Annotated in this window: 53 protein-coding genes (1 of these 53 cut by a window edge); 28 read left to right on the top strand and 25 right to left on the bottom strand. The window is 73.6% G+C overall.

The window, feature by feature from the left end:
* The 4 genes from ABEA77_RS12370 to ABEA77_RS12355 all read right to left on the bottom strand — a co-directional run.
* Positions 1-302, bottom strand: the 5' portion of a protein-coding gene (locus tag ABEA77_RS12370; RefSeq protein ID WP_345645369.1) for an amino acid adenylation domain-containing protein. Its footprint begins 2800 nt before the window's first position; only the first 302 of its 3102 coding nucleotides appear in the window; its start codon is at positions 300-302; the stop codon falls past the left edge of the window.
* Positions 303-365: 63 nt separating this feature from the next.
* Positions 366-1424 carry a methyltransferase gene (locus ABEA77_RS12365; protein WP_345645367.1) on the bottom strand — a complete coding sequence of 353 codons (1059 nt, stop codon included), beginning with the start codon at positions 1422-1424 and terminating at the stop codon, positions 366-368.
* Positions 1425-1501: 77 nt separating this feature from the next.
* Positions 1502-2752, bottom strand: coding sequence for a nucleotide disphospho-sugar-binding domain-containing protein (locus ABEA77_RS12360; RefSeq protein ID WP_345645364.1), 1251 nt, complete (start codon positions 2750-2752; stop codon positions 1502-1504).
* A complete protein-coding gene (locus ABEA77_RS12355) occupies positions 2749-3918 on the bottom strand; it encodes a nucleotide disphospho-sugar-binding domain-containing protein (protein WP_345645362.1) in 1170 nt (389 codons plus the stop codon). The genes ABEA77_RS12360 and ABEA77_RS12355 overlap by 4 nt, the downstream gene beginning before the upstream one ends.
* Positions 3919-4059: 141 nt before the next feature.
* Here ABEA77_RS12355 and ABEA77_RS12350 point away from each other — a divergent pair, with 141 nt between their 5' ends.
* Complete coding sequence (locus ABEA77_RS12350; RefSeq protein WP_345645360.1) at positions 4060-5187, top strand: polysaccharide pyruvyl transferase family protein; 1128 nt, start codon at positions 4060-4062, stop codon at positions 5185-5187.
* Between the two features lie 206 nt (positions 5188-5393).
* On the opposite strand, the gene ABEA77_RS12345 is transcribed toward ABEA77_RS12350, so the two are convergent.
* The 4 genes from ABEA77_RS12345 to ABEA77_RS12330 form a co-directional block, all read right to left on the bottom strand.
* Positions 5394-6623, bottom strand: a complete 1230-nt coding sequence (locus ABEA77_RS12345; protein ID WP_345645357.1) for a nucleotide disphospho-sugar-binding domain-containing protein — start codon at positions 6621-6623, stop codon at positions 5394-5396.
* A 12-nt stretch (positions 6624-6635) separates the two neighbouring features.
* Complete coding sequence (locus ABEA77_RS12340; RefSeq protein ID WP_345645354.1) at positions 6636-7463, bottom strand: ABC transporter permease; 828 nt, start codon at positions 7461-7463, stop codon at positions 6636-6638.
* On the bottom strand, positions 7460-8536 hold the full coding sequence (locus tag ABEA77_RS12335) for an ATP-binding cassette domain-containing protein (protein ID WP_345645351.1): 1077 nt from the start codon (positions 8534-8536) through the stop codon (positions 7460-7462). The genes ABEA77_RS12340 and ABEA77_RS12335 overlap by 4 nt, the downstream gene beginning before the upstream one ends.
* 96 nt (positions 8537-8632) lie before the next feature.
* Positions 8633-10402 carry an FAD-dependent monooxygenase gene (locus tag ABEA77_RS12330; RefSeq protein ID WP_345645348.1) on the bottom strand — a complete coding sequence of 590 codons (1770 nt, stop codon included), beginning with the start codon at positions 10400-10402 and terminating at the stop codon, positions 8633-8635.
* 124 nt (positions 10403-10526) lie between these two features.
* On the opposite strand from ABEA77_RS12330, the gene ABEA77_RS12325 reads away from it, so the two are divergent.
* The 3 genes from ABEA77_RS12325 to ABEA77_RS12315 all read left to right on the top strand — a co-directional run bounded on the left by ABEA77_RS12325 (position 10527) and on the right by ABEA77_RS12315 (position 13943).
* Positions 10527-11537 carry a class I SAM-dependent methyltransferase gene (locus tag ABEA77_RS12325; protein ID WP_345645345.1) on the top strand — a complete coding sequence of 337 codons (1011 nt, stop codon included), beginning with the start codon at positions 10527-10529 and terminating at the stop codon, positions 11535-11537.
* 119 nt (positions 11538-11656) lie between these two features.
* Positions 11657-12928 (top strand): acyl-CoA dehydrogenase family protein, encoded by a 1272-nt coding sequence (locus ABEA77_RS12320; protein ID WP_345645343.1) that lies wholly within the window; start codon positions 11657-11659, stop codon positions 12926-12928.
* A complete protein-coding gene (locus tag ABEA77_RS12315; RefSeq protein ID WP_345645340.1) occupies positions 12921-13943 on the top strand; it encodes a methyltransferase in 1023 nt (340 codons plus the stop codon). Before ABEA77_RS12320 ends, ABEA77_RS12315 begins: the two co-directional genes overlap by 8 nt.
* A 48-nt stretch (positions 13944-13991) precedes the next feature.
* Here the strand turns inward: ABEA77_RS12315 and ABEA77_RS12310 are convergent, their stop codons facing one another.
* The gene (locus ABEA77_RS12310; protein WP_345645338.1) at positions 13992-17363 is read right to left on the bottom strand and encodes an AfsR/SARP family transcriptional regulator; all 3372 of its coding nucleotides are present in this window, start codon (positions 17361-17363) and stop codon (positions 13992-13994) included.
* Between the two features lie 158 nt (positions 17364-17521).
* Between ABEA77_RS12310 and ABEA77_RS12305 the strand changes: the two genes are divergently transcribed.
* From ABEA77_RS12305 to rfbH, 5 genes are all read left to right on the top strand, one after another.
* Positions 17522-18874, top strand: coding sequence for an NDP-hexose 2,3-dehydratase family protein (locus ABEA77_RS12305; protein ID WP_345645336.1), 1353 nt, complete (start codon positions 17522-17524; stop codon positions 18872-18874).
* Between the two features lie 199 nt (positions 18875-19073).
* Positions 19074-19832 (top strand): SDR family NAD(P)-dependent oxidoreductase, encoded by a 759-nt coding sequence (locus ABEA77_RS12300; protein WP_345645334.1) that lies wholly within the window; start codon positions 19074-19076, stop codon positions 19830-19832.
* Between the two features lie 7 nt (positions 19833-19839).
* A complete protein-coding gene (locus ABEA77_RS12295) occupies positions 19840-21051 on the top strand; it encodes a glycosyltransferase (RefSeq protein WP_345645331.1) in 1212 nt (403 codons plus the stop codon).
* Positions 21052-21062: 11 nt separating this feature from the next.
* Entirely contained in the window at positions 21063-22436 is a 1374-nt protein-coding gene (locus ABEA77_RS12290) for an NDP-hexose 2,3-dehydratase family protein (RefSeq protein WP_345645328.1), read from the top strand.
* 56 nt (positions 22437-22492) lie between these two features.
* Positions 22493-23791: a lipopolysaccharide biosynthesis protein RfbH gene (gene rfbH / locus ABEA77_RS12285; RefSeq protein ID WP_345645327.1), complete on the top strand. Its 1299-nt coding sequence runs from the start codon at positions 22493-22495 to the stop codon at positions 23789-23791.
* Between the two features lie 195 nt (positions 23792-23986).
* Here rfbH and ABEA77_RS12280 read toward each other — a convergent pair whose 3' ends face one another.
* Both ABEA77_RS12280 and ABEA77_RS12275 read right to left on the bottom strand, forming a co-directional pair.
* The gene (locus tag ABEA77_RS12280) at positions 23987-25237 is read right to left on the bottom strand and encodes a nucleotide disphospho-sugar-binding domain-containing protein (protein WP_345645325.1); all 1251 of its coding nucleotides are present in this window, start codon (positions 25235-25237) and stop codon (positions 23987-23989) included.
* Positions 25238-25242: 5 nt separating this feature from the next.
* A complete protein-coding gene (locus tag ABEA77_RS12275) occupies positions 25243-26505 on the bottom strand; it encodes a nucleotide disphospho-sugar-binding domain-containing protein (protein ID WP_345645322.1) in 1263 nt (420 codons plus the stop codon).
* A 150-nt stretch (positions 26506-26655) separates the two neighbouring features.
* On the opposite strand from ABEA77_RS12275, the gene ABEA77_RS12270 reads away from it, so the two are divergent.
* The 5 genes from ABEA77_RS12270 to ABEA77_RS12250 are packed head-to-tail and all read left to right on the top strand — an operon-like array spanning position 26656 to position 31069.
* Positions 26656-27300, top strand: a complete 645-nt coding sequence (locus ABEA77_RS12270; protein WP_345645319.1) for an SDR family NAD(P)-dependent oxidoreductase — start codon at positions 26656-26658, stop codon at positions 27298-27300.
* Positions 27297-28556 carry a nucleotide disphospho-sugar-binding domain-containing protein gene (locus ABEA77_RS12265; protein WP_345645316.1) on the top strand — a complete coding sequence of 420 codons (1260 nt, stop codon included), beginning with the start codon at positions 27297-27299 and terminating at the stop codon, positions 28554-28556. Before ABEA77_RS12270 ends, ABEA77_RS12265 begins: the two co-directional genes overlap by 4 nt.
* Positions 28553-29233: a TylF/MycF/NovP-related O-methyltransferase gene (locus tag ABEA77_RS12260; protein WP_345645313.1), complete on the top strand. Its 681-nt coding sequence runs from the start codon at positions 28553-28555 to the stop codon at positions 29231-29233. Before ABEA77_RS12265 ends, ABEA77_RS12260 begins: the two co-directional genes overlap by 4 nt.
* A gap of 46 nt (positions 29234-29279) precedes the next feature.
* Positions 29280-30755, top strand: a complete 1476-nt coding sequence (locus ABEA77_RS12255) for an FAD-dependent monooxygenase (RefSeq protein WP_345645310.1) — start codon at positions 29280-29282, stop codon at positions 30753-30755.
* A gap of 56 nt (positions 30756-30811) precedes the next feature.
* Positions 30812-31069, top strand: coding sequence for an acyl carrier protein (locus tag ABEA77_RS12250; RefSeq protein WP_345645307.1), 258 nt, complete (start codon positions 30812-30814; stop codon positions 31067-31069).
* Between the two features lie 227 nt (positions 31070-31296).
* On the opposite strand, the gene ABEA77_RS12245 is transcribed toward ABEA77_RS12250, so the two are convergent.
* Positions 31297-32055, bottom strand: a complete 759-nt coding sequence (locus tag ABEA77_RS12245; RefSeq protein WP_345645304.1) for an NUDIX domain-containing protein — start codon at positions 32053-32055, stop codon at positions 31297-31299.
* 403 nt (positions 32056-32458) lie between these two features.
* Here ABEA77_RS12245 and ABEA77_RS12240 point away from each other — a divergent pair, with 403 nt between their 5' ends.
* The 6 genes from ABEA77_RS12240 (at position 32459) to ABEA77_RS12215 (ending at position 36716) form a co-directional block, all read left to right on the top strand.
* On the top strand, positions 32459-33304 hold the full coding sequence (locus ABEA77_RS12240; protein ID WP_345645302.1) for a HipA family kinase: 846 nt from the start codon (positions 32459-32461) through the stop codon (positions 33302-33304).
* A complete protein-coding gene (locus ABEA77_RS12235) occupies positions 33301-33684 on the top strand; it encodes a DUF3037 domain-containing protein (RefSeq protein ID WP_345645299.1) in 384 nt (127 codons plus the stop codon). Before ABEA77_RS12240 ends, ABEA77_RS12235 begins: the two co-directional genes overlap by 4 nt.
* Positions 33685-33837: 153 nt before the next feature.
* A complete protein-coding gene (gene fabG, locus ABEA77_RS12230) occupies positions 33838-34599 on the top strand; it encodes a 3-oxoacyl-ACP reductase FabG (protein WP_345645296.1) in 762 nt (253 codons plus the stop codon).
* A 17-nt stretch (positions 34600-34616) separates the two neighbouring features.
* On the top strand, positions 34617-35381 hold the full coding sequence (locus tag ABEA77_RS12225) for an SDR family oxidoreductase (RefSeq protein ID WP_345645294.1): 765 nt from the start codon (positions 34617-34619) through the stop codon (positions 35379-35381).
* Positions 35382-35503: 122 nt separating this feature from the next.
* Positions 35504-36193 carry a uracil-DNA glycosylase gene (gene ung / locus ABEA77_RS12220; protein WP_345645292.1) on the top strand — a complete coding sequence of 230 codons (690 nt, stop codon included), beginning with the start codon at positions 35504-35506 and terminating at the stop codon, positions 36191-36193.
* Positions 36194-36275: 82 nt separating this feature from the next.
* Positions 36276-36716, top strand: a complete 441-nt coding sequence (locus ABEA77_RS12215; protein WP_345645291.1) for a hypothetical protein — start codon at positions 36276-36278, stop codon at positions 36714-36716.
* 29 nt (positions 36717-36745) lie between these two features.
* Here ABEA77_RS12215 and ABEA77_RS12210 read toward each other — a convergent pair whose 3' ends face one another.
* On the bottom strand, positions 36746-37216 hold the full coding sequence (locus tag ABEA77_RS12210) for a hypothetical protein (protein ID WP_345645290.1): 471 nt from the start codon (positions 37214-37216) through the stop codon (positions 36746-36748).
* A 146-nt stretch (positions 37217-37362) separates the two neighbouring features.
* Positions 37363-37830, bottom strand: coding sequence for a DinB family protein (locus tag ABEA77_RS12205; protein WP_345645540.1), 468 nt, complete (start codon positions 37828-37830; stop codon positions 37363-37365).
* Positions 37831-38085: 255 nt separating this feature from the next.
* On the opposite strand from ABEA77_RS12205, the gene ABEA77_RS12200 reads away from it, so the two are divergent.
* Positions 38086-38991, top strand: a complete 906-nt coding sequence (locus tag ABEA77_RS12200; protein WP_345645537.1) for a Gfo/Idh/MocA family protein — start codon at positions 38086-38088, stop codon at positions 38989-38991.
* Here the strand turns inward: ABEA77_RS12200 and lnt are convergent.
* Positions 38915-40573 (bottom strand): apolipoprotein N-acyltransferase, encoded by a 1659-nt coding sequence (gene lnt / locus ABEA77_RS12195; protein WP_345645288.1) that lies wholly within the window; start codon positions 40571-40573, stop codon positions 38915-38917. The genes ABEA77_RS12200 and lnt overlap by 77 nt on opposite strands.
* Before the next feature lie 839 nt (positions 40574-41412).
* Between lnt and ABEA77_RS33960 the strand changes: the two genes are divergently transcribed.
* Positions 41413-41688, top strand: coding sequence for a hypothetical protein (locus tag ABEA77_RS33960; protein ID WP_425588265.1), 276 nt, complete (start codon positions 41413-41415; stop codon positions 41686-41688).
* 31 nt (positions 41689-41719) lie between these two features.
* A complete protein-coding gene (locus ABEA77_RS12185) occupies positions 41720-42043 on the top strand; it encodes a putative quinol monooxygenase (protein ID WP_345645286.1) in 324 nt (107 codons plus the stop codon).
* A 41-nt stretch (positions 42044-42084) separates the two neighbouring features.
* Here the strand turns inward: ABEA77_RS12185 and ABEA77_RS12180 are convergent, their stop codons facing one another.
* Together ABEA77_RS12180 and ABEA77_RS12175 are read right to left on the bottom strand one after the other, a co-directional pair.
* Positions 42085-42261, bottom strand: a complete 177-nt coding sequence (locus tag ABEA77_RS12180) for a hypothetical protein (protein WP_345645284.1) — start codon at positions 42259-42261, stop codon at positions 42085-42087.
* A 127-nt stretch (positions 42262-42388) separates the two neighbouring features.
* Positions 42389-43261: an undecaprenyl-diphosphate phosphatase gene (locus ABEA77_RS12175; RefSeq protein WP_345645282.1), complete on the bottom strand. Its 873-nt coding sequence runs from the start codon at positions 43259-43261 to the stop codon at positions 42389-42391.
* Positions 43262-43406: 145 nt separating this feature from the next.
* Here ABEA77_RS12175 and ABEA77_RS12170 point away from each other — a divergent pair, with 145 nt between their 5' ends.
* Positions 43407-44459, top strand: coding sequence for an enoyl-CoA hydratase/isomerase family protein (locus ABEA77_RS12170; protein WP_345645279.1), 1053 nt, complete (start codon positions 43407-43409; stop codon positions 44457-44459).
* Between the two features lie 26 nt (positions 44460-44485).
* Here ABEA77_RS12170 and ABEA77_RS12165 read toward each other — a convergent pair whose 3' ends face one another.
* Positions 44486-45235, bottom strand: a complete 750-nt coding sequence (locus tag ABEA77_RS12165) for a TVP38/TMEM64 family protein (protein ID WP_345645276.1) — start codon at positions 45233-45235, stop codon at positions 44486-44488.
* A 325-nt stretch (positions 45236-45560) separates the two neighbouring features.
* Between ABEA77_RS12165 and tuf the strand changes: the two genes are divergently transcribed.
* The gene (gene tuf, locus ABEA77_RS12160; RefSeq protein ID WP_345645274.1) at positions 45561-46730 is read left to right on the top strand and encodes an elongation factor Tu; all 1170 of its coding nucleotides are present in this window, start codon (positions 45561-45563) and stop codon (positions 46728-46730) included.
* Between the two features lie 72 nt (positions 46731-46802).
* Positions 46803-47657, top strand: coding sequence for a spermidine synthase (locus ABEA77_RS12155; RefSeq protein ID WP_345645272.1), 855 nt, complete (start codon positions 46803-46805; stop codon positions 47655-47657).
* On the opposite strand, the gene ABEA77_RS12150 is transcribed toward ABEA77_RS12155, so the two are convergent.
* Together ABEA77_RS12150 and ABEA77_RS12145 are read right to left on the bottom strand one after the other, a co-directional pair.
* Positions 47619-48905, bottom strand: coding sequence for an MFS transporter (locus tag ABEA77_RS12150; RefSeq protein ID WP_345645270.1), 1287 nt, complete (start codon positions 48903-48905; stop codon positions 47619-47621). The genes ABEA77_RS12155 and ABEA77_RS12150 overlap by 39 nt on opposite strands.
* Positions 48906-49016: 111 nt before the next feature.
* Entirely contained in the window at positions 49017-50123 is a 1107-nt protein-coding gene (locus ABEA77_RS12145; RefSeq protein WP_345645268.1) for a DUF8017 domain-containing protein, read from the bottom strand.
* Positions 50124-50299: 176 nt separating this feature from the next.
* On the opposite strand from ABEA77_RS12145, the gene ABEA77_RS12140 reads away from it, so the two are divergent.
* Positions 50300-50968: a DedA family protein gene (locus ABEA77_RS12140; protein WP_345645265.1), complete on the top strand. Its 669-nt coding sequence runs from the start codon at positions 50300-50302 to the stop codon at positions 50966-50968.
* Positions 50969-51138: 170 nt separating this feature from the next.
* Positions 51139-52359: a cytochrome P450 gene (locus tag ABEA77_RS12135; RefSeq protein WP_345645262.1), complete on the top strand. Its 1221-nt coding sequence runs from the start codon at positions 51139-51141 to the stop codon at positions 52357-52359.
* 90 nt (positions 52360-52449) lie between these two features.
* On the opposite strand, the gene ABEA77_RS12130 is transcribed toward ABEA77_RS12135, so the two are convergent.
* The 5 genes from ABEA77_RS12130 to ABEA77_RS12110 form a co-directional block, all read right to left on the bottom strand.
* A complete protein-coding gene (locus tag ABEA77_RS12130; RefSeq protein WP_345645259.1) occupies positions 52450-53715 on the bottom strand; it encodes a cytochrome P450 in 1266 nt (421 codons plus the stop codon).
* Positions 53712-54326 (bottom strand): GTP-binding protein, encoded by a 615-nt coding sequence (locus ABEA77_RS12125; RefSeq protein WP_345645257.1) that lies wholly within the window; start codon positions 54324-54326, stop codon positions 53712-53714. Before ABEA77_RS12125 ends, ABEA77_RS12130 begins: the two co-directional genes overlap by 4 nt.
* Entirely contained in the window at positions 54307-54666 is a 360-nt protein-coding gene (locus tag ABEA77_RS12120; RefSeq protein ID WP_345645254.1) for a DUF742 domain-containing protein, read from the bottom strand. The genes ABEA77_RS12125 and ABEA77_RS12120 overlap by 20 nt, the downstream gene beginning before the upstream one ends.
* Positions 54663-55079, bottom strand: coding sequence for a roadblock/LC7 domain-containing protein (locus tag ABEA77_RS12115; RefSeq protein WP_345645253.1), 417 nt, complete (start codon positions 55077-55079; stop codon positions 54663-54665). Before ABEA77_RS12115 ends, ABEA77_RS12120 begins: the two co-directional genes overlap by 4 nt.
* An 8-nt stretch (positions 55080-55087) precedes the next feature.
* Positions 55088-56458, bottom strand: a 1371-nt coding sequence (locus ABEA77_RS12110; RefSeq protein ID WP_345645250.1) for a sensor histidine kinase, incomplete at its 5' end; no start/stop codon positions are given.

Genomic DNA, 56458 nt, shown 5'->3' with positions numbered 1-56458 from the left:
GGGTCGAGGGCCGCGTAGGCGGCACCCCGCTTCAGCACCGCGAGCAGCGCGGTGACGAACTCCGCGGTACGCGGCATGAGCACGGCGACACGCGCGCCCGGCCCCACGCCCGAGGCCTCGAGCTCGGCCGCCATGTCGTCCGATGCCGCGTCCAGTTCGGCATAGGTGACGCGCCGTTCGCCGTGCACGATGGCCACGGCGTCGGGGTGGCGCCGTACACACCACTGGAAGAGGCCGTGCATGGTTTCGGCCCGGCGTGGACCGCGTGCGCCGTGGCGGGTGCCCGGGGCGTCCTGTCCCATCCGACTGTCATCCCTTTCGAAGAGTGCGATGGCGCTCTCGTCCACGCGCCGTCAGTGCCCGTCTCAGACGGTGGCGGCCTCGATCACGTGGTAGAAGCCGATGAACGGCAGCGGGTGCACCGCCGTGACGCGCAGTCCCGCCTCCGCGGCCAGCCGCCGGTAGTGGGCCAGGGTCCGTTCCTGGCCGCTCAGGCACAGCAGTTGGATGTCGCTGACGGCCGCGTACAGAGCGCCGGACGCGTCCTGCCCCGTCTGCTCCGGGGCTTCCGGGTCGCTCGGGTCGGCCAGCAGCGTCGCCGCGATCAGGACGCGGCCCCCGTCGGCCATCGCCGCGCGGCAGTTGCCCAGGATGCGCACAGCCGCGGTGTCGTCCCATTCGTGCAGTACGTTCTTGAGCAGGTAGGCGTCCGCGCCGGCGGGAACCTTCTCCAGGAAGCTCCCGGCCTCGACGGCGCACCGTCCGTCCACGCCGGCCTCCCGCAGCCGGACGGGGGCCGCCTCGACCGCTCGTGCGGTGTCGAAGACGGTGCCGCGCACGCCCGGGTGGGCGGCCAGCAGCGCCGCGAGGCTGGTGCCGTCCCCGCCGCCGACGTCGACGATGCGGCGCACCTGTCCCCACGGGTACGCCTGTGCGAGGAACGGCGCGAGCATCTGCGCCCCGGCCCGCATCGCGCGGTGGTACCGGTCGGCGTATTCCGGGTCGCTGTCCAGATAGTCGAAGAAGGCGCGCCCCGTGACGTGACGGAACGCGGAGACGTCGCCGCGCACGGCGGATTCGAGCTCGCCGAACACCCGGGTGGTCAACGGATCCCCGTAGAACAGGGCCAGACCGTGCGTCGCGCCCTCGCTGCCCTCGGCGCGCCGCGTCAGCAGCCGGCCCGCGCCGGTCAGTGTGAAGCGTCCTTCGCCGTCCTCAAGGACCCGCAGGGCGACCAGGGCGCGCAGCAGGCGCGCCATGCGCTCCTCGTGGGCGCCGGCGGCCACGGCCAGTTCCCCGGCCGCCGCCGGCCCGTCCGCGAGCCGTTCCAGCACGCCGAGGCGGACGGCGGCGGCGATCGCCTGGTACGACAGGACATCGAACATGAGAGCCGCGAAGTCGCGGGGGGTTTCTTCCTCTGCCATACGGCTTCCCCTTCTGTGATGGTGTGCAGGCTGTACTCGCCGCGCCGGGCCCCACGCGAACGCGGGGGAGGCGAGAGTCAGGGTTCGGGGACGGAACGGGCGCGCGCGGCCGACACGAGGCTGTCGACCAGGCTCGCCGGCGGCGGCTGGCACGCGATCTCGGCTGCCAGATCACGGGCCGCCGCGCGGGCCGCGGTCTCCTCCAGGAGGGCGCCCGCCGCCGCTCGCAGCGCGCCGGGATCGGATGAGGCACTGCCGCTCAGCACCCTGCCCACGCCACGGGCTTCCAGGCCCCGGGCGCAGTCCACCAGGGCAGGGTGCTCGGGCGGCAGCAGCAGCTGCGGCACCCCGTGGACGGCGGCGGTCATCGCCGTGCCCGTGCCGCCGTGGTGCACCACCAGCGAGCAGCGTGACGACAACAGGGCGTTCAAGGGCGCCCGTTCCACCAGCCGTACTCCGTCCGGCAGCGACCCGAGCTGCTCGTGCACCGCGGCGGGCGCCGTCACGACCACCTCGTGCCCGCGCCACGGCCCGAGGGCCGCCAGCACGGCGTCGAGACGGGCCGCCAGATCGCCGCCGCTCACAAAGTCGGCCCCGGACTGCGCCGCACGGGCACCGAAGATCCCGTAGGTCACCAGGATCCGTGGCCGCCCGCCCGAGCCGCGGGCCCAACGGGGGTACCGCCGGGCACCGTTGTACGGCACGAAACGCATGGGTTCCACAGCGGTGGCCGGGTCCGTGCGCAGGCTGGGCGGGCAGGGGTCGACGACCAGCGCGGGCGGCGCGACGCCCTCCGCCGCGCCCACCTCCGAGGCGAGGTCAGCCAGGACGTGACGTGCCTGGGCAATCGCCTCGGCACTCATCGAGTCCGGACCACCCCAGCGCTGCACGACCACCGGAACCCTGAGGGCCGAGCCGACGACCAGCCCCGCGAACTCGATCGGATCGCACAGCACGACATCGGGCCGCCAGGCGCGCGCCACACGCAGGAAGCCGTCGAGGACGCGGGCCACCCGGACCTGCCACGGGTGCTCGCCCGCCGCCCAGCGCTGCCCCGCCAGACGGTCGCGATCGCGCGGTGACAGTGTCCGGGCCATCCGCGGCAGCGACACATCCGCCGTGGCGGGGCCCAGGGAGCGGGGCGCGCGGGCGAGGGGTCGCTCGGCCACCTCGGCCGTGGGCAGCCCGGCCGCGGCCGCGGTGCGCACCACCTCTTCGCGGCCCGACACCAGGACCTCGTGCCCAGCCGCGCGGGCCGCCCAGGCCAGCGGCACCATGCACAGCAGGTGGCTGGGGGCGAGTGCGGCGACAAGGATGCGCAGGGTCATCCCGCACACCCCGCGAGCTCTTCGAGCGGACCGACCAACTCGGCGGGCGACGGCAGGCCGGCCATCTCGACCGCCAGCGCACGGGCCGCGGCCGGGTAGGAGGGTGTGGTCAGCAGACGGGCCACACCCTCGCAGATGACGTCCGGGTCGTCCTGCCGGGCCGGCTCGGGGCAGGCGACGGCGACACCGGCCTCCTGCAGCCGGGCCGCCCACAGCGACTCGTTGCCGATCTGCGGAAGCACCAGCTGAGGCAGTCCGAAGGCGCAGGCCGTCAGCGTGGTGCCCGTGCCGCCGTGGTGCACGATCGCCGCGCACGAGTCGAGGAACAGGTTCAGCGGTACCGGCTCGACCACTCGTGTGTGCTCGCCCACCGCTCCCAGCTCCTCGTGGTGGACGCCGGGCAGGGTCACCAGCGCCTCCACGTCCTTGAGCTGTTCAAGTCCGTCGACGACGCTGCGGAACAGGGGGATGCCGTTGAGGGACGCCGTCAGGCTTCCCAGGCTGACCGCGACCCGGTGGCGTCGCCCGGGCGGCGCGGTGTCGAAGTCCGGGAGCGGACCGGTACCGTTGTAGGGCAGATAGCGCACGGAGCGCACCGGGCCCGCCGAGGCAGCGTCCGGCCCGCGCAGCGACGGCGGGCACGCGTCCATCACCAGCGAGGGCCCGGGCAGAGTGCCGGGCAGGCCGTGGCGCGCGAACCGCTTGCCGAGCAGGTCCTGCGCCATGGCGAAGGGCTGCGCGCCCAGCGGGTCGATGTCCCAGCAATGGTGCACGACGGGCACCTTCAGCACCCCGCCCACCAGCAACGCGCTGAACTCGAAAGGGTCACAGACGACAAGGTCGGGAGCCCACTCGGCCGCCAGCGCCAGGTGGTCCTTCATCAGGTAGCGGGCGTGCATGATCCACGGCCAGACCAGCGTGAACGGTGACCGGTCGCCGGTTTGGGCACGCCCCGCCTGGTTGGGCCGCTGCCCCGCCGGCAGCCGGGCGGTGAGCGCCTCGACGGCGTCGTAGAAGTCACCGGTCTCCACGGCCGGAAGACCGGCCGTCAGCGCGCTGGACGCGATGTCGGGCTGTCCGAGGACCAGCACGTCGTGGCCTGCGGCGCGCAGTGCCCAGGCCAGCGGAATCATCGGAGCGAAGTGGCTGGGCACAGGCGTTGACATGAACAGCACCCGCATGTGGTCTCCTCCCTGCGACGTGCGACGGTGATCGGTCTCGGGCAGTCTGCGCGCCCGGGCTCGACGGCTGTTCGAGGCGTGACACCGCTTGAGGTCTCCTCGAACGGTTTGTGGCCGGATGAAGGCATGACCAACAGCGAGCGAGAGCTGATCTACCTGGTAGGTCCGGCGGGAATCCCCAATTACGGCGATGAGCTGATCGCCGCCACATGGCTGCGACACCTCGCCCGCACCGCCCCGGGCGCCGACGTGTTCCTCGACTGCATGGACCCCGGCGCCGCCGCGCGGCGGATGGAGGACCTGCACCCGCGGGTGCACTTCCACCGGGCTCTGTGGGAGCTGTGCGTCCGTCACTGGTCGGCCGATCCGGCCCTCACGGCCGCCGCGGTGGCCGACGCCGTACGCGCCCCGGGGACTTGCCCGGACCTGGCCGCGCCCCTCGGCCACCTCCGCCGCGCGCGCGTCGTGCACCTGCTGGGCGGCGGCTTCATCAATTCCCTCTGGGCCCCCTTCGCGGGCCTGCTGGCCGGGATCACGGCAGCCACGCGTCTCACCGGCGCGCGTGCGGCCATGACCGGCCAGGGCCTCTGGCCCGTCGCCGGCAGCCCCGAGCTGATCCGCTCGCTGGCCGGCCGATTCGACGTCGTCGACGTGCGCGATGCGGCCTCCGCACGTCTGCTGGACGCCGGTGACGGCGTCCACAGCTGCGACGACGTCTTCCTGGACGTCGAGGGGGGCCTGCACGACCACCGTGGCGTTCCCGACGTCATGCTCAGCCTTCAGTCGCTGCTTTCCGACACTCGCTCCGAGGACCTCGTGGCCCACTTCGCCCGGGTGGCGCGGGCCTGGGGCGCGCGCGGGGAGCAGATCGGCCTCCTCGAATGCGCCCCCGGCCAGGACGAGCAGATCCTCGCGCTCGCCCGCGAGGCGTTGCCCGGTGCCCGGGTTTACACCATGGGGGACGTCCTCGCCTCCGGCCTGCCCGTCGCGCCCGGACAGGCATGGCTCACCACTCGCTTCCACCCCCACCTCGTCGCCGCGGCCGGAGGGGCGTCCGGCGTCGCGGTCAGTGTCAGGGCCGACTACTACGGCACCAAGCACCGCTCGCTCACCGCGGTCGGCTCCCCGTGGCGGGTCCTCGACGCGGACGTGACGGATGTGCCCGAGCGGCCCGCAGCCGGCGGCTACACCCCGGAGGCCCTGCGGTGCATGCGGGAAGCCAAGCGGGCCGTCGCCCACCGCGTCTACGGCTGAACGGACCCCCGGAGCCGACGGCTGCCCGCACCGGCCGGGCCGGCCACCGTCCGCGTGCTCCGGGCCCGGGACTGCCGGGCCCGGAGCACGCCGCATGCCCGGGACCGAGGCGTGGGACGTGGCGGGCCGCGGCCGGTTGTGTCCGATGCCGCGAGTGCGGGCCCACGCGCCGCCGCCGACGGCCACCGCACCGCCGGAGTGCGCGGTCAGTTCAGCGCCGCCATCGACTCCAGCGCGGACACGAGCACGGCCGGTGCGGGTGCCTGGCGGATCTCCGCCCGCAGCGCCAGTGCCGCGCCCGCGTAGCCGGGCTCGTCGAGCAGTGTTTCCACGGCCGAGCGGATCTGCCCGGCTTCGGCGGTCAGTCCCTCCAGGGCGATCACCGCCCCCGACCCGGCGAGCCGGCGGCTGAAGGCGATCTGGTCGGAGGCCAGCGCGAGCGCGAGTTGGGGCACCCCCGCGACGGCACCGTTCATCAGCGCGTTGTCGCTGCCGTGGTGGATCAGCACGTCGCTGGTGGGCAGCAGCAGGTCCAGTGGGAAGTCCCGCAGCACCCGCACGCCCGCGCCCAGTGTGCCCAGGGCCCGCACCTGCTCAGCGGTGGCGGTCAGCACCACCTCGGCCCCGCATGCCACCGCCGCGTCCACCGCAGCGCGCAGCGCCGGCACGTCGGCCCCGTAGATGCCACTCGCCGAGCGGCCCCACAGCACACACACCCGGCGCCGCGTCCGCGGCTCGAAGGCCCACGGCGGGAGCCCGCCCGGGCCGTTGTAGGGCACGAAACGCACCGGCATCCGCGTCGCGTCGCCCAACGGCGGTACCGCGGACTGGGGCGAGGGGTCGATCACGTGGGTGATGTCCTCCCGGCTCCAGCCCGGCAGATGCGGTCTGGCCATGTCGTGCACCATGTCAAGCAGCGCCAGGTCCAAGCCCAGCTCCTCGTCCGACGTGCCGAACAGGCCCGGGGGACAGTAGACACTGGGCACCCCCGCCTCGCGTGCCACGACGGCCCCCTCGCCGGAGAGCACGTCGTGGCAGACCAGGTGCGGCCGCCACGTCCGGACGAACCCCCACATGCTCTCGTACGCCGTGCGCACGGTTGCCGTGTACTCCTGTGAGAAGGCCCGCTGTGCTGTCGCCACATCGAACTCGCTCAGGTTCCTGACCCGTTGGCCGGTGACCGGGTGCAGTGGCAGCAGCGGCGAAACCTCTTGGCCCTCCACGACGCGCGCGTACAGGTTCAGCCGGGACATGTACATCATGTCGGGGCTCTCGACGACGGGCACGGGCACCAGCCCGGCCCGGCTGATGGTGTCGCTCTGCTGTGGGGCGCAGATCACCCGCACCTCGTGCCCGGCGGCCTGCAGGGCCCAGCCCAGCGGCACCATGCACAGGTAGTGACCCGCCCAGTTGGACGTGGTGAAAGCAACGCGCATGACGGTCTCCGATCAGCGGCGCCGGGCCAGGCCACGCAGGGCCAGCGGCATGAACAGCAGGGCGAGGACGAGCACCGAGACCAGGGTGTAGAACACCGGCCGCTCCACCGGCCCGCCCAGCAGCAGCCCCCGCGCCGATGCGGTCAGCCAGGTGACGGGGTTGATCTTGACGAGGGCCTGCAGCCATCCCGGCATGGTGTTCACCTCGACGAAGGCGCCGCTGATGAACACCAGCGGGAAGGTGCACATGAACGACAGCATCTGCACGGTCTCGCCGGAGCGCATGTTCGTCGCGACCGCCATGGCGACCCAGGACATCCCGAACGAGAACGCGATCATGAGGAGGATGACGTATCCGATGTTCCACCAGTGCGACTCGACGCGGAAACCGAGCGCGAAACCGAGGCCGAGCACCAGCGCGAAGGCCAGCATCTGCAGGCACATGTCGCCGCAGTAGCGGGCCAGCAGCGGCGCGGTGCGGGCCACCGGCATCGAACGGAAACGGTCGAACACCCCGCGCGCGAGGTCACCGAAGAGGGCAGGGGCCCCCGACATCGTCGCGAAGACCGCGTTGTAGCCCAGGATGCCCGCCACCTGGTACTGGAGGTAGGCGTGCGAGGACCCCACCATCTGACCGCCGTAGACGTACGTCGTCAGCACCAGGAAGAGCAGCGGCTGGATGGCGAGCAGGAACAGCGATTCCGGGTTGTGCCGCACGGCTGTGAGGGTGCGCCAGGTCAGGGCGGCGGTGTGCCGCCCGAGGCGCACCGGTCCGATGGGCCGGACCGCGGCCTCGACGCTTCCTTCCGGCGGGGCCGCGGAGGCCAGGGCGGACGTCATGCCATCTCCCTCTCACCGTCGGGGCCGCCCGCGGGCACGCCCTCCTCAGCGGTGCCGTCCTGTGCGGCACCGCCCTTCCGGACACCGTTCTCGGCGGTGCCGTCGCCGGACGTACCGTCGCCCGGGGCGCGATCGGCGCGACCGCCCGCACCGCCTCCGCCGACGATCGCGAGGAAGGCGTCGTCGAGGCTCGGCCGGCGCAGCTCCGCCTCGTCGAGGTGCACATCCGCCTCCGCGAGACGGCGCAGCAGGGTCGACATGAGTGCGCCGTCCGCAGACGGGACGACGATGCCGCCGTCCTCCTGGCCGGCCTGCGGTGCCAGTTCGCGGGCGATGCCCAGCGCGACGTCGAGCTCCTGCGGCCTGGCCGGCCGTACGAGCAGGGTGCGCATGCCCGCGCGGTCCTTGAGGGCGGCGGCGGTACCCCTGGCTGCGACCCTGCCCTTGTCGATGACCACCAGGTTGTCGGCGAGTTGGTCGGCCTCTTCCAGGTACTGGGTGGTCAGCAGCACCGACGTGCCCTGTGCGGCCAGGCGCTGCACGGCCGACCACAGAGCGAAGCGGCTACCCGGGTCGAGGCCGGTGGTGGGCTCGTCGAGAAAGAGCACCCGGGGCCGGCCCACCAGGCTCGCGGCCAGGTCGAGACGGCGGCGCATGCCGCCCGAATAGGTGCGTGCCGCGCGGCCCGCCGCGTCGCTCAATTCGAAGGCATCCAGCAGCTCGTCCGCCCGCCTGCGGGCCTCCCGCCGGCTCATCTCCAGCAGCCGGGCGATCAGCACCAGGTTCTCGGTGCCGGTGAGGTTCTCGTCGACTGCCGCGTACTGCCCGGTCAGCGCGATCAGCTGGCGCACGCGCGCCCCTTGGGCCAGGACGTCGTAGCCGAACACCGTGGCGCGCCCGGCGTCCGGTTTGACCAGCGTCGACAGGATCCGGACGACCGTCGTCTTGCCCGAGCCGTTGGGGCCCAGCAGGCCCAGGACCTGGCCGGTCTCCAACTGCAGGTCGACGCCGTCGAGAGCCTGCACCTCCCCGAACCGTTTGGCCAGGCCCTCGGCCAGTAGTGCCGATGTCATGCTGTGTCCTTCCCGTGGGGTGGCGTTCTGAGTGATGCTGTCCCGCGCCGCTTGCACGGCGCTGACAGGGCATTGACACGGCGCCGACGCGGGAACTCAGGTCGTCGTAGGTGCGGCCGGCGCCGCGGGGGCGCCGGCCGGCCGGGGTTCCTCCGCGAGTGCGGGGCCCTGGACCCGTGGGGACGCCGCGGCAGGCCCGGGCGTACCGGCTGCCGGGGCACCCGCCGTGCCGAGCACCGTGCTCAGCACGGCGTCGAGCACGGCGGTTCCCGAGCCCGTACGGCCGTGCGGGGCGCCGCCCGTGGCCGCGGCCCCGTCTGCCGGGGCGTCGGCCGCCCGCCAGCACACGTATCCGTCGGGCCGGACCAGCACAGCCCCCCGCTCGGTGACCCCGTGCGCGGAAGCCCATGTGCCCGAGGGATCGTGCAGCGCGGCGCCGAGGCGGTACACGGCCAGGTCCCACTCGGCCGCCACCCGCCGTCCCGCCTCCTCCCAGAGCCGCGCGGCCGGCGCGCACAGCAGCACGAAGCGGGTGGAGTACAGGTCGAGGCTGGACAGACTCCGGGCCTTGGCCCGCAGCACGAGGTGGGGGGCCCGGCTGCCCGGCTCACCAGTGAACTCGACCAGTGGCTCCGGAAGTTGGTCGTTCGCTGACTTGGAGAGGACCGCGGAAGAGCGGTAGCGGTGCCCGAGGACAGCCGCGAGCGGATGGGCTGCCGGGCGGGGCGGGGGAGTGCTCCCGCGGGCGGAGCGGCGCGCCAGCTGCCGGCGCACGGACTGCTCGCCGACCGCGAGTGCGACGGGCCTGCGCTCGTGCTCGTAGCTGTCCAGCAGCTCCTCGCCCGCCCGGCCGCGCACCACGGCAGCCAGTTTCCACGCGAGGTTGTGCGCGTCCTGGACACCGGTGTTGCCACCGAGGCCGCCCGCCGGGGCCATCACGTGTGCGGCGTCCCCGGCCAGCAGGACGCGGCCCGCGCGGTAGCGCACGGCTGTCCAGGCGGCCAGCTCCCAGGTCCGCGCACCGGGGCCCTCGTCCTCCGGCAGGCGAAGCGCCAGACCGGGCAGGCCGGCCGCGGCCCGGATCAGCTCCCGGCTCCGGCCGGGTGTGAAGTCTTCGGCCCTCTCTCCTGCCTCAGGCCGGTAGGGCACCATCAGCACCCACCGGGTGGGACTGTCGAGCCGGGTCAGCATGGTGTGCGGGACCGGCTCGTCCAGATAGCACAACGCCAGGCGGCGCCCGCGCAGCGCCTCGGACAGGTCGGCCTCGAAGGGGATGTTGACGTAGTGGGCGAGGCTTCCGGGGCCCGAAGTGGCGATGCCGAGCGCGGCACGCACCGCCGAGCGGTGTCCGTCGGCGGCCACCAGATACGAGGCCCGCACCTGCTGTCGATCACCGACCGCCGTCCCGGTCAGCTGGACGGTGACGCCTTCCGCGTCCTGCTCGAAGGCGTCCACCCGGGTTCCGAAGTGCACGCGTGCGCCACGCCGTACGGCTTCGGCCCGCAGCACGGGCTCCACCTCGTTCTGGTCGGTGACCAGCGGAACGACCGGGCTGAGGGCTGCGTACGACTCCGCCGCGGGGCGGATCGCATGGAAGAACGCCTCGCCCGCCAGTGTGCGCGCGCCCGCGATCTCCGTCAGATCGCGCAGGATCGACGGGGGTGCCGCGCGCAGTGCCGCCTCGATGCCCGCGCTGCGCAGCACTTCCATGGTGCGCAGATTCAGGCCCCGTCCGCGCGGCAGCGCCGACGGGCTCAGGCGCTGCTCGGCCACGAGGACGTCCACACCCGTGTCGGCGAGGAACAAGGCGAGTGACAGGCCCACCAGGCCGCCTCCCGCTATCACCACCGGGACTTCGCTGTCCATGCCGTTTCCTGTCGTGTCGGGTCTCGGAGGCCCAGCGTGATGGCGCACCTTCGAAGGTCCCTCGAAGTCCCGGTCCGACCATGGGAGTCCGCCACACCTTCTCCGGCCCCGATGAAAGGCAGAAGTGACCGACACCAAGCACCTCCACGACATCGCCCGCGGCTATGTGAAGACGGCCCTCCTGCGCACCGCGTTCGAGCTGCGGATCTTCGATCCGCTCGACGGCGGGGGGCTGAGCGCAGTCGAACTCGCCGAGTACGCCGACGTGCACCCGCGCGGTATGCGCATCCTGTGCGACGCACTGTCCGCGATCGGGCTGCTGCGCGCGGAAGAGGGCCGCTACCAGTTGCCCGAGGAGGGCAGCGAACTGCTGATCAGCACGAGCCCCTCGTTCTTCGGCGGCGCCGTGCGCCTGGGCGCCAGCGACTGGGAGTGGGACGCGCAGAAGCACCTCGTCGACGCGGTGCGCCACGGCGGCACGGTACAGCCCACCCACGCGCTGACACCGGAGTTCGACTACTGGCAGGAGTTCGCCCACAGCACGTCCTGGTTCAACAACGGCGCCGCCCAGCTGATGACGGACCGTCTCGTGCCGTGGGCCGCGGAGCGTGACAGCGTCGACGTGCTGGACATCGCGTGCAGCCACGGCAGTTACGGCTTCACCTTCGCCAGGGCCGAGCCGCGCGCCACGATCACCGGGCTGGACTGGCCGGGCGTCCTGGACATCACCGAGCGCCACGCGGAAGAGCTCGGCGTCGCGGACCGGTTCCGCAAGCTGCCCGGCGACATGTTCAAGACGCCGCTCGGCGGCCCCTACGACCTCGTCATGCTCACCAACGTGCTGCACCACTTCGCCGAGGCGGAGGCCACCGTACTGCTCAAGCGGGCGCACGCCGCGTTGAAGCCCGGCGGCCGTATCGCGGTCGTCGGCCACTCCTACGACGCGGGCGACACCCCGCACACCAACCCGCTGCCGTTCATGTTCTCCGTGATCATGCTGGTGCAGACCCACGACGGCGAGACCCACTCCGTGGACGCCTACCGGCGCATGCTCACCGACGCGGGCTTCGCCCACCCGAGCTCCCACGCCAGCGAGGCCGCCATGCACCGCCTGTTCCTCGCAGACCGGCCCTGAAGGAACGCCCGGCCCGGCCCGGCCCGGCCCGGCCGGGCCCGACCGCCCCCATCCGTCCGGCCGCGGGCCTGCGACGCCGCCCCCGGCCGGAACACTCCTCTCACGGGAAGGAACCGCTCATGCCGCCACCGCTCAGCGCGTCGGCCGTCCAGGGCCGGACCACACCGCAGGCCGGCGCCCTCGAAGTGCCGGACGTGGCGCCGGGCACCCTGACCGCAGGCGCCCGCGCGGCCCGGGACGTCGCGGCCCCGCTGGCAGCCCGGGCCGACCGGGACCGGTGCCTTGCGCCCGACACGGTCAGGGCGATCACGGACGCGGGTTTCCCGCGCCACTTCGTCCCGCGGCGCTTCGGTGGCGCGGCCGGCGGCTTCGTCGACTTCGCCGGCGCCTCGGCCGAACTCGCGTGTGCCTGCGCGGCCGCCGGATGGTGCGCCTCGCTGTACGCCTCCCACGCCCGCCTGGCCGCGTATCTGCCCGCCGCAGGGCAGGAGGAGATCTGGGCGTCCGGCCCCGATGCCCGGATCTCGGCGGGCTTCGTGCCCGGCGGGACCGCGCGCGCCAAGGGCACGGACTACGTCCTGTCAGGGGCGTGGAAGTACATCAGCGGCATCGACCACGCCGACTGGGCTCTGCTGTGCGCCCGCGACCCGGATGCCGGAGCGGACACGCTGCGCTTCTTCGCGGTCCCACGCCAGGCATGGAGCGTCGACGACACGTGGTTCACCATGGGACTGCGCGGCACCGGCAGCAGGACCGCAGTCCTGGAGGACGTCCTGGTCCCCGCCCACAGGACGCTCGCCCAGTCGGTGCTGCTGGCCGGCACCGCCCCCGACACCGCGCGGGCGGCCTGCCACAGCGCCCCGCTGCGCCTGGTCAACGGGCTGACCATGCTGGCCCCCGCGCTCGGAGCGAGCACCGCCGCCCTGGGGGCATGGGTGGAGCACACCGCGAGCCGCACCGAAATGATCATGGGCAGAGCGGTGCGGGCCGCGCAGAAGGCATCGGCGCAGGCCACCCTCGCCCGGGCCGCCGCTGCCCTCGACACCGCCCTGCTGCTGACCATGCGGGTCGCCACTCACGCGGACGGCGCGGCACCGGCCGCCGCGCCGTCGGGCGTCGGCCTCGGCGGCCCCGGCGGCACGGACATGGACAGTCTGATCGCGCGCAGCCACCGGGACTTCGCCGTGGCCGCCGAGGCACTGACGGACGCGGTGGAGCGGCTGCAGCGGGAAAGCGGCACCCAGGGCCAGGCGCAGGGCAGCGTGGTGGAGCGGGCATGGCGCGACGTGCACGCTGCCACCAGCCACGCGGCCCTGCGGTTCGAGGGGAACGCGGCCGTGTACGCGCGGCACGTCCTGCACGTACACGACGGAGAGATCTCCCATGAATGACGACACCCCGGCGCCGCTGCGGCTGCACGCACTCGCCTACAGCCTGGGCGTGAGCGCGGCCCTGACCGCCGCCGCCCGTCTCGAACTCGCCGACGCGCTCGGCGAGGAGCCCCTCCCCGTGGAGCCACTGGCGGCCGCCGTCAAGGCCGACGCCGAAGCACTGGGACAATTGCTGCGGGCCCTGGCCTGCCACGGTGTGTTCCGAGACGTGGGCGACGGCCGTTACGCGCACACGGAGCTGTCCCTGCTGCTGCGCTCCGACGCGCCCGGCGGGCGGCGCGCCATGGCGCTGCTGGCGGGCGCCCCCTTCGCCTGGCGGATCTGGGCGCGCCTGGACGACGCCGTACGGACGGGCCGCAGCGTCTTCGCCGATGAGTACGGCACCACCCTTTTCGCCCATCTGCACGAGGCGGAACCGGCCCTGGGAGCCCTCTTCGACCGTGCCATGGCCGCGTCGGGAGAGGCGACGGCGCGAGCGGTCGCCGACTCGCTGGATCTGGCAGGAGCCCGCGTCGTCGCCGACATAGGCGGCGGGCGCGGCACGCTGCTGAAGGTCCTGCTGGAACGCCGGCCGTACCTTCGTGGCGTCCTGTTCGACCTGGAGCAGGTCCTCGCGGGGGCCGACGCGGCACTGCTGCCCGGCGGCGCGCTGGCCGACCGGTGCACGGTGCGCGCGGGGGACTGTCACACGGCTGTCCCCGTGCGGGCCGACACGTACCTGCTCAAGGGGGTCGTGCACATGTGGAACGACGACACGGCGCTGGCCGTGCTGCGTGCCCTCGTGCGCAGCGCGCCGCCGGGCGCTCGCGTCGTGCTCGCGGAACAGGTGCTCGACCAGACCGCCACACCGGAGATAGCCACGGTGATGAATCTGCTGATGCTGGTCAGCCAGGGAGGCAGGGAACGCACCGGCCACGAGTACCAGGATCTCTTCGAGCGGGCGGGCCTGACCTTCGGTGGCATCACTGCCACCGGCAGCGTGGTGCACCTCGTCGAGGGCACGGTTCCGGCCTGAGCCGCCTCCGGGAGGCGGGCGGTCCGGCGCGCTCGTCCGCAGGGGCCGTCACAGGCGGCGAAGGGCGCCGGCCGCGCGGGGCCGGCGGCCGCCTCCCCCCGCGGGCAGCCGCTCGAACAGCGTGGCCAGTCCGGTGCCGCCACTGTCCTCGGCGTACGACCTGCCGGTCTCCAGCGCCGACGCCAGTTGCGCGCCGGGCACCGTGCGCGCACAGCTGTCCCGGATGCGCAGCGCGTCGAGGTCTCCGGCAGCCGCGGTGCCGGTCAGCGTCTCGGCGGCGCCCAGCAGCGGCAGGGCGCGCACGGGGTCGCCGTGCTCGGCGGTGAGGTCGGCGCCGAGCAGCAGCACCCGGCCCGCGAGACGTGCGTCGCCCAGCGGAAGGGCATGCGCGAGGGCCTCGTCGTAGCAGTGGCGTGCCGGCCCCATGCGGTGCCGGGCGACCTCGACATGGCCCAGCCCGCAAGCCAGCAGAGCCAGTTGCCCGGAGTCGCGGTGCTGGGCGGTGCGCAGGGCACCCAGGCCGCGGCCGAGGACCGCAGCCGCCCCCTCCAGGTCGCCCGACCAACGCGCCACATCGCCGTACGCGCCGCGTATCTGGGGCAGGCAGCGGGTGGCCCCCGTCCGCCGGGCCGTGCGCAGGCCCTCCTCCACCAGCTCGCGGGCCCGCGGCAGTCGGCCGGCGCGGGCCTCCTCGACGCTCAGGCGGGCCAGCAGCAGCACCTGGTCGTCCAGGGCGCCGAGCTCCGTGGCCAGCCGCAGCGCCTCCTCCAGCAGTCCCGCCGCCTCTTCGGGGTCGCTGGCGGCGGAAGCGAGGTCCGCCAGGGCGCTGAGGGCCTGGACCTGGGCCCAGCGTTCACCGATGCCGCGCGCGTCGTGCACGGCGGCCCAGAAGTGCCGCGTCGCCGCCGGCACGTCGCGCCGGGCGGAGCACAGGTGCCCGGCGTTGAGGTGCCCGCAGCAGCGCACCCAGGTCTGCGGATCCTCCGAGAGGGCTTCCATGTCTTTCAGAGCGGTGCCGGGATCCTGGCCGAGCAGGCTCAAGGTGGCCCGGAACGCGGTCAGTTCCGGCCGTTCCCGGTCACCGGGCGGGCGGACGGAGCGGTGTGGGCCGAGCCGGTCCCGGATCTTGTCGAGTGCGGTGCTCCGCTCGGCGGGGTCCGCCCCGGGAGCCAACGTGGCGACGATCATGACGAGGACGCGCACGTCCTCCTGGACGTCGCCGCCCATGGCGTCGTCCGCCGCCAGCGCGTGGCGCGCCCAGTCGGAGCCCTCCGTCTGGCGGCCACGCAGTGACCAGTACCAGCTCAGGGCGGCCACCAGCCGGAGTGCCACCGTCCCCTGCCCGCAGGAGGCCGCCCAGCTCAGGGCGGCCCGCAGGTTGTCGTGGTCGTCGGCCAGGCGGACCAGCCACCGCACCTGGTCCGCCCCGATCAGGCGCGGGCCCGCGGTCTCGGCCAGCCGCAGGAAGTAGCGGGCGTGCGCCTCCCGCAGGCCGCGCTCCTCCCGGTCGCCGAGCCGTTCTGCGAGGTAGTCGCGGATCACGCCCAGCATCCGATAGCGGGTCCTTCCCCGGTCCTCCGTCAGGTAGAGCAGCGACTTGTCGACGAGCGCGGTCACCAGGTCGAGGACGCTGCGCGGCAGACAGCCGGCGCAGATCTCCTCGATGGCGTCCAGGGTGGCGCCGCCGCTGAAGACGGCCAGGCGGCGGGCCAGGACCTGTTCCTCGGGCCGCAGCAGCTCCCAGCTCCAGTCGATGACGGCACTCAGGGTGCGGTGGCGGGCGGGCCGACCGCGGCGGCCGTCGGAGAGCAGCTGCAGGTGATCGTCGAAGCGGTCGGCCGCCTCGCCGGGCGACAGGGCCCGCAGCCGCGCGGCCGCCAGCTCCAGCGCGAGGGGCAGGCCGTCGAGGCGGCGGCTGATGCGGGCCGTGTCCGCCGCGTTGGAGGCGTCGACGGTGAACGAGGGGCGCAGTGCGCGGGTGCGTTCGGCCAGCAGCCGCACCGCCGGGCTCGCCCGTACCTGGTCGAGAGTGGCGTCATCGGGCGGCGGCGCCAGCGGCCCGAGGGGCAGTATCCGCTCGCCCGGAGCGGCGAGGGGTTCCCGGCTGGTGGCCACGACGTGCAGCGCCGGGCACCGGATCAGCAGCTCGCCGACGAGTTCCGCGGCCGGTTCGACGACGTGCTCGCAGTTGTCGAGGACGAGCAGTATCCCCCGGCCCCCGACGAGGTCGGCGAGTCGCTCGGGCCCGCCGTGGGGGGCCGCGCGGGCGCCGTCCAGCACGGTCGTACCGACGCCCGCCAGACAGGCGCGTACCTCCTCGTCGAGGCGGGCGGGATCGCGTACGACGGTCAGGTCCACCCACCACACACCGTCCTCGAAGCGGCCACTGAGCAGCGAGGCGGCCTCCGCGACGAGGCGGGTCTTGCCGACGCCGCCGGGGCCGATCACACTCACCAGACGTGCTTCGTCCAATAGCCCTCTCAGCGCGGTGAGTTCGTCCTCCCGGCCCACAAGGGTGGTGGGTGGTACGGGCAGCCGCGGGGGGCGGTCCGGGGCGGTCGGCCGACCATCGGGGCCTGTCGCCGCGGGGGCGGATCCGGACAGGGGCACCGGCGGATCGCCAGGGCGCCGTCCCGCGGCGGGGCCGGTGGATTCGGTGGCGCCGGGCGCGGGGGCCTCGCCGCGCAGCACGGCCAAGTGAACGTCGCGCAGGGCGGACGAGGGGTCGAGACCGAGCTCGTCCGCCAGCACCGTGCGTACCCGGGCGTAGACGTCGAGGGCGTCGGCGCGCCGGCCCACGGCGTGCAGGGCACCCATGAGCCGGGCGTGCCAGCGCTCGTCGGCGGGTGCCGCGGCGACCAGCTCCTCCAGCTCCGGCAGGATCTCGGCGGCCCGGCCCAGGGCCAGGTCCGCGTCGACGCGGTCGGCCAGGGCGCGGCGGCGCAGCTCGGCCACCCGGACCGCCGCGGACTGGGCGAACAGGGCACCGCGGGCCTCGGTGAACTCCTCACCCCGCCACAGCGCGAGCCCCTCGCGCAACATGCGGGCCGCTTCCCCCGGCCGGTCGGCGAGCTCGGCGTGTCCGCGCGCGGCCAGTTCCTCGAAGCGCCACAGGTCGACGGCCTCGGCCGGCAGGTCGAGTGTGTAACCACCGGGGCCCAGGACGATCGGCAGTTTCGCCGCGTTCCTGCGCAGCCGGGAGACGAGAGCCTGCACGGCACCGCGAGGGTGGGCGGGCGCCTCGCCGATCCACAGGTCGTCGATCAGCTGGTGGAGCGACACCGGCCGGCCGTGCGCCAGCACGAGCCGGATCACCAGCGACCCGATTCTCGACCCCGCCACCGGTACGACACCGCCGGCGGCCGAGCGGATCACCAGTGGCCCCAGGACCGCGACCCGGACCTCCTGTGCTGCGCTCATCTCCTGGCGGCCCCATCCGTCGCGTACCCGGGCGGCGGCCCGGCCCACCAGGATCGTACAGGCGCCACCGGCTGCTCCGCCGGGGCTCGAACGTATTTCTGAGCAGGCTCGTTACGGTGCCGCCTCGACACTCCGACACGACACAGGGGGCCCTCGACATGTCCGATCGCGCCATCCCGTCGCTCCAGCAGGCTCTGGCCGTCTCGGCGCGGGCCGCGGACAGCTCCGTGACCCCGAACGCCGAATTCGACCGGTGGTTCGCCGAGTGCCGCTCGGAGCGCGGCTTCAAGGTGCACCGTATTCCGTTCGGGAAGCTCCGCGGGTGGGGCTTCGACCCCGGCACGGGCACTCTCGCGCACGACAGCGGCCGCTTCTTCTCGGTGACGGGGCTGCGCATCGACGCCGACACCCCGCACGGCACGTGGGAGCAGCCCATCCTCGTCCAGCGAGAGATCGGCATTCTGGGGCTGCTGGTCAAGGAGTTCGACGGTGTACTGCACTTTCTCATGCAGGCGAAGCTGGAGCCCGGCAACGAGGACGCGGTGCGGCTGTCCCCGACGATCCAGGCCACGCGCAGCAACTACACCGGTGTGCACCGAGGGCGGCCCATCCCCTACCTGGAGCACTTCGTTCCGCCGCACTCGGCCACCGCGCTCGTCGATACCCTGCAGTCCGAGCGCGGAGCCTGGTTCCTGCGCAAGCGCAACCGCCACATGGTCGTGGCGGCCATGGACGAGGTGCCGGAACACGAGGATTTCCGCTGGCTCACCCTCGGGCAGTTGCACGCCCTGATGTCCCGCGACAACACCCTGAGCATGGAGGCGTGTTCCGTCCTGGCATGCCTGCCGGGCAGATCGAAGAACGGCTCACCGGGGGCCCTGCACCCGCTCGGCTCCGTGATCAGCTCGCTGGTCGAGATCAAGGCCCGCTGCGAGGTGGGCCAGCACCGCAAGCCCCTGAACGAGGTGGCGTACTGGCACCGCGACGACGAAGAGATCTCGCGCGCGGACGGCAGGTACTTCAAGGTCATCGCGGCCGAAGTGCACGCGGACAACAGGGAGATCCTGCACTGGACGCAGCCGCTGATCGCGCCCGCGCCCGGCGGCGTCGCCTCGCTGCTGACGCGTACCTTCGCCGGTGTGCGCCACGTCCTCCTCCACGCCCGAGTGGAGGCGGGCTCGCTGGACATCGCCGAGTTCGGCCCGACCGTGCAGTGCACCCCCTCCAACTACCGCGACGTGCCCAGCGGACGACGCCCCCGCTTCCTCGACCGGGCCCTCGCCCCTGACCCGGGCACAGTCCTGTACGACGCGGCACTGTCGGAGGAGGGCGCGCGCTTCCACCACGCCGGCAGCCGGTACCGCATCATCGACGTCGGCGACGACCTCGCGCTCGTCCCCGACGGTTTCGTCTGGGCGAGCCCGCACCAGGTCGAGGACCTGCTGCTGCACGGCTATTACGTGAACATGCAGGCGCGTGTCCTGATGGCCGCGCTGCACTCCGTCGTGTGACGTCCTGCCGCCGCCCGGCATGTCGACACCGCGGATCCGGTGGCACGGAGCTGCGGGCTTCCCCGGGGCGCGTGGTGCAGGCGCCCTGGGCGCGCTGCCGCATCGACCGCCGGTGGACCGTGCCTCGAAGCCCGGACACCACGCTCGTCGCCAGGACCGTACGCAGCATCGCCCGCAACCGTCACTTGGGAGGACCACAGTGGACTTGGGACTGACGGACCGCGTTGTCCTGCTGACCGGAGGCACCCGTGGCATCGGCCGCGCGAGTGGGCTCGAACTCGCCGCACACGGCGCGCGGGTCGCCGTGACCTACCGGCACGACAAGGACGCTGCCGAGGACCTGGTAACCGAACTCGGCGGCCAGGAAGGCGCCATGGCCGTACGCTACGCGCTGGACGAGCCGGGGTCGCCCGAGGACGCCGTGCGCGAGGTCACGGCGCGATGGGGCGGAGTGGACGTCCTGGTGGCCAACGCCCACCGGCGCCGGCCGAGGCGGCCGCCCACCGCGCACTTCGAGGATGTGCCGCATGAAGAAGGGGCCGCCGCGCTCACCGACAACCTGCTCGCCACACTGCGCACCGTGCAGTGTGTGCTGCCCGGCATGCGTGCCCGCGGTTGGGGCCGCGTCGTGCTGCTCTCCTCACACGTTGCCGCGCACGGCCAACGGGGCCAGGAGATCTACGGTGCGGCGAAGTCGGCTCTGCACGGGCTGGCTCGCAGCCTCGCCTGGGACGCCGGCCCCGACGGGATCCTTGTCAACGCCCTCGCACCCGGCCTGACCCTCACTCGGGACGTGTGCGACAACCTGCCGGAAGCGGTACGCGAAGCCGAGCAGCAGCGCACACCGACGGGCCGGCTCTCCACACCGCGCGACATCGCCCACGCCGTGGTGTTCCTGGCCTCCGCGGCCAACTCCCACATCAGCGGCCAGGTGCTGCACGTCGACGGCGGCCGGTGAGCGACTGATGCGCATCCTCTTCGCGACCTGGACCGCACCGGGACACCTCTACCCGTGGACGCCGCTGGCCTGGGCCTTCCGTGCCCAGGGCCACGACGTCATGGTCGCAGCACCGGCCTTCTGCCACCCGCAGGTGCACGGCGCGGGCCTGCCCGCCGTCGCCGTCGGCCCCGCTGCCTCGCCCCCCAGCAAGGGGCCGGCCGGCTACGCCCGCAGCTGGGGCAGCGACCGCCCCTGGCCCGACGGCTGGACGGCCCGTCCTGAGCTGTTGGACGCCACCCAGACCATGATCATGGACTACACGGCAGGCAAGCAGATCGCCGCCGCGGCCGGCCTGAGCGACGACCTGGTCGCCTACGCCCGCTGGTGGCGGCCCGATCTGGTCGTCTGCGACACCCTGTGCTTCGCGGGCCCGGTCGCCGCCGCCGCGGCGGGCGTACCGCACCTGGCCGTGGGCTGGGAGCTGGCGACCGTGCTGCATGCCGAGCGCGCCGGGCGGGTCGGCGGCTGGCTGCACGGCTACTCCGAACTGTTCGAACGCTTCGGTCTCGATGTCCGTGCCTGCTCGGAGCGTTTCATCGACTCCTGTCCGCCGTCCCTGCGCATCGAGGAGTCCTTCCCCGTCGAGCGCACCGCCGTACGCTACGTTCCCTTCAACGGCCCCGGCACCGCCCCCGGTTGGCTCAGCGAACAGGGCGGCCGACCGCGGGTGTGCGTGACCAGCGGCGTCGCCCTGGACCGCTACGACGCGGGCAGCACGTCCGCGGTGATCAGGGGCCTGGTGGCCGCCGTCGACGGCCTCGGCGTCGAACTGGTCGTCGCCACCGCCGCGGGCGGTGCGTCCCGCCTCGACCTGCCGGCGGACACCCGCGTCGCCGAGGGCGTCCCGTTCCACCTGCTGCTGCCCCACTGCGCGGCCGTCGTCCACCACGGCGGCGCCGGCACCGCCATGACCGCAGTGGCCACCGGGACACCGCAGCTGGTGCTGCCCCAGTCACCGATGTACGCGGAGATCGGCCACCGTGTCGCGCGTGCCGGGGCCGGCGCGGTCCTGGCCGCGGACAGCGAGCCCGAGCAGGTGGGCAAGGCGCTGGCGGCGCTGCTCGACAGTCCCCGGCACATCCGGTCCCTCGCCGCGGTCCGGGCCGAGATGGACGGCATGCCGGCACCCGCCGTCGTCGCAGAACGGCTGGCGGCCGAGGTTCTTTCCCGTCCCTGAGAGGAACTCCCATGCCCCGTACCAGACCGGCCCCCTCACACCAGCACGTGCACGACTGGCTCACCGCCCACGCCGACAGCACCGGTTACCGGGTCAAAGAGGTACCACTGGACCAGCTCGAAGGCTGGCACACGGACCCGGACACCGGCAACCTCGTCCATCACACCGGACGCTTCTACAGCGTGGAGGGCCTGGAGGTGGCGGTCGAGGACGACGCCACCCGCGACCTGGCCCTCTCGCGCCACCACGGAGAGCCGGGCGACCGCAGGTGGGAGCAGCCCATCATCGTGCAGCCCGAGATCGGCATCCTGGGCATCCTCGTCAAACGCTTCGACGGGGTGCCGCACATGCTGATGCAGGCGAAGATGGAACCCGGCAACATCAACACGCTCCAGCTCTCCCCGACCGTGCAGGCCACCCGGAGCAACTACACGAGGGTGCATCAGGGCAACGCCGTTCCCTACCTGGAGTACTTCACCCGGGCGGGCCGCGGACGGCCGCTCGCGGACGCCCTGCAATCCGAGCAGGCTTCCTGGTTCCTCGGCAAGCGCAACCGCAACGTCGTCATCGAGACGGACGACGACCTGCCCGTCCTGGACGGCTTCCGCTGGTGCTCCCCCGAGGAGCTGCGTGGCCTGCTGCACTTGGACAACGTCGTCAACATGGACTCCCGGACGGTGCTGGCGGCCTGCCTGCCCCCCTCCGGGGCCGGCCTCGCGCCCGATGAGGACTCCTTCGCAGGAGCCCTCACCCGCTCGGCCGCCGCGCCCTCCCGGCTCACCGGGCTGACCAGCCGCTTCACGGGGATCAAGGCCCGACGCAATCTGACGCGACGGCGCATCCCGCTGGCCCGCGCTGCCGGCTGGCAGCGCGGCCACGACCGCATCGACCGCGCGGACGGACGCTACTTCAGCGTGCTGGGCGTCGATGTACACGCGGGCGACCGGGAGGTGGCCCACTGGTCACAGCCCCTGCTCAAGCCCGCGGGGCGGGGTGTCATCGCCCTGGTGGCCCGTCGCTTCGACGGTGTGGTGCAGCTGTTGATGCGGGCCCGCACCGACGCCGGCACCTTCGACATCGCCGAGCTGGCCCCCACCGTCCAGTGCCTGCCGGGCAACCACGGCTCGCCGCCGCCCTTCCTCGACCTGGTGCTGTCCGCTTCGCCCGAACGCATCCGTTTCGACGCCGTGCACTCGGAGGAAGGCGGGCGCTTCTACCACGCCGAGAACCGTTATCTGATCGTCGAAGCCGACGACGTCCCACCGGAGGCCCCCGAGGGATTCCTGTGGGCCACCCTGCGCGACCTGCAGGAACTCGTGCTCCACAGCCACTACTTGAACGTGGAGGCCCGCTGTCTGCTGACGTGCCTGCTCGCCCTGCGGTGAACCGGCCCGCGGCTGGTCCGCCGTATCCGAGCGCTCCTGAGGAAGAGAAGACACACATGTCCGACATCAAGAACGAGATCCTTGAACTGGTGCGCAAGCACCACCGCGAACGCGCCCAGCAGGAGTTCGTCCCGGGCGTCTCGCGGATCCTCCCGTCCGGTGCCACCTTCGACGAGGACGACCGGGTCGCACTCGTCGAGGCCGCTGTGGACATGCGTATCGCGGCCGGCGTCAGCTCGCAGCGCTTCGAACGGGGCTTCGCCCGGCTGCTGGGCGTGCGCAAGGCCCACATGACCAACTCGGGTTCCTCGGCCAACCTGCTGGCTCTCTCCGCGCTGAAGGCAGCGGAGCTGGGGGAGCGCAGACTGCGCCCCGGCGACGAGGTCGTCACCGTCGCGGCCGGATTCCCGACGACGGTCAACCCCATTGTGCAGAACGGTCTGGTACCCGTCTTCGTCGACGTCGAGCTGGGCACCTACAACACGACGCCCGAGCGCATCCGGGAGGCCCTCTCGCCCAAGACCAGGGCCATCATGATCGCGCACGCGCTCGGCAATCCCTTCGCCGCTGAGGAAGTAGCCGAACTCGCCAGAGAGAACGGCCTGTTCCTCGTCGAGGACAATTGCGATGCCGTGGGCTCGACCTATCGCGGCCGGCCCACCGGCTCCTTCGGCGACCTGTCGACCGCCAGCTTCTATCCGGCCCACCACATCACCACGGGCGAGGGCGGCTGCGTGGCGACCCGCAGCCCGGCCCTGGCGAGGATCGTGGAGCAGCTGCGCGACTGGGGCCGCGACTGCTGGTGTGAGCCGGGAGAGGAGAACACCTGCCTCAAGCGGTTCGAGTACCAGCTGGGCACGCTGCCGCACGGCTACGACCACAAGTACATCTTCTCCCACATCGGCTACAACCTGAAGTCGACCGACCTGCAGGCCGCCCTGGGGCTGAACCAGCTGGGCAAGGTCCACGAGTTCGCCGAGATCCGCAAGCGCAACTGGCAGCGCATGCGCGAAGGGCTGGCCGCCGTGTCCGGCCTGCTGTTGCCCTCCGCGACGCCGGACAGCGACCCGAGCTGGTTCGGCTTCGTCGTCACCGTCCGCCCCGACGCGCCCTTCACCCGTCGCGAGCTGGGCGACTTCCTGGAGTCCCGGCACATCGGCACCCGGCGTTTCTTCGGCGGCAATCTCACCCGGCACCCCGCCTACCGTGACACACCGCACCGTGTGGTGGGGGAGCTGACCAATTCCGACATCATCACCGAGCACACCTTCTGGATCGGCGTCTACCCGTCCCTGACCACCGAGATGATCGACTACGTGGTCGACTCCATCACCGGGTTCGCCGCCGGGTACTGACGCAGGCGCCACGACCCGCCCCCTCGGACAGCGAGAGGGGGCGGGCCTCGTGCTGCCCGCGACGGCCGGTGCCGTGCCGGAGGGAGGCCGCGTGCGGGTGAGGCCGGTGCCGAGAAGGTCCGTTCGGGCGGGTGGTGACGGGTACACCGGCGCGCCGCACCGCCCGTGCGGAGCGGCGCGGCGTACCGGCCGGGGTCAGCGCACCGGCAGGTCGTCGGTGCCGAGTGTCCCGGTGCGGGCCAGCAGCTCCAGCGCGGGCACCAGCTCGGCCGGCGAGGGCCGCCGGGCCATCGAGGCGCGCAGCCGGTCGGCGGCCGCCCGTCGTCCGGGGGAGACCAGCACCTCGAGCGCGGCCCGAGCGGCCTCGGCCGGGTCGGTGCGCAGCACGTCCAGGGCCACGGCCGCCCCGGTGTCGGCGATGCGCCGACTGGTGACCTTCCCGTCCTGCGTGTAGGCAAGTGCCAGCTGCGGGACCCCGTACACCGCCGCGGTCAGCAGCGCGTTCGAACTCCCCTGGTGGACCACCGCGTCCGCCGACTCCATGAGCAGCTTGAACGGAAAGTCGTGCAGGACGCGCACCGCCTCCGGCAGCGGCCCCAGCACCTCGGCCTGCGCGCGCGAGGTGGTCAGGACGACCTCCGCGCCCTGGGAGAGCAATGCGTCGACGACCTGGCGCGGCAACGGCTCCTGTCCGGTCTCCATCGCCACCGACCGGCTCACCATCACTACGACCCGGGGGCCGCCGCGCGGACGGCGCAGCCAGTCGGGGACCTCGCCTGGACCGTTGTACGGCACATACCGGGCCGGTATGCGCAACGCCGGTCCCACCGGCGGCAGCGCCTCGTCCGGCGAGAGGTCCACGACGTACCGTGCGTGGCTCTGGTGCCAACGCGGCCGGCCGTAGCGGGCGAAGGAATCCGACGGGTCGCCGTCGCCCAGGTCCACGCCCGCTTCGGTCTCCGCCGTGCCGAAGAGGCCCGGCGGGTGGTAGAGCGAGGGGCAGCCCGTCAGTTGGGCGATCAGCGCGCCCTCCGGCGCGGTCAGGTCGTGCACGACCAGGTCGGGCCGCAGACGCCGGCCCAGGCTCACCGCGCCGTCATAGCTGCGGCGGATCGCCCCGTAGGCGCGCCGCTGGAAAGCCGGCAGCTCGGCGGCCACGTCGAACTCGTCGAGCGACGCCACCTGCCGGCCGGTGTACGGGTGCAGCGGCATGCCGGGGCGGTTGCCCGCCACACTGTCGAGGTAGCGGAACATGCGCCCCATGGTGACCATGTCGACGGACTCGAGCACCGGCACCGCGACCAGACCGGTGCGTTCGACCGCGCTCTGCTGCGGGGGCGCGCACGCGACCCGCACTTGGTGGCCCGCGGCTTGCAGGGCCCAGCCGAGCGGCACCATGCAGAAGTAGTGGCCGGCCCAGTCGGACGTCACGAACAGTACGCGCATGGCGCTCACCGCCCGGCCGTTGCGAGCGACGGGTCCCAACGGCCGTCACGCGCAAGCCGTTCCAGCGGTGCCACCAGCTGCGACGGCGCCGGGTACGCCTCCAGCTCCGCGGCCACCGCGCGGGCCTCGTCGCGGTAGCGTTCCTCGTGGAGCACCGCGGTGACCGCCTCGCCGATCTGCTCCCTGCCCGACTCGAACGCCGAGCGCACCACCGCCCCGCCTGCCCGGTGCACCCGCTCCCGGTAGACCGGGAGGTCCATCGACAGCGTCAGGCATACCTGCGGCACGCCCTGGGCGAGGGCGCCCACGACCGTGTTGGCTCCCCCGTGGTGGACGACCGCGGTGCACGTCTCCAGGAGCAGCTGGACGGGGAAACCGGTCAGGACCCGCACATTGCCGGGCAGCACGCCGAGCGCCGCGACCTGCTCGGCGCTCGCGGTGAGGACCACCTCGGCTCCGGTCGCGGCCGCCGCCTCGACGGCGTACGCGAGAGCCGGCACGTGCGGCCCGTACATGGTGGTCGCCGAGTAGCCCCACAGCACGGCGATGCGTGGCCGCGCCGACGGCTCCATCAGCCAGTCGGGCACGGACCCCGGACCGTTGTAGGGCACGGGACGCACCGGGATGCGCCGGGCCGCCCCGTGCGGCGGTAGCGAGCGTGCCGGCGAGGGGTCCAGTACGTACTCGATCTGGCCGCGGTCCCATGGCGCGGCGCCGTGCCGCGCGAACGATCCCGTCACGTCCTCCAGCCCCGTGTCGAGCACGGGCTCGGTCTCCGCCGCGCCGAACAGGCCCGCAGAGCAATACAGTGCGGGGACACCCGCGAGGCGCGCCACCAGTGCTCCCTCCGGTGCCATCAGGTCGTGCACGACCAGGTCGGGGCCCCAGGCGCGACCGAAGCCGACCGCCCCGTCGAAGCTGGCACGCACGCGCCGCGCCGCGTCGAGCCAGAAGCGCTTGGACTCGGCTGCGAGGTCGAAGTCGTCCAGGCTGCGGACAGGCCGCCCGGTGCCCGGGTGCAGCGGCAGCCCCGGCAGTGCGCTCCGGCCCTCGACCGCCTCCTGGTAGCGCGCCAGCCGGTTGCAGTACGTCATGTCCAAGCCGTCAAGCACCGGCACGGGCGTCAGCCCCGCGGCCGACAGCGCCCCGGACTGCGGCGGCGGACACGCCACTCGCACCTCGTGGCCCGCGGCCTGCAGAGCCCAGCCGAGCGGCACCATGCAGTAGTAGTGGCCGACCCAATCGGACACAGTGAAAAGCACTTTCATGCAGTCTCTCCCGGCTCTGGCGCTCGTCGACCGTCCGCCGCAGCGTGTCGCGGGGGCCTGGAGCACCGGTTGAACGTCCGTCGAAGCGGCCCGCCGGCCTGGGTGGTTCCTATAACGCGGCTCGAAGGGGCGGCCCTAGGTTCTGCCGTCATGAGCCGATTGCCATGGGACGCAAGAGTCGCCGTGATCACGGGTGCGGAGACCGAGACCGGCGCCGCACTCGCGGTCGAACTCGCCCGCAGGGGCGCTGCGGTGGCGGTGCAGTACGACAAGTCCTTCGTCCGCGCTAAGGAGTTGGTTCGCTCCATCGAGAGGAACGGCGGAAGGGCCGTCGCGATCCGCGCCGACCTGAGCGACCCGTCCGCGGCCGACCTGCTCTGCAAGAAGGCCGGCGGCGCGTTCGGAGACGTGGACATCGTCGTGGCGAGCGAGGCCCCGCCGTCCGCCGCGCGCGAGGGCGAGGAGGACGCACAGAGCATCGCCGACGCTGTCCGCGACCGGCTGCTGGCCGTACTGAGCCCGCTGCACGCGGCCCTGGACGCCATGGCGCGGCGCGGGAGCGGACTTCTCGTCCACGCGGGGAGCGGTGAACCGGCCGGCCCCGCGTCCGAGGCGGCGCGGGCGGCGGCCGCCGCGGCGGTGGTCGCCCTGGGCCGCACGGCGGGCCCGCTCGGCCTGAGCACGCATACGCTCGTCCTCGGCACACCGCAGGAGACCGCACGGGGTGTGGCGCATCTGGCCGAGGGCGCGGCAGGTCACGCACCTGCCGCGGTGGGCAGTGTGATGCAGCGGTGAGGGCCCTGTTCAGCGTCAGCCACTGGCGCGGCATCTACTTCCACATGGTGCCGCTCGGCTGGGCCCTGCAGGCCGCGGGGCACGACGTGAGAGTGATGTGTTCCGGGCCGGAACCCGTCAGCCGCGCGGGGCTGATCCCGGTGCCCGTCCTCAAGAGCTTCGACCTGATGGAGGGGGAGCGGCTGGCCCGCGCGGAGGCCCTGTGCCCCCCGGGCGGACCGCCGGCCGGCGCACCGCCGGCTCCCGCCGCCGGCCGCGCGCCAGGCGATCAGCACGCGCCCTTCGACCTGGCCGCCCAGCAGGAGTCCTACCGACGCGCCCTGCACGCCAACCTGGCGCGCAACTGCGACGCGGCCGTGGCCTTCGCCAGGTCGTGGCACCCCGACCTGGTGGTCCACGACCTGATGAGCCCGGAGGGCGTGCTCGCCGCACAGGTCATGAAAGTGCCGTCGATCTACTACTCGCTCGGCCTGTTCGGCAGCACGGAGGCCGACCTCCACGACCGCAGTGGCTCCTTCCCCCGCCACGGCGTGCACGGCTGGGACCGATCCCGCATCGAGTACGCACTCGACCCCACGCCTGACATGATGGCGCCCGACATGGGCCGCGCGCTGCGCATGCCGATCCGGTACCTCCCGTACAACGGGCCCGGCGTTCCAGCCGCCTGGATGAGCGAGCCGACCGCCAGGCCGCGCATCTGCGTGATCTGGAGCAGGTCCTCCACCGCCATCTTCGGCGCCGGGCTGCCCGTCCTGCGCCATGCCGTGGAGGCGTCCCTCGCCACCGGCGCGGAAGTCGTCCTCACAGCGGGCCCGGAGGAGGCAGCGCTGCTCGGGGACCTTCCCGACGACGTGCGGGTCCTGACCGACCAGCCGCTGCACCTGCTTCTCGAACACTGCGACGCGATCATCCACACCGGCAGCGTCGGCCCGATGATGACGGCGGCCGGCCTGCCGCAGCTCATCCTCGCCCTCACCGACGACGGCGCCGAGATGGGCCGCCGCTTCGCCACCGCCGGCTCCGCGCTCGTCCTGCCGGGCCTGGCCTCCGGCATCGACGACGTCACAGCGGCCGTGCGCCGGCTGTGCCACGACATGGACCTGCGCGAGGCCGCCCGGCGTGTCGGCACCGCCCTGGCGGAGCACCCCACCGCCGCCGAGTGGGTCCCTGCCCTGGAGACCCTCGCCCGCACCGGCACGCTCAGCGCCGGCGACGCACCGAGCGCCGCCGACCCCACCTCGCGGAGGAACCAGTGACGACATCCCGCACCGCCACCCGGAGCGACACCCTCGACGAGCTGCGCAGGTGGCTCCTGGAGGAGCACGGCGAGACCGTCGACCCCGACCGCCTGGGCCACGTCCGCACCGAGATCGAACGCGTCGTCCGCGACGGCGTGTCCGGCGCCCTCGTCGAACTCGGATGCTTCCGGGGGGCGATGACCCTCTGGATGCGCACCCTCCTGGACACCCTCGGCGACGACCGGCCGATCCACGTCTTCGACTCCTTCCAGGGCCTGCCGGACACGACTGAGGAGGACGAGATCGTGATGCCGCTGGGCGCGATGTCCGCCGGCATGGCCGAAGTGCGGGCCACCTTCGAGACCTGGGGGCGCACCCCGCCCCTGATGTGCCCGGGCTGGTTCGAGGACACCCTCGCCGAGGGCCTGCCCGACGAGATCGCGTTCGGCTACCTCGACGGCGACCTCTACAGCTCGACCGTCGTCTCCCTGGCGGAGTGCGTCCCGCGCCTGAACCCGGGTGGTGCCCTGATCCTCGACGACTACGCCGACCCCGAGGCCAACCCCCGCACCATCGTCAAGTTCCCCGGTGTCAAACGCGCCTGCGACGAGTACTTCGGCACGCCCTCGCCCGTCGAGGTTCTCATCGGCGAGGGCGATCTCGCCTATGGCCGCTACACCAGACCCCTCGCGTGAACAGCTCTCCCGCCCCGCCACCACACCACGAAAGGTCCGACAGCGCATGGTTGACGTGATCGTCGCGGGCGGCGGCCCGGTCGGCACGATGCTCGCCTGCGAGCTGCGCCTGCACGGCGTCGACGTCGTCGTCCTCGACAAGGAACCCGAGCCGAGCCCGCACTCCCGGGCCTTCCGGCTCCAGCCGCGCACGATGGAGCTGCTGGACTACCGGGGCCTCGCCGAGCGTTTCGTCGACGGCCGCAAGAAGTGGCCCAAGGCCCACTTCGCGGGGCTCCAGCCACTCCTGGAACTCGGCGACCTGCCGAGCCCCCACCCCTATTCCCTGCTGATCCCGCAGGCGGAGACCGAACAGCTGTTGGCGGCCCGCGCCGACGAGCTGGGCGCACCGGTCCGGCGCGGCCACCGTCTCACCGGTCTCGACCAGGGCGGCGACGGCGTCACCGCCGAGGTGAGCGGTCCCGACGGTCCCTACACCCTCGTCGCGCGCCACCTCGTGGGCTGCGACGGAGGCCGCTCCACCGTGCGCCACCTCGCGGGATTCGACTTCCCGGGTACCGAAGCGCAGGTGACAGCGCTCCTGGGGGACGTCCTGCTCGCCGACCGCTCCCAACTGCCGACCGGTGTCCCCGGCACCCTGCGCACCGAACGCGGGTTGCTGATGGCGGTGGCCCTCGAAGCACCGGTCGTACGAGTCCTGACCACCGAATTCCGTCCCCCGCGGGGCGACACGGCCTGCCCGGTGACCATCGCGGAACTGCGGGAATCCGTCGAACGCGTCACCGGATCAGTCGTCGACATCAGCGAGGCCCGCTGGCTCTCGCGCTTCGGCGACGCGACCCGCCTCGCCACCCGGTACCGGCGCGGCCGGGTGCTGCTGGCCGGCGACTCCGCGCACATCCACTTCCCCATCGGGGCCCAGGGACTCAATCTCGGCCTGCAGGAGGCGGTCAATCTCGGCTGGAAACTGGCCGCCACCCTCCGGCGCGGCGCACCCACGGCGCTGCTGGACAGCTACCACGACGAGCGCCATCCGGTGGCCCTGCGCGTGCTGCGCGAGACCCGGGCCCAGCTCGCTCTGATGGACCCCGACCCACGCACCGACCCGCTGCGGGAGATCGTCGGGGAACTGCTGGCCCTGCCCGAGGCCAACCAGCACATCGCCTCGCTGGTCTCCGGCACGGACGTCACTTACGGCGCAGGCCAGGGAGACCACCCGTGGATCGGACGGCCGGCTCCCTCCCTGGAACTGAAGACCGCTGACGGCCCCGTCCGTACGGCAGAACTCCTGCGCACCGGCAACGGCGTGCTGCTCGATCTCGCGGGGACCGTTCCGTCCGAGCGGTACGCCGACCTGCTGGCGTCGCGTTCGGTCACCGCGATCCGTGCCCAGGCCGTGGACGTCCCCGGCGTCGAGGCCCTGCTGATACGGCCCGACGGGCACGTGGCGTGGGCAGGAACGGGCCGTGACCCTGACCTGCCCGTGGTGCTGGAGACCTGGTACGGCCTTGCGGCGCGATGAACACGACTGTGCCCGCACCGGCGCGCACGCGCCGCTCACGAGGAGGAGAACACACCATGACGGAATTCACGCTTGACGACGTCCGCAGAGTGATGCGGAAGTCCGCAGGCGACGACGAGACCACGGACTTCCAGGGCGACATCCTGGACGTCCCCTTCACCGATCTGGGCCTGGATTCGCTGGCCGTGCTGGGGGCGGTCTCGCTCATCGAGCAGCAGTACGGCGTCTCGGTCCCCGACGACCGCCTGCCCGAGGTCAACACGGCGGCACGCATGATCGCCTACGTCATGGCCCAGCTGGGCACCGGCGTGTAGGGCTCCCCGTGGGAATCCTGCCGGGCCCCGTGCTCCGGCGCTCCCTCGCGAGTGGCCGCACGGGGTCCGGCGCGCCCCACGGGGCGCTTCGGCCGACCGGACCTGCACCCCTCCCACTGCCGGTCCCCGCCGCCGCCGGCCGTTCCGGCGGCCTCGCTGCCTCGTCGGTCTGTCTCGTCGGCGCCCTCCGCCGCAGGACGGCACCGGCCCCGCCGTCGGTACGCTGCTCAGGCATCGAGCCGCGGCGGTGTCCCCGCGCAGTGCCGTACGACCGGTTCCACGAACTCCGCGTACGTCCCGCCCAACGCCTCCAACTCGGCCAGGGAGCCCACGAAAGCGATCTCGGCCAGTTCCGGATCGCGCCCGGCAGCGGTCTCCGAGGCGGCGAGCTCCGCGTACCGCTCTCGCACCAGGGCCGCCGGCAGACCCGGGGCGGCGAACAGGAAGCCCACGTCACCGTTGAGGCGCCGCGTCACCCGCCACAGCCTCAGCTCGCCGGGTCCCGTGCCGAGACCGGTCTCCTCCGCCAATTCCCGTGCGGCGTGGCCGTGCAGCACCGGCACGTCGAGCACCTCGTCCTCCGCCGGGGGTTCCACGGCCCCACCCGGCAGCTGCCACCGTCCGGGGGAGGCGGTCGACGACGCCATCCTCCCCACCAGGATGCGCCCGTCCTCGTCCGGCTGCACAACGCTCGCGAAGACGGCCGGCAGTGAGGGGGCGCCGGGCACCTGGCGCAACCCGTGGAAGCGGTAGGTCGTCCGCGCCCACGTGAGGGTCAGATCGTGCGGCTCCTCCCACTCCCATCCCACGCAGCCCACCACCGGCCCGTCGAACAGCAGAGGGTTGGCCTGGGTGACGTCCTCCCAGATCCGGTTCATCTCCTGTTCCTCGTCGTGCGTGGGGACAGGGGGAGCGGTCTCGCGCAGACTCAGGTGACGAACTCTCAACAGTTCAACGCCCGCCGGGGGCAGGGACAGGTCGATCACCGTTCCATGGTGGCACACGCCTCCTCGCGGCAGTCCGCATCCGCCGGGCGCACAGCGTCCCTTCCCGCACGCCTGCGCACGCACCCTCCCGGCCCGGGCCTCCGGGACAGGGCAGAACAGGAGGGCTTGCACGTGCTGCGGCACACCTGGGCCTGGTTCATGCCGGAGGCCCGGAAGTCCGTCGTGGCCTCCGCGCGCCGTCCCGGGTGCTCGGGCACCCCCGCCCTCGGTCACCCCCCGGTTACTATGCTGACTCCATGCCGGAGGCTGGCAGCAACCGGCAGCAAGGGGTGCGCCGCCGCCGACCGGATGCCGGGGGAGTGGGGGAGGACAGCGTGTCTGCCGAGACTCCTCCTGGAGTGATCGTGGAATGCCGGGTGTACGGGATGGGTGGCCCAGGAACATGCTGAGAGAGGTCGTCGCGACCCGCTATGTCACGCCGCTGCGTGAGGGCGGGTCGCTTCCAGGGATCGTCGAGGGCGACGACCTCGGCACGTACGTCATGAAGTTCACCGGCGCGGGGCAGGGGCGCAAGACGCTCGTCGCCGAGATCATCTGCGGGGAGCTGGGCCGCAGCCTGGGGCTGCGCGTGCCCGAGCTCGTGACCATGGAGCTCGACCCCGTCATCGGCCTCTCCGAGCCCGACCAGGAGGTCCAGGAGCTGCTGAAGGCCAGCGGCGGGCTGAACCTCGGCATGGACTACCTGCCGGGTTCGATCGGCTTCGACCCGCTCGCGTACGAGGTCGGACCCGCGGAGGCGGGGCGGATCGTCTGGTTCGACGCCCTGATCAACAACGTCGACCGGTCCTGGCGCAATCCGAACATGCTCGTCTGGCACGGGGACCTGTTCCTCATCGACCACGGCGCGACCATGATCTGGCACCACAACTGGCCCACGGCGCAGGCGTCGGCCGCCAAGCCGTACAACGCCTCCGACCACGCGCTCGCCCCGTTCTCGCCCGACGTGCGGGCCGCGGCCGAGGCGCTTGCGCCCCTCGTCACCGAGGAACTGCTGGCGGAGGTCACCGCTGCCGTGCCCGACGAGTGGCTGGTCGACGAGCCCGGCTTCGCGACCACGGACGAGCTGCGCCGCGCCTACGCGGAGCCCCTGCTGGCGCGTGCCGCCACCGTCCACGAGCGCATCGTCATGGACGCGCCCACCGCCCGCCGCCCCTCGCAGGCGCCCGGCTGGCTCGCCGCCCGGCTGCGCCCCGCCCGGCGCCAGGGCGGACAGGAGGACGCCCGATGAGTGAGCGGGACGTCTACGAGTACGCGCTGCTGCGGGTGGTGCCGCGCGTCGAGCGCGGCGAGTGCTGCAACGCCGGGGTCATCCTCTACTGCCGTGCCCAGTCGTTCATCGCGGCGCGCACCCACCTGGACGAGGCGCGCCTGCGGGCCCTCGACCCGGCGGTCGACCTGGTGGGCGTGCGGGCCGCGCTGGCCGCGGTCGAGTCGGTCTGCGACGGCGGCGCCCAGGCGGGGCAGGCGGCCGGGGACGACGCGGGCCGGCGCTTCCGCTGGCTGATCGCGCCGCGCTCCACGGTCGTGCAGCCGGGGCCCGTGCACACAGGACTCACCGCCGACCCCAAGGCGGAGGCCGAGCGGCTCCTCGACCTGCTGGTGCGCTGAGCCGCGCCGAGGCGGCCCGGGGGGGCGCCGTGGCGCGGCCCCCGCGAGGCCGGTGCCGTTGACACCGCGTGCGCGGCCTTCTAGCGTCTCGTCTGCTGAAGCGACTAAGCGGTCGCTCAGAACCCGCGGGTTTCTAGGGCGAGGAGAACAGGGATGTCCACCACCGAGCAGCGCGTCGCCGTCGTGACCGGGGCGGCGCGGGGGATCGGCGCCGCCACGGCCGTACGCCTCGCGGCAGAGGGCCGCGCCGTCGCCGTACTCGATCTGGACGAGGCGGCCTGCGCCGACACGGTGAAGAAGATCACGGAGGCCGGGGGCACGGCGCTCGCGGTCGGCTGCGACGTCTCCGACAGCGCCCAGGTGGAGGCGGCCGTCGAGCGGGTCGCCGCCGAACTCGGCGCGCCGGTGATCCTCGTCAACAACGCGGGCGTCCTGCGCGACAACCTGCTGTTCAAGATGTCGGAGTCCGACTGGGACACCGTGATGAACGTCCACCTCAAGGGCTCGTTCCTGATGACGCGCGCCTGCCAGAAGCACATGGTGGACGCGGGCTTCGGGCGGATCGTGAGCCTGTCCTCGTCGTCCGCGCTCGGCAACCGCGGCCAGGCCAACTACTCCGCGGTCAAGGCGGGCCTCCAGGGCTTCACCAAGACCCTCGCCAAGGAACTGGGCAAGTTCGGCATCACCGCCAACGCGGTCGCGCCCGGCTTCATCGCCACCGACATGACCGCCGCCACGGCGGCGCGCGTGGGCATGAGCTTCGAGGACTTCACCGCGCTCGCCGTCAGCCAGATCCCGGTGCAGCGCGCCGGGCAGCCTGAGGACGTGGCCAACGCCATCGCCTTCTTCACCGGAGACGCGGCGGGCTTCGTCTCGGGGCAGGTCATGTACGTCGCCGGCGGCCCGCTCAACTGAATCCGAGGACACGAGCCATGACACAGCAGCAGAGGCCGGACACCGGCAGGGTCGCCCTCGTCACGGGCGCGAGCCGGGGCATCGGCTACGGGATCGCGGAGGCGCTCGTCGCCCGCGGCGACCGGGTGTGCATCACCGGCCGTGACGAGGAGGCACTCAAGGAGGCCGTGGAGCGGCTCGGCCCCGACCGGGCCATGGGGGTCGCGGGCAAGGCGCACGACCCCGCGCACCAGGGCGCCGTGGTCGAGCGGGTCATGGAGGCGTACGGCCGGATCGACCACCTCGTCAACAACGCGGGGACCAACCCGGTCTTCGCCCCGCTCGCCGACCTGGACCTGAAGGTCGCGAGCAAGACGTATGAGATCAACGTGCTCTCCGCGCTCGGGCTCGCGCAGAAGACGTGGCACGCCTGGCAGAGGGACCACGGCGGGACGATCGTGAACATCGCCTCCATCGCCGGGCAGAACGCCTCGCCGTTCATGGGCACGTACGGCATGAGCAAAGCGGCGATGCTCAACCTGACGCTCCAGCTCGCGCACGAGTTCGCGCCGGTCGTCCGGGTCAACGCCATCGCGCCCGCCGTCGTGAAGACCAAGTTCGCGCGGATGCTCTACGAGGGCCGGGAGGAGGAGAGCGCGGCGGGCTACCCGATGGGCCGGCTCGGCGTGCCGGAGGACATCGGCGGAGCCGCGGTGTTCCTCACCTCGGACGAGGCGTCCGGCTGGATCACCGGCCAGACGCTGGTGATCGACGGCGGCATCGCCCTGAACGCGGGGTTCTGAGCGACCTGGCACCGTCGCCGGCGGCCGGCCCGTCCCCCCGGGGGCGGCCGGCCGCCGTTGTCAGTGGCGGCCGGTAGGTTCGTGGGCGGTCGACAATTCAGCGAACCACGGAGGATGTTGACGTGACCGACACCGACCTGCTGCCCGAGTCCTGGCGCGGCGTGCTGGGCCCTGAGCTCGACCGGCCCTACTTCGCCGACCTGATGGAGTTCGTGGCCAAGGAGCGGGCGAACGGACCGGTGTACCCGCCGCAGGACGAGGTGTTCGCCGCGCTCGCCGCCACCCCGTACGAGGACGTCAAGGTGCTGGTGCTCGGCCAGGACCCGTACCACGGCGCGGGCCAGGGGCACGGCCTGTGCTTCTCCGTGCGGCCCGGTGTGCGGACGCCGCCGTCCCTGCGGAACATCTACAAGGAGATGAAGGAGGAACTCGGCCACCCGGTCCCTGACAACGGCTGTCTGATGCCGTGGGCGCGACAGGGCGTCCTCCTGCTCAACGCGGTGCTCACGGTCCGTGAGGGCGAGGCCAACTCGCACAAGGGCAGGGGCTGGGAGCAGTTCACGGACGCCGTCATCCGGGCGGTCTCGGACCGGCCCGATCCCGCGGTGTTCGTGCTCTGGGGGGCGTACGCGCAGAAGAAGCTGCCGCTGATCGACCAGGAGCGGCACGCGGTCGTGAAGGGCGCCCACCCGTCGCCGCTGTCCGCGAAGAAGTTCTTCGGCTCCCGTCCCTTCACGCAGATCAACGCGGCCGTCGCTGCGCAGGGGCACACGCCCGTCGACTGGCGCATCCCCGACCTGGGCCGGGCCTGAAGGCGATACGGGCCGACCCCGACTAGCGTCTCCATCGAGCGTTTTGTCTTATTTTCATTGCGCGAAGGTGGAGGCGCCAGGCATGGAGCAGCGGGAGTCGTCCCAGGAGAGCCGTGTGACGAGGATCGGGCAGGCGGTGATCCTGCTGCACGGCGGCGACCGGGAGGAGGCACGTCACCGCATGGGGGCGCTGTGGGCGGAGCTCGGTGACACGGGGGACCCCGTACAGCGCTGCACGCTCGCCCACTACCTGGCGGACGCGCAGGACGACCCCGGGGACGAGCTGGCGTGGGACCTGCGGGCCCTGTCCGCGGCCGGCGGGGACGCGCCCGAGGTGGTGGCCTTCCACCCGGCGTTCCACGCCGACCTCGCCGCGGACTATGTGAAGCTGGACCGGCCCGAGGCGGCCCGGCTCCACCTGGAGCGGGCCCGTGCCTGCGCCCATGTCCTGGGGGACGACGGCTACGGCGACGCGGTCCGCGCCGCCATCGCCCGCCTGGCCCGCCGCCTCTCCCGCCCCTGAGCGTGCCAGGGGACGCGGCCTCCCGGGGCTCAGCGGCCGTAGGTCTCGTGGCAGATCCGGGCCTGAGTGCTGCCCGCGGGCCAGTGGCCGTAGGTCTCGCCCAGGGCGCAGACGCCCGCGGCGGACGAGGGGAGCGCGGAGGGGGCGGGTGCGTATCCGCGGCCGTGTGCCGGGGCGACGGGCTCGGGCCGCGCGGGCCGCTCGGGCCGCGGGGCGGCCGGCGCGGCGCCCTGCCGGGGGGCCTCCTCCCGAGGCCGCGCCGCGGCCGGCCCAGGCCGCGAGGGCGAGGGGGACGGCGTGTGCACGAGGTCCAGCGCCTCGCGCAGCGGGGCCTGCACGATCTGCGGCCTCGCGTCCTCCCCGGCCGAGGGCGCCGCAGTGGCCCCGGGCCGCGGGGCCTGCGCGCCGTCCGCGTGTACGGACACACAGCCCGAGACGGCCGTCACGGCCGCCGAGGCCGCGCCGAGCAGGAGCATCGTCGTGGTTCTCGTTCGTCGCACTCCGGCAACTCTGCTGGCCCGGAGCCCACTTCGGACAGGCATCCGCGCCGATTGAACCCGGATGGATGATCCGCGCCGCGGCGGTGACGCACAGTGGCCCGGCGGGCGGGCGGGCGGGCGGGCGGCGGGCGGGGCGGCGGCGCTTGTCAGTCGCCCGTCGTGCCGTCGAGCGCCTCGCGGATCAGGTCCGCGTGGCCGTTGTGGCGCGCGTACTCCTCGATCATGTGGGTGTAGATCCACCGCAGCGTGAACGGCGCCCCGTCGGGCCGCTGCCGCCGCCCCGCGCCCTCGTCGTCCAGGCCGTGCGCCGCCGCGTGCTCCCGGGCCGCGGCGATTTCCGCCTGCCAGGTCGCGTACGCCTCGGCCCAGGTGTCGTCCTGGCCGGGGTGGAAGTCCCCGTCGACGTCGTCGTCGGTGAAGTAGATGCCCGGCAGACCCTCGTCGTCGAGCGTGTTGCGGAACCAGCCGCGCTCGCACTCCGCGAGGTGCCGTACGAGACCCAGCAGGCTGAGCCCGGACGGCTCGACGGGACGCTGCCGCAGCTGCTCCTCCGTGAGGCCCGCGCACTTGACCGCGAGGGTCGCCCGGTGCAGGTCGAGCCAGCCCTCCAGCATCCGGCGCTCGCCCGCGTCGCCGCGCGGCGCCGGGCCCCTGCGGGCCAGCGCCTCCCCGAGAGTCGGCGGCCCCGCCGCGGCGGTGTCCGGTTCCTGCTGGTGGGCCGGGTGCGTCGTCATGGCATCCATCGTGTCGGACACCGGGCCCGCGCGCGACGCGTTATCCGCTGCCCGCTGCCCGCTGCCCGCTGCCCGCTGCCCGCTGCCCGCTGCCCGCGTATGCTGCCCGGACGGCGCAACCCCGGGAGGATGTTCGTGAAGGTCGGCTGCATCGGGCTCGGCGACATCGCGCAGAAGGCGTACCTGCCGGTGCTCACCGCGCAGCCCGGCGTCGAACTGCACCTCCAGACCCGTACCCCCGCGACCCTCCACCGCACCGCCGCTGCCCACCGGATCCCCGACGCGCAGTGCCACGCCGACCTCGACGCGCTGGTCGCGGCCCGGCCCGACGCGGCGTTCGTGCACGCCCCGACCGCCGCGCACCCCGCGATCGTGGCCCGGCTGCTCGACGCGGGCATCCCCACCTATGTCGACAAGCCGATCGCCGCCGGCTACGCGGACGCGGAACGGCTCGTACGGCGCGCCGAGGAGACGGGCACCGCCCTCGCCGTGGGCTTCAACCGGCGCTTCGCACCGTCCTACGCCCAGTGCGCGGAGCACCCCCGCGACCTGATCCTGCTCCAGAAGAACCGGGTGGGCCTGCCGGGCCCGGCGCGCGAGGTCGTGTTCGACGACTTCGTGCACGTCGCCGACACCCTCCGCTTCCTCGTGCCCGGCACCGTCGACCACACCGACATCCGGGTGCGGGTGCGCGACGGGCTCGTCCACCACATCGTGCTCCAGCTGTCGGGCGACGGCTTCACGGCCATCGGCACCATGAACAGGACCAGCGGCTCCACCGAGGAGATCCTCGAAGTCTCCGGCCAGGACGCCAAGCGCGCGGTGCACGACCTCGCCACCGTCGTCGACCACAAGGGTCAGCCCAGCGTGCGGCGGCGCGGCGACTGGGTGCCCGTCGCCCGCCAGCGCGGCATCGAACAGGCCGCGCTCGCCTTCCTCGACGCCGTACGTGCGGGCACGCGGCTCAGCGCCCGGGACGCGCTTCAGACCCATGAGCTGTGCGAGCGGGTCGTGGCTGCGGCGCGGGCAGCGGGCGCCTGACCTGCGGTCCACCACGCCCCCTGTCCCGCAGGGCCCGGCGCGCGCAGAAGGCGGCCACCACGGCGACCGCGCCGTACACCGCCCAGTCGCCGAACCGGTCGTAGAGCGTGGCGCCGCGCGCCGTCGGGACCGCGTACACGGCGGACGCGCTGCGCGCCGTCGACAGCTCGCCGCCGACCGGCTCGCCGCGCGGCCCGAACACGGCGCTCACCCCCGTCAGCGTCGCGTGCACCACAGGACGGCCCGTCTCCGCGGCCCGCAGCGCGCCCAGGGAGGCGTGCTGGGCCGGGGCCCACGTGTCCTGGAACGTCGCGGTCGACGACTGCACGACCAGCACCTGGGCACCGCGGTTCGCGAGGTTCCTGCTCATGTCGGGGAACGCCGACTCGAAGCAGATCAGCGGCCCCACCCGCAGGGTCCCGCCGCCGCGCCCGGCCACCGGAAGCACCACCTGCCGCCGCCCCGCCACCCGGTCCTGCCCGGCCGCCCTGCCGACCGAGGTGGCCCAGCCGAGCAGGGGCCGCGCGGGAATGTACTCGCCGAACGGCACCAGCCGCATCTTGTCGTACGAGGGACCCGTGGGCCCCCGGGGGCCCATCAGCTCGCTCCGCTTGAAGATGCCGCGGCGGCCCAGGGCGTCGGTGCCCGGCGCGTCGATGTTGACCAGGACGTCCGCGCCGACCGTTCGGGACAGGGCCGCGAGCCGCCGCCCCAGCGACGGATGCGTCGCCAGGGAGTGCGTCACACTGCTCTCGCCCCACACCACCAGGTCGACCCGGTCGCCCGCCACCCGCCTGGTCAGCTCCTCGCTCCTGGCGAACCGCCGCTGCGGCGCGCCCGCGGCCCGGGACACGATGCCCGGCTGCACCACCGCGATTCGCGCCGTGCCCGAGAGCTGCGGCACCGGCGCCCACGCCCAGACCGCGCCCATCGCCGCCGCGCCCGCGACGAGCGCCGCCACCGCGGCCAGGCGCGCCGCCGCGGAGACCACGAGCAGCGCCACCGCGACATTCACCGCCACCACCAGCAGGCTCACCAGCCACACCCCGCCCACCGATGCCAGGCGCAGCGCAGGAGCGACCTGCCACTGGCTCGCACCGAGTACGCCCCACGGCCCGCCGAGCCCCTGCCAGGACCTGACGAGCTCCACCAGCAGCCAGGCCGACGGCACCACCGCGAGCGCCGCTGCCGCCCTGCCGGGAGCCGGCGGCCCCCCTGCGCCGCCGAGCAGCGAGCGCACCAGCATCCCCCAGGGCGCCCACAGCAGCCCGAGCAGCGCGCCGAGCACCAGCACGAACACATGGAGGCTGCCGAACAGCCAGTGGTGCACCGCCACCATGTAGCCCGCGCCGCCGAGCCAGCCCTCCACGGCCGCGCGGCGGCGCGTGGGCGCGCCCCGTACCAGCAGCAGCCACGGCACCAGGGCCACATAGGCGCACCACCACAAGGCCGGCGCGGGAAACGCCAGCGCGGGCAGCGCCCCCGCGCACAGGGCCGCGGCGCCCCGCCGCCACGCGGGAGCGCGCGGCCCCCGGGGCCGCGGGCCGCCGCGCCGTTCCACCGGACCGACAGGAACCGGCATGCCGAGCCTCCTCGCCGTGCGTGCCCCCCCGCCGCGTCCACTGTGCACCCGCCCCTGCCCGTCATCCCTACCCGGCGCGGCGCGCCGTGCCCGCCGGCTCACACGGCCGCGCCGCGCACGCCCCCTCCTGCCGTCCGCGCGATCCGCCCGGAGGCCGGCCAACCCGCTTGTGGCCGACGGCCCTTGGGCGCCACGGCGGCGCGGCCCCGGCCACTTGACGGGGTACCGTCCGCGCAACGCGGCTTACGGGGTGGGACGGATGAGACTCTGCTTTCTGGCGGAGGAGCAGTACCGACACGACGCCATGCCCGTCGAGGTGAGGGGCCGTCTGGCGGCCTGGGGGCACCGGGTGGACGTGGTGCGGCCCGGCAGCTCCCTCGTGCGGGTCTCCGAGGCGGTGCGCGCGGGCAGCCACGACGCCTGGGTGCTCAAGACCGTGTCGGGCGGCCCCGGGCCCACCCTGCTGGAGGCGGCCGGCGGTCGGCCTGACCACGGTCAACGACGCCCGCGCCATCCGCGGCGTACGGGACAAGGCGCTGGCCGACGCGATCGGCCGCAGCCGCGGACTGCCGGTCCCCGTCACCTGGGCGGCGGCCCGCTGGCAGACGCTGGCGGATCCCGGCCGCCGAGTTCCCACTGGTCACCAAGCCCGCGGCCGGCAGCTCCGGCCGCGGCGTGCACCTCGTGAGGACCCGGGAGCGGCTGCGTGAACTGGGGGCGGGCCGCGCCGACGAGAGCCTGCTGATCGCCCAGCCGTACGTGCGCAACCCGGGCACCGACCTCAAGGTCTGCTCCGTCGCGGGGGATCTCTACGCCACCGAGCGCGCCTCGCCCGCACCGTGCCCGAGCGCAGGGTGGCGCTGCCGCGCGAGGTGGCGGCGATCGCCGCGCGGCGATGCGAGGTGTACGGGCTCGACGTTTACGGGGTCGACATGATCGACGCGGGCGGCGGGACGCCGCTGATCGTGGAGGTCAACGCCTTCCCCGGCGCGCGGCCGGCCGGGCGCGCGCGGCGCTCGCCGCGCTGGCGCTGCGCGCCGCCGAGGAGGGCGCGGCGGGGGAGCGGGCCTGGTGGCGCCCTGGGCGGCGAGCGCCCCCTTGCGCAGGGGGCCTGACGCGGTGTGCCACCCTCGTTACAATGTCGGGATGATCTTCATTACCGTCAAGTTCCCGGTGAAGCCGGAACACGCCGACACATGGCCGGAGAAGGTGGCCGACTTCACGGCCGCGACGCGAGCCGAGCCCGGCAACCTCTGGTTCGAGTGGTCCCGCAGCCTTGAGGACCCGAACACCTACGTGCTGGTGGAGGCGTTCAAGGACGACGCGGCCGCGGCCCATGTGAACTCGGACCACTTCAAGGCCGCCATCGCGACGATGCGGCCCCTGGTGAGCCGTACGCCGGACATCGTCAGCACCACGATCGAGGGTGCGACGGGATGGAGCGCGATGGGCGAGCTGACGATCGACTGAGGACCGGCGGGCGCCGGCCGGGGCGCGCCCCGGCCGGACCGTCAGGCGGCGCTCTCGACGTGGCCGACCGCGGCGGCCCACTCCAGCAGGAGGACCTCGTACGCCTCGGCGGGCCAGGTCCCGTCGGCCGCATCGACCAGGGCGCGGATGCGCTCGTTGGTCGCCGCGGCGTCGGACACCCTGCGGGGCGAGGCCGGGGTGGCGGAGGACTTGGACATGCGACCAGCTTAAAACCCCCTCACGCCGATCGTGACCGTTCTGTGAGCGTTCTTGGTCACACGCCGAGACGGAACAGTGCTGTGCGTCACGTCCTTACAGGGCAACCCCGCGACCCCCTGAGCCGTCTCAGGCCGCCGACTCTCCCGCGTGCGGACCGAGCGTGTCCGTACTGACCAGGAAGAACAACACGACCCCCAGCGCGACGCGGTACACCACGAACGGCATGAAGGACCGGGACGAGATGAACCGCATGAACCACGCGATCACCGCGTACCCCGAGGCGAAGGCGATCAGCGTCGCCAGCGCCGTGGGCCCCCAGGCCACCTGGCCTCCGCCCGCGTCCTTGAGTTCGTACACCCCGGAGGCGAGCACCGCGGGCATCGCCAGCAGGAACGAGTACCGTGCCGCCGACTCCCGCGTGTACCCCATCAGCAGGCCGCCCGAGATGGTCGCGCCCGACCGCGACACCCCGGGCACCAGCGCGAGCGCCTGGCAGCAGCCGTAGACCAGGCCGTCCCTGACCCCGAGGTCGCGCAGGTCCTTGCGCGCCCGTACGGCGCGGTGCCTGCCGCCGCGCTCGTCCCTGGCGGCCAGCCGGTCCGCGACGCCCAGCACGACACCCATCACCACCAGCGTCGCCGCGATGAGGCGCAGATCGCGGAAGGGCCCCTCGATCTGGTCCTTGAGCGTGACGCCCAGCACACCGATCGGCACCGAGCCCACGATCACCAGCCAGCCCGTCCTGGCGTCGTGGCCGGCCCGCACCGACCGGTCCACCAGGGACCGAGCCCAGGCGGACACGATCCGCGCGATGTCCTTCCTGAAGAAGATCAGCACCGCCGCCTCCGTGCCGATCTGGGTGACCGCGGTGAACGCGGCCCCCGGGTCGTGCCACCCGGCGAACGCGGCCGTCAGCCGCAGGTGCGCGCTGGACGAGATGGGGAGGAACTCGGTGAGCCCCTGGACGAGCCCGAGGACCACGGATGCGAACCAGGACATGAGGAAGCCAGCCGCCAAGGGTCGAGGTGCGGGGGGACCGGTGGGAGCAGCAGCGTACCGTTTGTAAAGGAAGTGCAATGTCGCACCTCGGCACCGGCGTTCGCGACCGGCGCCGGGGTGCCCGAGGCGAGGAACCACCCGCACCATGGCGCCAGAAGATCCGGTACTGCCCGGCAGGACGGGCCACGCGGCCCTGCTCACCCTCAACAGGCCCCGCGCGCTCAACGCGCTCACCCACCGGATGGTCGGCCTCGTCGACGAGGCCCTGACCGCGTGGGAGCACGACGACACCGTGCGCGCCGTCGTCGTCAGGGGAGCGGGTGAGCGCGGCCTGTGCGCGGGCGGCGACATCCGCGCGGTCCGCGAGGACGCGCTGGCCGGCGGCGCCGCGTCCCCCGCGTTCTGGCGCGACGAGTACCGGCTCAACGCGCGCATCGCCCGCTACCCCAAGCCCTATGTCGCCTTCATGGACGGGATCGTGATGGGCGGCGGCGTCGGCATCTCGGCCCACGGCGGCCTGCGTGTCGTCACCGAGCGCTCCCGCGTCGCCATGCCGGAGACCGGCATCGGCCTCGTCCCCGACGTCGGCGGCACGTTCCTGCTCTCCCGCGCGCCCGGCGAGCTCGGCACCCATCTCGCCCTGACCGGCGAGGCGGTGGGCGCGTCCGACGCCGTGCTGTGCGGGCTCGCCGACCACGTCGTGCGCTCGGCCGACCTGCCCGCGCTCACCGAGGCCCTCGGCGAGACCACGCCGCGCCAGGCGGTGCGCGCGTTCGCCGCCGAGCCCGCCGAGGGCAGCCTCGCCGCCCGCCGCGACTGGATCGACACCTGCTACGCCTGCGACGACGTGGAGGAGATCGTCGCCCGCCTCACCGGCCACGGCGACCCCGCGGCGAAGGAGGCGGCGGAGACGCTGCTCACCCGCTCGCCCACCGCACTCAAGGCGACGCTCGCCGTGCTCCGCGCGGCCCGCGCGCTGCCCACCCTGGAGGCCGCGCTCGACGCCGAGTACCGGGCCTCCTGCGCCGCGCTCGCCCTGCCCGACGAGCCCGCGGGCGTCCGCGCCCAGATCGTCGACAAGGACCGCAGGCCCCGCTGGTGCCCCGCGTCCCTGCGCGAGGTCGAAGAGGCCGACGTCGCACGTTTCTTTGCGGAGCCGCCAGGCGGTGGGCTCGGCCTCGCCGCCGCCCTCGGCTGACCCGGGCGGCGCGGACGCGGGTGCCGTCAGGCGCCCGCGCGCGGCGGCCGGTCGTCGCCGTGCGCCCGCGCCGCAGCGCCGAGCCGGTGCCGCTTGCGCCAGGCGACGACGCACGCGGCGGCGGCCGAGACCGCGATGAACGCCGTCGCGACCACGAAGGCAGGCGAGGCGGGCGACCCGGCCGTGGACCCCGCCACCACGTACGCCGCCGTGTTCGGCACCGAGCCGAGCCCGGTGGCGACGAGGAACGAGGGCCACCTCATCCGCGAGACCGCCGCGCCGTAGTTGACCGCGGCGAACGGCACCCCGGGAAACAGCCGCAGCGCCAGCATCGAACGGAAGCCGTACCGGCTCATCAGCCCGTCGGCCGCCGTCAGCCACCGGCCCCGCACGAGCGGGCGCAGCGCGCCCTGCCCGAGCACCCGCCCGAGACCGAACGCGATCCCCGCGGCGAGCACCGTGCCCGCGATCGCCGCCGCGAGCCCCGCAGCTGTCCCGAGCAGCGCGCCCGCCGCCGCGTTCAGCAGCGGCCTCGGCGCGAAGGCCGCCGCGCACAGCCCGTACACCGCCGCGAACAGCGCCGCGGCGAGCAGCCGGTCGGCGGGAGCGGCGCCGCCGCCCGACAGCAGGTGCTGCGGCCGGTAGACCGCCACGAGCGCGGCGGCCGCCCCCAACACCGCGACCAGCAGCGCGAAACGACCCCACGGAGACAGCAGCCCGCGCAGGATCCGCGAAGACGCGCGGGCCGCGGCGGGCCGGGAAGCGGTGTCGAGCACGCCCGGAGACTAGCCGACCCGCCCGCAGCCGCGCCGCGGTGCGCCCGAGGGGAGGCGCCGGCGCGAGGCGAAATCCGTTCGACGGGGGCCCGCCCGCCGAGGGACGATCTGACGCATGGTCCGGCACGCCTTCCCCGCAGCGCCGTCCGCCGTCGCGGACGCGCCGAAGGCTGCCCCGCACGCCCACCTGGCAGCGGCCGCACCCGGCGGCGCCCGAAGCTGACCCTCCCCGGAAAGACCGGCGGACCCCGCAGGGGGAGGGTCGGCAGGGCCTTCGGGGTCCCGAGAGCAGCCAGGGAACATCGAGCCAGGAAGCCACACCCCCATGCCCAAGACGGCATACGTGCGGACCAAGCCGCACCTCAACATCGGCACCATGGGCCACGTCGACCACGGCAAGACCACGCTCACCGCCGCCATCACCAAAGTGCTCAGCGAGCGGGGCGGCGCCGTGTACACCCCCTTCGGCCGGATCGACCGGGCCCCGGAGGAGGCGGCGCGCGGCATCACCATCAACATCGCGCACATCGAGTACGAGACCGGCACCCGCCACTACGCGCACGTCGACATGCCGGGCCACGCCGACTACATCAAGAACATGGTCACGGGGGCCGCGCAGCTCGACGGCGCGATCCTCGTCGTCTCCGCGCTCGACGGGATCATGCCGCAGACCGCGGAGCACGTCCTGCTCGCCCGGCAGGTCGGCGTCGACCACATCGTCGTCGCCCTGAACAAGGCGGACGCCGCGGACGGGGAGCTGACCGACCTGGTGGAGCTGGAGGTGCGCGAACTGCTCACCCGCCACGGCTACGGCGGCGACGCCGCCCCCGTCGTGCGGGTGTCCGGCCTCGGCGCCCTCGGCGGGGACCCGCGCTGGAGCGCGCAGATCGAGGCGCTGCTCGACGCCGTCGACACCTATGTGCCGACGCCGGTCCGCTACACCGACGCGCCGTTCCTGCTGCCCGTGGAGAACGTCCTGACGATCACCGGTCGCGGCACGGTCGTGACCGGAGCGGTCGAGCGCGGCACCGTACGCGTCGGAGACCGGGTCGCCGTGCTCGGCCCCGACACGGAGACGGTCGTCACCGGCCTCGAAACCTTCGGCAAGCCGATGGACCTCGCGCAGGCCGGGGACAACGTCGCGGTGCTGCTGCGCGGCCTGCCGCGCGACGCGGTACGGCGCGGCCACGTCGTCGCGGAGCCCGGCAGCGTCGTCCCGGGCCGCCGCTTCACCGCGCGGGTCTACCTGCTGTCCGCGGCAGAGGGAGGCCGCACCACCCCGGTCGCCACCGGCTACCGGCCGCAGTTCTACCTCAGGACCGCGGACGTCGTCGGTGACGTCGACCTGGGCGCGAGCGCCCTGGCACGGCCCGGCGAGACGGTCGCCATGACCGTCGGGCTCGGCCGGGACGTGCCGCTGGAGTCCGGGCTCGGCTTCGCGATCCGCGAGGGCGGCCGCACGGTCGGCGCGGGCACCGTGACCGAGGTGCTCTGAACCCCGGCAGGACGCCGGGGCGGTGCGGGGGGCGGTACGCGGCCCCCGCACCGCCTCCAGGACAATGGGACGGTGAGCGAAGCGACAGAGCCGGTCCCCGTCACGCGCGCCGTCGACTCCGGCACCGCGCGCCTGCTGCCCGACGTGGACGGCGGGCGCGCCTGGCTGCTCACCGTCGACGGCGCGCCGCAGTCGTACGTGGACCTCGACGACCCCGGGCACCTGGAGTTCGAGTACGTGCGCCGCATCGCCCACGTCCTGGACACCGCGGCGCCCGCGGGCGCGCCGCTCGCCGCCCTCCACCTCGGCGGCGGTGGCCTCACCCTGCCCCGCTACGTCGCCGCCACCAGGCCCGGCTCGGCCCAGGACGTCATCGAGGCGGACGCGGGACTCCTCGCCCTCGTCGCGGAGCACCTGCCGGTGCCGGACGGCGCGGGCATCGCCGTCCACCACGCGGACGCCAGGCGGTGGCTCGCCGAGGCGCCCGCCGGCAGCGCGGACGCGGTGGTGGCCGACGTGTTCGGCGGCTCACGCGTACCCGCGCACGTGACCACCGTGGAGTTCGCCGCCGAGGCGGCCAGGGTGCTGCGGCCCGGCGGCGTCTGCGTGGCCAACCTCGCAGACGGCGCCCCCTTCCCCTTCCTCCGCTCCCAACTTGCCACCTACCGCGAGGTGTTCGCGGAGATCGCGCTCGTCGCCGAGCCCTCGGTGCTGCGCGGCAGGCGCTTCGGCAACGCGGTGCTCGTCGCGTCGGCGGCACCGCTCGACACCGCCGCGCTCGCTCGCAGGACGGCGGCGGACGCCTTCCCCGCACGGGTCGAGGAGGGCGCCGCGCTGCGCCGCTTCACCGGCAGGGCCGCCCCCGTACGCGACGACGCGGCGCACCCCTCACCCCGCCCGCCCGACGGGGCCTTCAGCATCGGCTGAGGCCGCGGGCCCCGGCACGGCCGGAAGCCCGCCCCGCGCCGGCGCGTCCGCCCCGCGCCGTGCGATGCGGCGCACATCCGGCACGCACAGCACGGCCGCGGTGAGCAGCACCACGCAGCCGGCCGCGCCCCACAGCGCCGCACCCCGGCCGAACGCGCCCTGCGTGGGCCCCGCGAGCGCCGTCGCCACCGGCACCAGGGCCATCGACCCGAGCCAGTCGTACGACGAGACCCGCGACAGCTTCTCCTCGGGGATCTCCTGCTGGAGCGCGGTCATCCAGCCCACCCCGAACACCTCGACCGACGCACCCGCCACGAACATGGCCGCCGCGAGCACCGCCGCGGGCACCGGCACGGCGAGCGCCGTCAGCGGCAGCGCGAACGGGAAGATCCCCAGCGTCCCCGCGAGCAGCATCCGGCGCGGCTGCCACTTCGCCATCGCCAGCGCGCCGAGCACCGTGCCCGCGCCGAACGCCGCGTTCGCCGCGCCCCAGGGGCCGGCGCCGCCGTAATGGTCCCGTGCGACGAGCGGCCCGTACACCGCCTCGCCGGCCACGGCCACGGCGTTGACGACGGAGAACTGCGCGACGACCGACCACAGCCAGGGGCGCGAGACGAACTCCCGCCAGCCGTCGCGCAGATCCGCGAACACGCCGCCGCCCGGCGCACGCGGCGGCACATGGCTCAGGTCGAGGAACGACCGCAGCGCACCCGCGACCAGGAACGCGGCGGAGTCAGCCGCGAGCACCCAGCCGGGCCCCAGCCAGGCGACCAGCGCCCCGCCGAGCGCGGCGCCGCCGATCGACGCCCCGTTGACCGCCATGCGGAAGACGGCGAAGGCGCGCCCGGCGCGCTCGGTCTCCACGCTCGACATCAGCATGCCCTCGGACGCCGGGCCGAACAGCGCCTGCCCCGTGCCGCCGAGCGCCGAGAGCACCACCATGTGCCACAGCTGTGGGTGCCCGAGCAGCACGAGCGCGCCGAACGCGCCCTGCGACACGCAGCTCAGCGCGTTCGCCGCGACCATCACCCGGTGGCGCGGGATCCGGTCCGCCAGCGCGCCGCCCACCAGGACGAACAGCACCATCGGCAGCGTGCGCGCGGTGGCCACGAGGCCCACACCGCCCGCCGTGCCGCCCGCGGAGAGCACCGCGAAGGCGGAGGCGATCAGCGCGCCCTGCGAGCCGAGCTGGGAGATGACGGCGGCGGTCGAGAGCAGCGCGTAGTTGCGGGAGGGGGGCCGGGGCACCCTGGGACCGTGGCGGCTCGGTCCTCCTCCCGCAACCGGTTTTCCGCGCGCCTTCACCGCGCCGCGCGGCCCGGTGAGGAGAGCCGCTGACGCACCCGGCGCACGGAACCGTTACTGCACCGAGCCCGCGGGCAGCCGCACCGTGCTGAGGATGCGCATCATCACCGTGTCGGGCACCTCGTCCTTCACGCCGTGCGCGCCGTACATCACCCACGTCGTGTAGTCGCCCTTGCCGTTGATGAAGGTGAAGGCGAGCGACTTGCCGTCGCTGTCGCACTTGCCGTGCTTGGTCAGCCCCTTGGTGGTGGCCGTGGCGTAGCTGCCCTTGAGCCCGGACGCCGTGGTGTACGGGGTCGCCTTGCTGACCTTGATCTTCCGGTGGACGGACGACTCCGGCTCGTGCTGGCCGTACGCGGCGAACGCCCAGGTCCCGGCCTCGGCGACGGCCGCGCTCCCGGTGTCCTTCGCGCCCTTGCCGCCCTTCGTGCCGGCCGCCGCGAGCGCCGTGTCGTCGGTGCCGCCGCTCGACGACTTCGCCTCGCACCACTTCGGCTGCAGCTCCGCGGGCGCGGAGAACAGCGCGAGGGCGGAGCCGTCGCCCTTCTTCTCGTTGTCGAAGCCCTGGTAGGTGCCGGGCGACTCCACGTTCCAGCTCGGCGGCACATCGAACTCGGTGGCGTGCGTCGGGTTGGTCACGACCTTCCACCCGGCGATCGTCGGCTTCGCCGCCGTGCCGCCGCGCGGGTTGTCCGCGGGCGCGGAGGCCGGGGCCGAGGAGGGCGCCGACGGCTTCGCGGGCTTCTTGTCCGCGTAGACCTGCGGACGCGTGTCGTCCTTGTTCGCCACGAGGTACGTGCTGACGCCCGCCGCCGCGAGGACCGCGACCGCGCAGCCCACCGCGATCAGCGTCGTGCGGCGCTTCCCGCCGCCCTGCGGCTTCTGCGGGCCCTGCCCGCCGTACACCGGGACGGTCTGCTGCTGGTACGGGTTGGGCTGCTGCCCGTACCCGGGCTGCTGGGCGTAGGGCTGCTGCCCGTAGTCCGGCTGCTGTCCGTACCCGTATCCGGGCTGCTGTCCGTAGCCCGGCTGCGGCTGCTGCTGGTACGGATTCTGCTGCCCCGCAGGGCCGAAACCGGGCTGTTGAGGCGTCGGCTGCTGGTACGGGTTCTGGTCCTGCGCGTTGTGCTCGCCCCCGGGCGGCTGCTGTCCTGGCCACATGGCGCACCACGATAGAGCGGCGGGGGCACCGGGAGTGCCCCCGTGGTGTCACGGTCCTGTCGCATCCTGTGTCAAGGACCGGCACGGGGCGAGATCCGGCCACGCCCGGAGCCCCCGCCGGAGCAGGTAGGCTGATCCGGCCAGGGCACGGGGGACATGAGCGGGAGGAACCTGCGTTGGACGTCCAGGGGTGGCTCGAGACCGTTCCTGCGGTGAGCATCTACCTGCTGGTGGCGATCGTCATCGGGGTGGAGAGCGTCGGCATCCCGCTGCCAGGGGAGATCGTCCTCGTCGCGGCGGCACTGCTGGCCTCCCAGCACGGCCACATCAACCCCTACGTGCTCGCCGCGTGCGCCTCGGCGGGCGCGGTCGCCGGGGACTCCACGGGGTACGTCATCGGCCGCAGAGGCGGCAGGCCGCTGCTCGCGTGGCTGGCCCGCAAGTTCCCCAGGCACTTCGGCGAGTCCCATGTGGCCGTGGCCGAGCGGTCGTTCGAGAAGTGGGGCATGTGGGCCGTCTTCTTCGGCCGCTTCATCGCCCTGCTGCGGATCTTCGCGGGGCCGCTGGCCGGCGTGCTGAAGATGCCGTACTGGAAGTTCCTCATCGCCAACCTGCTGGGCGGCGTCGTCTGGGCCGGCGGCACGACCGTCGTCGTGTACGAGGTCGGCAAGGTCGCGGAGGACTGGCTGAAGCGGTTCTCGTACGCCGGGCTCGGCGTCGCCGTGCTGATCGGCCTCGCGTCGATGCTGGTCGTCAGGCGGCGGACCAGGAAGGCCACGCAGAAGGCGGCGGCCGAGGCCGGGGCGGAGGAGAGCGTGCCGGTCTCCACCACCGCGGGCGACTGACCGCCGGCGACCGACCCGGGCGCCGCCGCCCCGCGGACTCCCGGCGCCCTCCCGCCGGCCCGAGCCCCCTCACGCCACGTGGCCAGGACTCGGCTGTCACCGGTCGTTAACGGTCAATAGCCTGTCCCTCACCGACCGTTACCGGCCACCCGACGCGAGGGGCACCCGCCATGGCAACACAGCAGATCCCCGACATCCTGTCGCCCGCATTCGCCAGGGACCCGTACCCGGCCTACCGGACGATGCGCGAGGACGTCCCGCTGGTCTGGCACGAGGCGACCCAGAGCTATCTGATCTCCCGGTACGAGGACGTCGAGCGCGCCTTCAAGGACCGGGACGCCGTCTTCACCACCGACAACTACGACTGGCAGATCGAGCCGGTGCACGGCAGGACGATCCTCCAGCTCAGCGGACGCGAGCACGCCGTGCGCAGGGCCCTGGTCGCGCCCGCCTTCCGCGGCGCCGAGCTCCAGCGGAAGTTCCTGCCGGTGATCGAGCGCAACGCCCGCGAACTGATCGACGGCTTCCGGCACACCGGATCCGTCGACCTGGTGGACGGCTTCGCCACCCGGTTCCCCGTCAACGTGATCGCGGACATGCTCGGCCTCGACAAGTCCGACCATCCGCGCTTCCACCGCTGGTACACCGCGGTCATCGCGTTCCTCGGCAACCTCTCGGGCGACCAGGAGGTCGCCGCGGCGGGGGAGCGCACCAGGACCGAGTTCGCCGAGTACATGATCCCGATCATCCACGCGCGCCGCGACCGCCTCGGCGACGACCTGCTCTCCACCCTGTGCAGGGCCGAGGTCGACGGCGTGCGGATGAGCGACGAGGACATCAAGGCGTTCTGCAGCCTGCTGCTCGCCGCGGGCGGCGAGACCACCGACAAGGCCATCGCCTCGATCTTCGCCAACCTGCTGCGCCACCCCGACCAGCTGGCCGCGGTGCGCGCCGACCGGAGCCTGATCGCCCGCGCCTTCGCCGAGACCCTGCGCTACACCCCGCCCGTCCACATGATCATGCGGCAGACGGCGAAGGAGGTCGAGGTCAGCGGCGGCACCATACCGGCGGGCGCCACCGTGACGTGCCTGATAGGGGCCGCCAACCGGGACGCGGACCGCTACCGCGACCCCGACACCTTCGACATCTTCCGCGACGACCTCACGACCACGACCGCCTTCTCCGCCGCCGCCGACCACCTGGCGTTCGCCCTCGGCCGGCACTTCTGCGTGGGCGCCCTGCTCGCCAAGGCCGAGGTGGAGACGGGCGTCGACCAGTTGCTCGACGCGATGCCCGACGTGCGGCTCGCGGACGGCTTCGACCCGGTCGAGGAGGGCGTGTTCACCCGCGGCCCGAAGTCCCTGCCCGTGGTCTTCACCCCCGCGGCCTGACCGCGGCGCCCGCGCCGCCGCGCCCCGGTCCTCCCCAGCGGGCGGGCCGGGGCGCGGGGCGCGGGCACGGCGACCGCCCGGGGCCCGGCCTCAGTGCAGCACCGGCGTGAAGCCCACCGGCAGGTCGGCGAGCCCCCGCATCCACACGGACGGCCGCCACCGCAGCTCGTGCGGCTCCACGCCGAGCACCACGTCGGGCAGGTGCTCCATCAGCGTCTCCACCGCCGTCCGCGCGATCACGTCCGCCAGCTGCGGCGCGGGGAACGGGCAGCGGTGCTCGCCGTTGCTGAACGACAGGTGCGCCGAGTTCTCCGCACCCGCAGGCCCCTCGGGCCACACCTGCGGGTCGGTGTTGGCGGCCGCGAAGCTCAGCACCACGCAGTCGCCCGCCTTGATCTGCCGGCCGCCGAGCTGCGTGTCCCGCACCGCCCACCGGCCGATGAAGTTCTGCGTCGGCGTGTCCAGCCACAGCACCTCGTTGAGCGCCTGCCCGACACTGAGCTTGCCGCCGGCCACCGTGGTCGCGAACCGGTCGTCGGTGAGCAGCAGCCGCAGGGTGTTGCCGATCCAGTTGGCCGTGGGCTGCTGCGCCGCCGCGATGACCGTGATGACGTCCTGCACCACCGCCTCGTCGTCGAGCCCCGCGGGGTCGAGCAGCATCCGCGAGGTCACGTCGTCGCCGGGTGCCGCGCGCTTCTCCTTCACCAGCCGCTCGATGCGCGCCTGCACCCTGCCGTACGCGGCGACCGGGTCCTCGCCCTCGTGCGCGTCGAGCGAGAGCCGCAGGTCCCGTACGAGTTCCTCGGTGTCGACGCCGCTCGCGGGCATGCCGCACAGCCGGACGACGGCGCGCATCGGCAGCGGGTGCGCGTACGACGCCATCAGCTCCGCCTGGCCGCTGCCGGCGAACGCGGCGATCAGCAGGTCCCCGATCTCCTGGCAGGCCGACGCCAGCTCCATCTGGTCGACGGCGTCGAGGGCCCGGCTGACCACGCCGGCCCGCAGCCGGTGCTCGTCCCCCTCGACGAACAGCACCGAGGGCTGGTAGCCGACGAACGGCAGCAGCGGCCAGTCGGCCGGGATGGCGTCCCACTGGTTCCAGCGTCGCGAGTCCCGGGCGAACAGCTCGTCGTGCCCGGTCACGTACGAGACCTCGTTGTAGCCGAGGACGAGCCACGCCGGGATGTCGTTGTCCAGCAGCACGGGCGCCACGGGGCCGTGGTCCCTGCGCAGCGACCGGTACAGCTCCGAGGGGGTCTGCTGGTAGGCGAGGCCGCTCAGCCTGACTCCCGTCGCACGGGCGGGGCAGCCGGCCGGCGGGCCGCCCTCGGCGTGCGGCGGCGCGGAGTCGGTCATGGGGTCATCTCCCGGGCCATGGCCAGTTCGTAGAGGTGGTCGACGAGGGTGATCAGGACGTGCTTGCCGGAGGAGCGCACCCGCGCGTCGCAGTCGATCAGCGGCACGTCGTCGGAGAGCGAGAGCGCCTGCCTGATCTCGTCGAGCGAGAAGGACGACGTGTCGTTGTCGAAGCGGTTCACCGCGACGACGAACGGCGTCCTGTGGTGTTCGAGCCGGTCCACCGCGTACCAGGAGTCGCTCACGCGGCGGGTGTCGACCAGGACGACCGCGCCCAGCGTGCCGGAGAACAGCCGGTCCCACAGGAACCAGAAGCGCTCCTGCCCGGGGGCGCCGAACAGGTAGAGCACCATGCGCTCGTTGAGGCTGATGCGGCCGAAGTCGAACGCGACGGTCGTGGTGGTCTTGGCGACCATGCCGTCCGTCTCGTCGACGCCGACCCCGGCCTGCGTCATGACTTCCTCCGTGTTGAGCGGCCTGATCTCGCTCACCGAGCGGACCAGGGTGGTCTTGCCCACCCCGAACCCGCCCACCACGACGATCTTCAGGCCGGTCTCCGCCGCGTCGTCGAGCGGTGTGCGGCCTGGCAGTTCAGAGACTGCGGAGTCCATGGAGCACCTCCTTCAAGAGGACGGAGTCGGGCAGCGAGGCGGCGGGGCGCGCACCGTGCGGGTGGCGTGCGGTGATCCGGCCCGTCGCGTGCAGGTCGGTGAGGAGGATGCGGACCACCGTGACCGGCATCCGCAGCTCGGCGGCGATCTCCACGACGGCCGTGGGGTGGCGGCACAGTTCGAGGATGCGCACGTGCTCGGACTGGAGCCCCGCCGCCGGCTCGCTCTCGCTGACGATCAGGGTGACGAGGTCGAAGACCGTGTCGTCGGCGCTGCTGCGACCGCCCGTGACCATGTAGAGCCGGTCGGGGGACCCGATGTCGACGGGGCGCCGCGTCATGACGCGGCGCGCTCCGCCGGGGTGCGGGGCTCGGCCCGCAGGTGGTCCCCGATCTGCTCGATCATCTCCGTCATCTGGTGCCCCACCATGCCGGCGTCCGCGCCGTCCTCGGCGATCACGGCCAGGTGGGCGCCGTCCCCCGCCTCCACGATGAACAGGAGGCCGCCGTGGAACTCCGTCATGGAGTGGCGCACCCCGCCGCCGCCCCCGCCGAACTCGACGGACGCGCCCTGCGCGAGGGCCTGGATGCCCGAGCAGATGGCCGCGAGCTGGTCGGCCTGGTCGACGGTGAGATGGCGGCTCCAGCAGAGTTTGAGCCCGTCCCGCGAGAGCACCAGGGCGTGCCGGGTCCCGGGGGTGCGCTCCAGCAGGTTCTCCAGGAGCCAGGTCAGGCTGCTGTCTGTGGTCTGCATGCGTGGTCTCACGATTCCTGAGAGGTGTCGGACGGTCCTTGCTGAGGGCGCTGCGAGCGGTGGAAGGCGCCGAACTGCTCTCCCGCGCCCCTGCCGGGGGCCGCCACGCGCGGCGACGGCACGTCCTGGTGCCTGTCCCGGTCGGCGGCCGCCATGGTCCGCCCAGGCGGGCGCACCGGGAGGCCGCCCGGGGTGGCGACCCGCGGGCCGCCGCTGTACTGCGGGGAGGCGACGGGCGCGGCGGCCCTTGCCGGGGCGGTCCTCGCCGGGGCGGCCACGGCGACGGGCGCCGCCGCGGGGGCGCTCTCGCGGACCGGGAGCCGCGGCGGCGCGCCGGCGGGGTCGTCGCTCTGGTGCTGCGCGATCAGCTGCGGCGGGATCAGTACGACGACGCCGGTGCCGCCGCGCGACGAGGGACGGTAGTTGACGCTGATGCGGTACCGCTCGGCGAGGCGGCCGACCACGGCGAGGCCGAGCCGGGTGCTCTGGAGCTTCGAGAGGTCGTTGTGGCGGCCCGAGACGGCGCGCTCCGCGAGCTGCATCACCTGCGGCGCCATCTTGAGGCCGCTGTCCTCGACGGTCACGACGACGCCCGCGGTCCGCTCCTCGACGTAGACGTGCACCTCGTCGGTGGGCGGGGAGAAGGTGGCCGCGTTGTCGATCAGCTCGGCCAGCAGGTGGATGACGCCCTCGGCGGCGAAGCCGACGATCGCCGCTTCGCTCGAACAGTGCAGCCGGACCCGGCGGTACGCGGCGATCCGGCCCGCCGCGCCGCGCAGGATGCTCTCCATGCCGATCGGCTTGTTCCAGATCCGGCTGCCCCGGCCGCCGAGCAGGATGGCGAGCCGGTCGGTGAGGAGGCCGAGCTGCGAGGCGTTGTGGTCGAGCTTGAGCAGGTCGCCGAAGACCTCCTCGCCGTAACGGTCCTCCATGTCGCGCAGGTCGGCGAGGATCGTGACGGCCTTCGCCTGCACCTGGCTGAGCGCCTTGGTGCCGGCCTTCTGCGCGACGAGCGCGCGCCGTTCGCCGACGGCGACCTCGCGGATGATCCGCTCCATCAGGTTGGCCAGGGCCGGGTCGTCGGGGCGCGGCGTGTCGCCGAGCACCGTGCCGGCGGAACTGCCCGTGCGCAGCCGGGCGATGGCGGGCGGCAGCACCGTGTCGAGCAGGGTGTCGAGGCCGTCGGCGGCCTCCCGGGCCCGGCGCGCCAGGGCGTCCCGCTCGGTGGTCGCGGTCGCGGCGCGCCGCTCGCTGTCGGCGACCTCCGCCACGAAGACTGCGAGGACCCGGCGCAGCCGCTGGTCGGTCGGCGCCTGCACCGCCCCCAGGATCTCGTCGGGGGACGCCCCGCCCCTGGCCTTCTCCACGGCGGCGGGGAG

This window comes from Streptomyces tremellae, from assembly GCF_039540215.1.
GTDB classification, from domain to species: domain Bacteria; phylum Actinomycetota; class Actinomycetes; order Streptomycetales; family Streptomycetaceae; genus Streptomyces; species Streptomyces tremellae.
The sequence above is the reverse complement of the archived record's forward strand: the minus strand, read 5'-3'. Positions and strand labels throughout refer to the sequence as shown.

Bases quoted from the DNA above. Each gene is read 5' to 3' on its own strand.
- ABEA77_RS12270 (WP_345645319.1), top strand. From the start codon at position 26,656: ATGAGCCGATTGCCATGGGACGCAAGAGTCGCCGTGATCACGGGTGCG.
- ABEA77_RS12275 (WP_345645322.1), bottom strand. From the start codon at position 26,505: ATGAAAGTGCTTTTCACTGTGTCCGATTGGGTCGGCCACTACTACTGC.
- ABEA77_RS12240 (WP_345645302.1), top strand. From the start codon at position 32,459: ATGCTGAGAGAGGTCGTCGCGACCCGCTATGTCACGCCGCTGCGTGAG.
- fabG (WP_345645296.1), top strand. From the start codon at position 33,838: ATGTCCACCACCGAGCAGCGCGTCGCCGTCGTGACCGGGGCGGCGCGG.
- rfbH (WP_345645327.1), top strand. From the start codon at position 22,493: ATGTCCGACATCAAGAACGAGATCCTTGAACTGGTGCGCAAGCACCAC.
- ABEA77_RS12135 (WP_345645262.1), top strand. From the start codon at position 51,139: ATGGCAACACAGCAGATCCCCGACATCCTGTCGCCCGCATTCGCCAGG.
- ABEA77_RS12305 (WP_345645336.1), top strand. From the start codon at position 17,522: ATGTCCGATCGCGCCATCCCGTCGCTCCAGCAGGCTCTGGCCGTCTCG.
- ABEA77_RS12250 (WP_345645307.1), top strand. From the start codon at position 30,812: ATGACGGAATTCACGCTTGACGACGTCCGCAGAGTGATGCGGAAGTCC.
- ABEA77_RS12235 (WP_345645299.1), top strand. From the start codon at position 33,301: ATGAGTGAGCGGGACGTCTACGAGTACGCGCTGCTGCGGGTGGTGCCG.
- ABEA77_RS12115 (WP_345645253.1), bottom strand. From the start codon at position 55,079: ATGCAGACCACAGACAGCAGCCTGACCTGGCTCCTGGAGAACCTGCTG.
- ABEA77_RS12355 (WP_345645362.1), bottom strand. From the start codon at position 3,918: ATGTCAACGCCTGTGCCCAGCCACTTCGCTCCGATGATTCCGCTGGCC.
- ABEA77_RS12185 (WP_345645286.1), top strand. From the start codon at position 41,720: ATGATCTTCATTACCGTCAAGTTCCCGGTGAAGCCGGAACACGCCGAC.
- ABEA77_RS12310 (WP_345645338.1), bottom strand. From the start codon at position 17,363: ATGAGCGCAGCACAGGAGGTCCGGGTCGCGGTCCTGGGGCCACTGGTG.
- ABEA77_RS12360 (WP_345645364.1), bottom strand. From the start codon at position 2,752: ATGACCCTGCGCATCCTTGTCGCCGCACTCGCCCCCAGCCACCTGCTG.
- ABEA77_RS12120 (WP_345645254.1), bottom strand. From the start codon at position 54,666: ATGACGCGGCGCCCCGTCGACATCGGGTCCCCCGACCGGCTCTACATG.
- ABEA77_RS12130 (WP_345645259.1), bottom strand. From the start codon at position 53,715: ATGACCGACTCCGCGCCGCCGCACGCCGAGGGCGGCCCGCCGGCCGGC.
- ABEA77_RS12345 (WP_345645357.1), bottom strand. From the start codon at position 6,623: ATGCGCGTTGCTTTCACCACGTCCAACTGGGCGGGTCACTACCTGTGC.
- ABEA77_RS12180 (WP_345645284.1), bottom strand. From the start codon at position 42,261: ATGTCCAAGTCCTCCGCCACCCCGGCCTCGCCCCGCAGGGTGTCCGAC.
- ABEA77_RS12225 (WP_345645294.1), top strand. From the start codon at position 34,617: ATGACACAGCAGCAGAGGCCGGACACCGGCAGGGTCGCCCTCGTCACG.
- ABEA77_RS12255 (WP_345645310.1), top strand. From the start codon at position 29,280: ATGGTTGACGTGATCGTCGCGGGCGGCGGCCCGGTCGGCACGATGCTC.
- tuf (WP_345645274.1), top strand. From the start codon at position 45,561: ATGCCCAAGACGGCATACGTGCGGACCAAGCCGCACCTCAACATCGGC.
- ABEA77_RS12320 (WP_345645343.1), top strand. From the start codon at position 11,657: ATGCCGCCACCGCTCAGCGCGTCGGCCGTCCAGGGCCGGACCACACCG.
- ABEA77_RS12295 (WP_345645331.1), top strand. From the start codon at position 19,840: ATGCGCATCCTCTTCGCGACCTGGACCGCACCGGGACACCTCTACCCG.
- ABEA77_RS12330 (WP_345645348.1), bottom strand. From the start codon at position 10,402: ATGGACAGCGAAGTCCCGGTGGTGATAGCGGGAGGCGGCCTGGTGGGC.
- ABEA77_RS12335 (WP_345645351.1), bottom strand. From the start codon at position 8,536: ATGACATCGGCACTACTGGCCGAGGGCCTGGCCAAACGGTTCGGGGAG.
- ABEA77_RS12350 (WP_345645360.1), top strand. From the start codon at position 4,060: ATGACCAACAGCGAGCGAGAGCTGATCTACCTGGTAGGTCCGGCGGGA.
- lnt (WP_345645288.1), bottom strand. From the start codon at position 40,573: ATGCCGGTTCCTGTCGGTCCGGTGGAACGGCGCGGCGGCCCGCGGCCC.
- ABEA77_RS12315 (WP_345645340.1), top strand. From the start codon at position 12,921: ATGAATGACGACACCCCGGCGCCGCTGCGGCTGCACGCACTCGCCTAC.
- ABEA77_RS12145 (WP_345645268.1), bottom strand. From the start codon at position 50,123: ATGTGGCCAGGACAGCAGCCGCCCGGGGGCGAGCACAACGCGCAGGAC.
- ABEA77_RS12365 (WP_345645367.1), bottom strand. From the start codon at position 1,424: ATGGCAGAGGAAGAAACCCCCCGCGACTTCGCGGCTCTCATGTTCGAT.
- ABEA77_RS12280 (WP_345645325.1), bottom strand. From the start codon at position 25,237: ATGCGCGTACTGTTCGTGACGTCCGACTGGGCCGGCCACTACTTCTGC.
- ABEA77_RS12125 (WP_345645257.1), bottom strand. From the start codon at position 54,326: ATGGACTCCGCAGTCTCTGAACTGCCAGGCCGCACACCGCTCGACGAC.
- ABEA77_RS12215 (WP_345645291.1), top strand. From the start codon at position 36,276: ATGGAGCAGCGGGAGTCGTCCCAGGAGAGCCGTGTGACGAGGATCGGG.
- ABEA77_RS12290 (WP_345645328.1), top strand. From the start codon at position 21,063: ATGCCCCGTACCAGACCGGCCCCCTCACACCAGCACGTGCACGACTGG.
- ABEA77_RS12340 (WP_345645354.1), bottom strand. From the start codon at position 7,463: ATGACGTCCGCCCTGGCCTCCGCGGCCCCGCCGGAAGGAAGCGTCGAG.
- ABEA77_RS12205 (WP_345645540.1), bottom strand. From the start codon at position 37,830: ATGCTGGAGGGCTGGCTCGACCTGCACCGGGCGACCCTCGCGGTCAAG.
- ABEA77_RS12170 (WP_345645279.1), top strand. From the start codon at position 43,407: ATGGCGCCAGAAGATCCGGTACTGCCCGGCAGGACGGGCCACGCGGCC.
- ABEA77_RS12175 (WP_345645282.1), bottom strand. From the start codon at position 43,261: ATGTCCTGGTTCGCATCCGTGGTCCTCGGGCTCGTCCAGGGGCTCACC.